54 protein-coding genes and 1 riboswitch (2 of these 55 cut by a window edge) are annotated in these 55,336 nt (G+C 67.8%); of the genes, 27 read left to right on the top strand and 27 right to left on the bottom strand.

Annotation, left to right across the window (positions count from 1 at the left end; translation table 11 throughout):
• Positions 1 to 367 carry the end of a 3-deoxy-D-manno-octulosonic acid transferase gene (locus ACXN5S_RS14985; protein WP_458606271.1) on the top strand. 875 nt of this gene lie to the left of the window's left edge, so 367 of the gene's 1,242 nt are visible here — the last part of the coding sequence; the start codon falls outside the window, past its left edge; the stop codon is at positions 365 to 367.
• Between the two features lie 414 nt (positions 368 to 781).
• Here ACXN5S_RS14985 and ACXN5S_RS14990 read toward each other — a convergent pair whose 3' ends face one another.
• The 7 genes from ACXN5S_RS14990 to ftsY form a co-directional block, all read right to left on the bottom strand.
• Positions 782 to 1,939: a M20 aminoacylase family protein gene (locus ACXN5S_RS14990; RefSeq protein WP_458606272.1), complete on the bottom strand. Its 1,158-nt coding sequence runs from the start codon at positions 1,937 to 1,939 to the stop codon at positions 782 to 784.
• 78 nt (positions 1,940 to 2,017) lie between these two features.
• Positions 2,018 to 3,484 (bottom strand): TrkH family potassium uptake protein, encoded by a 1,467-nt coding sequence (locus ACXN5S_RS14995; RefSeq protein ID WP_458606273.1) that lies wholly within the window; start codon positions 3,482 to 3,484, stop codon positions 2,018 to 2,020.
• Positions 3,485 to 3,789: 305 nt separating this feature from the next.
• Positions 3,790 to 4,899, bottom strand: a complete 1,110-nt coding sequence (gene folE2, locus ACXN5S_RS15000) for a GTP cyclohydrolase FolE2 (protein WP_458606274.1) — start codon at positions 4,897 to 4,899, stop codon at positions 3,790 to 3,792.
• A 98-nt stretch (positions 4,900 to 4,997) separates the two neighbouring features.
• Positions 4,998 to 6,194 carry an O-succinylhomoserine sulfhydrylase gene (gene metZ, locus ACXN5S_RS15005; RefSeq protein ID WP_458606275.1) on the bottom strand — a complete coding sequence of 399 codons (1,197 nt, stop codon included), beginning with the start codon at positions 6,192 to 6,194 and terminating at the stop codon, positions 4,998 to 5,000.
• A gap of 87 nt (positions 6,195 to 6,281) precedes the next feature.
• Positions 6,282 to 6,359, bottom strand: a riboswitch (SAM riboswitch).
• Positions 6,360 to 6,652: 293 nt separating this feature from the next.
• Entirely contained in the window at positions 6,653 to 7,285 is a 633-nt protein-coding gene (locus ACXN5S_RS15010) for an inner membrane-spanning protein YciB (RefSeq protein ID WP_458606276.1), read from the bottom strand.
• Positions 7,286 to 7,294: 9 nt separating this feature from the next.
• Entirely contained in the window at positions 7,295 to 8,197 is a 903-nt protein-coding gene (locus tag ACXN5S_RS15015; protein WP_458606277.1) for an EamA family transporter, read from the bottom strand.
• A gap of 304 nt (positions 8,198 to 8,501) precedes the next feature.
• Positions 8,502 to 9,890: a signal recognition particle-docking protein FtsY gene (gene ftsY / locus ACXN5S_RS15020; protein ID WP_458606278.1), complete on the bottom strand. Its 1,389-nt coding sequence runs from the start codon at positions 9,888 to 9,890 to the stop codon at positions 8,502 to 8,504.
• 237 nt (positions 9,891 to 10,127) lie between these two features.
• Between ftsY and ACXN5S_RS15025 the strand changes: the two genes are divergently transcribed.
• Both ACXN5S_RS15025 and ACXN5S_RS15030 read left to right on the top strand, forming a co-directional pair.
• Positions 10,128 to 10,529, top strand: coding sequence for a DUF2177 family protein (locus tag ACXN5S_RS15025; RefSeq protein WP_458606279.1), 402 nt, complete (start codon positions 10,128 to 10,130; stop codon positions 10,527 to 10,529).
• A gap of 97 nt (positions 10,530 to 10,626) precedes the next feature.
• Entirely contained in the window at positions 10,627 to 11,007 is a 381-nt protein-coding gene (locus tag ACXN5S_RS15030; RefSeq protein WP_458606280.1) for a hypothetical protein, read from the top strand.
• A gap of 7 nt (positions 11,008 to 11,014) precedes the next feature.
• Here the strand turns inward: ACXN5S_RS15030 and xseA are convergent, their stop codons facing one another.
• A complete protein-coding gene (gene xseA / locus ACXN5S_RS15035; protein ID WP_458606281.1) occupies positions 11,015 to 12,598 on the bottom strand; it encodes an exodeoxyribonuclease VII large subunit in 1,584 nt (527 codons plus the stop codon).
• A 122-nt stretch (positions 12,599 to 12,720) separates the two neighbouring features.
• The gene (locus ACXN5S_RS15040; protein ID WP_458606282.1) at positions 12,721 to 13,281 is read right to left on the bottom strand and encodes a type 1 glutamine amidotransferase domain-containing protein; all 561 of its coding nucleotides are present in this window, start codon (positions 13,279 to 13,281) and stop codon (positions 12,721 to 12,723) included.
• A gap of 152 nt (positions 13,282 to 13,433) precedes the next feature.
• Here ACXN5S_RS15040 and purD point away from each other — a divergent pair, with 152 nt between their 5' ends.
• Complete coding sequence (gene purD, locus ACXN5S_RS15045) at positions 13,434 to 14,699, top strand: phosphoribosylamine--glycine ligase (protein WP_458606283.1); 1,266 nt, start codon at positions 13,434 to 13,436, stop codon at positions 14,697 to 14,699.
• 64 nt (positions 14,700 to 14,763) lie between these two features.
• Here the strand turns inward: purD and ACXN5S_RS15050 are convergent, their stop codons facing one another.
• The 5 genes from ACXN5S_RS15050 to ACXN5S_RS15070 form a co-directional block, all read right to left on the bottom strand.
• Positions 14,764 to 15,276 carry a CarD family transcriptional regulator gene (locus ACXN5S_RS15050; protein WP_458606284.1) on the bottom strand — a complete coding sequence of 171 codons (513 nt, stop codon included), beginning with the start codon at positions 15,274 to 15,276 and terminating at the stop codon, positions 14,764 to 14,766.
• A 235-nt stretch (positions 15,277 to 15,511) separates the two neighbouring features.
• On the bottom strand, positions 15,512 to 15,847 hold the full coding sequence (gene fdxA, locus ACXN5S_RS15055) for a ferredoxin FdxA (RefSeq protein ID WP_458606285.1): 336 nt from the start codon (positions 15,845 to 15,847) through the stop codon (positions 15,512 to 15,514).
• A 60-nt stretch (positions 15,848 to 15,907) separates the two neighbouring features.
• On the bottom strand, positions 15,908 to 16,258 hold the full coding sequence (locus ACXN5S_RS15060; RefSeq protein WP_458606286.1) for an RNA-binding S4 domain-containing protein: 351 nt from the start codon (positions 16,256 to 16,258) through the stop codon (positions 15,908 to 15,910).
• A 15-nt stretch (positions 16,259 to 16,273) separates the two neighbouring features.
• Positions 16,274 to 19,153: a helicase-related protein gene (locus ACXN5S_RS15065; RefSeq protein WP_458606545.1), complete on the bottom strand. Its 2,880-nt coding sequence runs from the start codon at positions 19,151 to 19,153 to the stop codon at positions 16,274 to 16,276.
• Between the two features lie 41 nt (positions 19,154 to 19,194).
• On the bottom strand, positions 19,195 to 19,662 hold the full coding sequence (locus ACXN5S_RS15070; RefSeq protein WP_458606287.1) for a tetratricopeptide repeat protein: 468 nt from the start codon (positions 19,660 to 19,662) through the stop codon (positions 19,195 to 19,197).
• Between the two features lie 185 nt (positions 19,663 to 19,847).
• Here ACXN5S_RS15070 and ACXN5S_RS15075 point away from each other — a divergent pair, with 185 nt between their 5' ends.
• The 4 genes from ACXN5S_RS15075 (at position 19,848) to ACXN5S_RS15090 (ending at position 23,566) form a co-directional block, all read left to right on the top strand.
• Positions 19,848 to 20,138 (top strand): SCP2 sterol-binding domain-containing protein, encoded by a 291-nt coding sequence (locus ACXN5S_RS15075; RefSeq protein ID WP_458606288.1) that lies wholly within the window; start codon positions 19,848 to 19,850, stop codon positions 20,136 to 20,138.
• On the top strand, positions 20,131 to 21,078 hold the full coding sequence (locus ACXN5S_RS15080; protein ID WP_458606289.1) for an alpha/beta fold hydrolase: 948 nt from the start codon (positions 20,131 to 20,133) through the stop codon (positions 21,076 to 21,078). The genes ACXN5S_RS15075 and ACXN5S_RS15080 overlap by 8 nt, the downstream gene beginning before the upstream one ends.
• Before the next feature lie 147 nt (positions 21,079 to 21,225).
• Positions 21,226 to 23,052 (top strand): M3 family oligoendopeptidase, encoded by a 1,827-nt coding sequence (locus tag ACXN5S_RS15085; protein ID WP_458606546.1) that lies wholly within the window; start codon positions 21,226 to 21,228, stop codon positions 23,050 to 23,052.
• 37 nt (positions 23,053 to 23,089) lie between these two features.
• On the top strand, positions 23,090 to 23,566 hold the full coding sequence (locus ACXN5S_RS15090; RefSeq protein ID WP_458606290.1) for a GNAT family N-acetyltransferase: 477 nt from the start codon (positions 23,090 to 23,092) through the stop codon (positions 23,564 to 23,566).
• A gap of 198 nt (positions 23,567 to 23,764) precedes the next feature.
• Here ACXN5S_RS15090 and ACXN5S_RS15095 read toward each other — a convergent pair whose 3' ends face one another.
• Positions 23,765 to 24,853, bottom strand: coding sequence for a S1C family serine protease (locus tag ACXN5S_RS15095; protein ID WP_458606291.1), 1,089 nt, complete (start codon positions 24,851 to 24,853; stop codon positions 23,765 to 23,767).
• A gap of 106 nt (positions 24,854 to 24,959) precedes the next feature.
• On the opposite strand from ACXN5S_RS15095, the gene ACXN5S_RS15100 reads away from it, so the two are divergent.
• Positions 24,960 to 25,751: a lytic murein transglycosylase gene (locus ACXN5S_RS15100; protein ID WP_458606292.1), complete on the top strand. Its 792-nt coding sequence runs from the start codon at positions 24,960 to 24,962 to the stop codon at positions 25,749 to 25,751.
• A 19-nt stretch (positions 25,752 to 25,770) separates the two neighbouring features.
• On the opposite strand, the gene ACXN5S_RS15105 is transcribed toward ACXN5S_RS15100, so the two are convergent.
• The gene (locus tag ACXN5S_RS15105) at positions 25,771 to 26,373 is read right to left on the bottom strand and encodes a TetR/AcrR family transcriptional regulator (RefSeq protein ID WP_458606293.1); all 603 of its coding nucleotides are present in this window, start codon (positions 26,371 to 26,373) and stop codon (positions 25,771 to 25,773) included.
• Positions 26,374 to 26,474: 101 nt separating this feature from the next.
• Here ACXN5S_RS15105 and ACXN5S_RS15110 point away from each other — a divergent pair, with 101 nt between their 5' ends.
• Both ACXN5S_RS15110 and ACXN5S_RS15115 read left to right on the top strand, forming a co-directional pair.
• The gene (locus ACXN5S_RS15110; RefSeq protein ID WP_458606294.1) at positions 26,475 to 27,728 is read left to right on the top strand and encodes an efflux RND transporter periplasmic adaptor subunit; all 1,254 of its coding nucleotides are present in this window, start codon (positions 26,475 to 26,477) and stop codon (positions 27,726 to 27,728) included.
• Between the two features lie 6 nt (positions 27,729 to 27,734).
• Positions 27,735 to 30,950: an efflux RND transporter permease subunit gene (locus ACXN5S_RS15115; protein ID WP_458606295.1), complete on the top strand. Its 3,216-nt coding sequence runs from the start codon at positions 27,735 to 27,737 to the stop codon at positions 30,948 to 30,950.
• 113 nt (positions 30,951 to 31,063) lie between these two features.
• Here ACXN5S_RS15115 and ACXN5S_RS15120 read toward each other — a convergent pair whose 3' ends face one another.
• From ACXN5S_RS15120 to ACXN5S_RS15130, 3 genes are all read right to left on the bottom strand, one after another.
• Positions 31,064 to 32,203 carry an iron-containing alcohol dehydrogenase gene (locus ACXN5S_RS15120; RefSeq protein ID WP_458606296.1) on the bottom strand — a complete coding sequence of 380 codons (1,140 nt, stop codon included), beginning with the start codon at positions 32,201 to 32,203 and terminating at the stop codon, positions 31,064 to 31,066.
• On the bottom strand, positions 32,200 to 33,564 hold the full coding sequence (locus tag ACXN5S_RS15125) for a glutamine synthetase family protein (RefSeq protein ID WP_458606297.1): 1,365 nt from the start codon (positions 33,562 to 33,564) through the stop codon (positions 32,200 to 32,202). Before ACXN5S_RS15125 ends, ACXN5S_RS15120 begins: the two co-directional genes overlap by 4 nt.
• 65 nt (positions 33,565 to 33,629) lie before the next feature.
• Positions 33,630 to 33,779: a hypothetical protein gene (locus ACXN5S_RS15130; protein WP_458606298.1), complete on the bottom strand. Its 150-nt coding sequence runs from the start codon at positions 33,777 to 33,779 to the stop codon at positions 33,630 to 33,632.
• Between the two features lie 255 nt (positions 33,780 to 34,034).
• Here ACXN5S_RS15130 and hisD point away from each other — a divergent pair, with 255 nt between their 5' ends.
• From hisD to ACXN5S_RS15170, 8 genes are all read left to right on the top strand, one after another.
• Complete coding sequence (gene hisD / locus ACXN5S_RS15135) at positions 34,035 to 35,339, top strand: histidinol dehydrogenase (RefSeq protein ID WP_458606299.1); 1,305 nt, start codon at positions 34,035 to 34,037, stop codon at positions 35,337 to 35,339.
• A 69-nt stretch (positions 35,340 to 35,408) separates the two neighbouring features.
• Positions 35,409 to 36,020: a TetR/AcrR family transcriptional regulator gene (locus tag ACXN5S_RS15140; RefSeq protein ID WP_458606300.1), complete on the top strand. Its 612-nt coding sequence runs from the start codon at positions 35,409 to 35,411 to the stop codon at positions 36,018 to 36,020.
• Positions 36,021 to 36,033: 13 nt separating this feature from the next.
• Positions 36,034 to 37,014 carry a zinc-binding dehydrogenase gene (locus tag ACXN5S_RS15145; protein WP_458606301.1) on the top strand — a complete coding sequence of 327 codons (981 nt, stop codon included), beginning with the start codon at positions 36,034 to 36,036 and terminating at the stop codon, positions 37,012 to 37,014.
• 101 nt (positions 37,015 to 37,115) lie between these two features.
• Positions 37,116 to 37,592 (top strand): UPF0262 family protein, encoded by a 477-nt coding sequence (locus ACXN5S_RS15150; protein WP_458606302.1) that lies wholly within the window; start codon positions 37,116 to 37,118, stop codon positions 37,590 to 37,592.
• A 4-nt stretch (positions 37,593 to 37,596) separates the two neighbouring features.
• Entirely contained in the window at positions 37,597 to 38,082 is a 486-nt protein-coding gene (locus ACXN5S_RS15155; RefSeq protein ID WP_458606303.1) for an arsenate-mycothiol transferase ArsC, read from the top strand.
• 97 nt (positions 38,083 to 38,179) lie between these two features.
• Positions 38,180 to 38,584 (top strand): ketosteroid isomerase-related protein, encoded by a 405-nt coding sequence (locus ACXN5S_RS15160; RefSeq protein WP_458606304.1) that lies wholly within the window; start codon positions 38,180 to 38,182, stop codon positions 38,582 to 38,584.
• On the top strand, positions 38,581 to 39,162 hold the full coding sequence (locus ACXN5S_RS15165; RefSeq protein WP_458606305.1) for a GNAT family N-acetyltransferase: 582 nt from the start codon (positions 38,581 to 38,583) through the stop codon (positions 39,160 to 39,162). Before ACXN5S_RS15160 ends, ACXN5S_RS15165 begins: the two co-directional genes overlap by 4 nt.
• A gap of 40 nt (positions 39,163 to 39,202) precedes the next feature.
• The gene (locus ACXN5S_RS15170) at positions 39,203 to 40,078 is read left to right on the top strand and encodes a nitrilase-related carbon-nitrogen hydrolase (protein ID WP_458606306.1); all 876 of its coding nucleotides are present in this window, start codon (positions 39,203 to 39,205) and stop codon (positions 40,076 to 40,078) included.
• 52 nt (positions 40,079 to 40,130) lie between these two features.
• On the opposite strand, the gene ACXN5S_RS15175 is transcribed toward ACXN5S_RS15170, so the two are convergent.
• The gene (locus tag ACXN5S_RS15175; RefSeq protein WP_458606307.1) at positions 40,131 to 41,807 is read right to left on the bottom strand and encodes a PRC-barrel domain-containing protein; all 1,677 of its coding nucleotides are present in this window, start codon (positions 41,805 to 41,807) and stop codon (positions 40,131 to 40,133) included.
• 216 nt (positions 41,808 to 42,023) lie between these two features.
• Between ACXN5S_RS15175 and infA the strand changes: the two genes are divergently transcribed.
• The 4 genes from infA to ACXN5S_RS15195 are packed head-to-tail and all read left to right on the top strand — an operon-like array spanning position 42,024 to position 44,049.
• Complete coding sequence (gene infA / locus ACXN5S_RS15180) at positions 42,024 to 42,242, top strand: translation initiation factor IF-1 (protein WP_163894084.1); 219 nt, start codon at positions 42,024 to 42,026, stop codon at positions 42,240 to 42,242.
• A 13-nt stretch (positions 42,243 to 42,255) separates the two neighbouring features.
• The gene (locus tag ACXN5S_RS15185; RefSeq protein WP_458606308.1) at positions 42,256 to 42,855 is read left to right on the top strand and encodes a Maf family protein; all 600 of its coding nucleotides are present in this window, start codon (positions 42,256 to 42,258) and stop codon (positions 42,853 to 42,855) included.
• Positions 42,852 to 43,886, top strand: a complete 1,035-nt coding sequence (locus ACXN5S_RS15190) for a ribonuclease E/G (RefSeq protein ID WP_458606309.1) — start codon at positions 42,852 to 42,854, stop codon at positions 43,884 to 43,886. Before ACXN5S_RS15185 ends, ACXN5S_RS15190 begins: the two co-directional genes overlap by 4 nt.
• 1 nt (position 43,887) lies before the next feature.
• Positions 43,888 to 44,049, top strand: coding sequence for a DNA gyrase inhibitor YacG (locus ACXN5S_RS15195; RefSeq protein WP_458606310.1), 162 nt, complete (start codon positions 43,888 to 43,890; stop codon positions 44,047 to 44,049).
• 170 nt (positions 44,050 to 44,219) lie between these two features.
• Here ACXN5S_RS15195 and ACXN5S_RS15200 read toward each other — a convergent pair whose 3' ends face one another.
• The 3 genes from ACXN5S_RS15200 to ACXN5S_RS15210 form a co-directional block, all read right to left on the bottom strand.
• Positions 44,220 to 44,813, bottom strand: coding sequence for a YdeI/OmpD-associated family protein (locus ACXN5S_RS15200; protein ID WP_458606311.1), 594 nt, complete (start codon positions 44,811 to 44,813; stop codon positions 44,220 to 44,222).
• A 113-nt stretch (positions 44,814 to 44,926) separates the two neighbouring features.
• A complete protein-coding gene (locus ACXN5S_RS15205; RefSeq protein WP_458606312.1) occupies positions 44,927 to 47,428 on the bottom strand; it encodes a GcvT family protein in 2,502 nt (833 codons plus the stop codon).
• A 132-nt stretch (positions 47,429 to 47,560) separates the two neighbouring features.
• Positions 47,561 to 48,076, bottom strand: coding sequence for a hypothetical protein (locus ACXN5S_RS15210; RefSeq protein ID WP_458606313.1), 516 nt, complete (start codon positions 48,074 to 48,076; stop codon positions 47,561 to 47,563).
• A 678-nt stretch (positions 48,077 to 48,754) separates the two neighbouring features.
• Here ACXN5S_RS15210 and panC point away from each other — a divergent pair.
• Positions 48,755 to 49,603: a pantoate--beta-alanine ligase gene (gene panC, locus ACXN5S_RS15215; RefSeq protein WP_458606314.1), complete on the top strand. Its 849-nt coding sequence runs from the start codon at positions 48,755 to 48,757 to the stop codon at positions 49,601 to 49,603.
• Entirely contained in the window at positions 49,600 to 50,421 is an 822-nt protein-coding gene (gene panB, locus ACXN5S_RS15220; protein WP_458606315.1) for a 3-methyl-2-oxobutanoate hydroxymethyltransferase, read from the top strand. Before panC ends, panB begins: the two co-directional genes overlap by 4 nt.
• A 341-nt stretch (positions 50,422 to 50,762) precedes the next feature.
• Here panB and ACXN5S_RS15225 read toward each other — a convergent pair whose 3' ends face one another.
• From ACXN5S_RS15225 to efp, 3 genes are all read right to left on the bottom strand, one after another.
• Positions 50,763 to 50,966: a CsbD family protein gene (locus ACXN5S_RS15225; protein WP_458606316.1), complete on the bottom strand. Its 204-nt coding sequence runs from the start codon at positions 50,964 to 50,966 to the stop codon at positions 50,763 to 50,765.
• Positions 50,967 to 51,055: 89 nt separating this feature from the next.
• Entirely contained in the window at positions 51,056 to 51,724 is a 669-nt protein-coding gene (locus ACXN5S_RS15230) for a DUF2161 domain-containing phosphodiesterase (RefSeq protein ID WP_458606317.1), read from the bottom strand.
• 16 nt (positions 51,725 to 51,740) lie between these two features.
• A complete protein-coding gene (gene efp, locus ACXN5S_RS15235; RefSeq protein ID WP_458606318.1) occupies positions 51,741 to 52,307 on the bottom strand; it encodes an elongation factor P in 567 nt (188 codons plus the stop codon).
• Positions 52,308 to 52,422: 115 nt separating this feature from the next.
• Here efp and epmA point away from each other — a divergent pair, with 115 nt between their 5' ends.
• Complete coding sequence (epmA, locus tag ACXN5S_RS15240) at positions 52,423 to 53,457, top strand: EF-P lysine aminoacylase EpmA (protein WP_458606319.1); 1,035 nt, start codon at positions 52,423 to 52,425, stop codon at positions 53,455 to 53,457.
• A gap of 208 nt (positions 53,458 to 53,665) precedes the next feature.
• On the opposite strand, the gene ACXN5S_RS15245 is transcribed toward epmA, so the two are convergent.
• Complete coding sequence (locus ACXN5S_RS15245; RefSeq protein ID WP_458606320.1) at positions 53,666 to 54,655, bottom strand: 2-hydroxyacid dehydrogenase; 990 nt, start codon at positions 54,653 to 54,655, stop codon at positions 53,666 to 53,668.
• 106 nt (positions 54,656 to 54,761) lie between these two features.
• On the opposite strand from ACXN5S_RS15245, the gene ACXN5S_RS15250 reads away from it, so the two are divergent.
• Positions 54,762 to 55,336, top strand: partial view of an SH3 domain-containing protein gene (locus ACXN5S_RS15250; RefSeq protein ID WP_458606321.1) — the 5' portion only. It continues 94 nt past the right edge of the window; 575 of the gene's 669 nt are visible here — the first part of the coding sequence; the start codon lies at positions 54,762 to 54,764; its stop codon lies beyond the right edge, outside the window.

Below are 55,336 nucleotides of genomic sequence, written 5' to 3' on the forward strand. Positions count from 1 at the left end.
GAGGCCGGAGGGGCCGGTCTATCTGGCGGATAGTTTCGGAGAGACGGGGCTGTGGATGCGGGCGGCGGGCGCGGTGTTCTTAGGCGGCTCGCTGGTGCCGGTCGGAGGGCACAATCCCTGGGAGCCGGCGCGGCTGGGCAAGCCGTTGCTGCACGGGAAACATGTGGAGAGTGCGGCGGCGGCCTATGCGGCCCTGGGTGAGGCCGGGGCGGCGGTGGAGGTAGCGGCAGAGACGCTCGCAGATGCCGTGGCGCGGGCGCTGCGCGGTGAAGGACCGGATGGCGATGCCGGGTCGGCTGTGGCGGATACGGCTGCGGAGCGGTTCACCGAGGGGCTGGGGCGTCTGGCGGAGTACCTGACTGGGTAAGGGCGAAGTGGGTCCGGGATATGCAACCCCGACGTCGCGCGCTCAGACTCTTCGATGTCATCGCGGCGGCGAAACGCTACGCCCTCTTGCCCCGGTCTGCACGCCGGCCCGCGGGGTGGCGCCACTCGTTCTCCGCTAACGCGCTTTATGCCACGCCCCTCCCAGCCCCGAGCTGGGCGGTACGGTCACCAGAGCACCAGCCCGCCGGGACGGGCCGGCGCTCGCGCGGCGGCCTGACGGCCTTGATTCCGCGCATGGGCGAGTAGCGGATGGGTGCCGTGGGAACCCACCCACGGCGAGTGCATCTCAGAACATCCCGCTCACGTACGCCCCGAAGCCGGGCCCGGCGCCCCCAATGCAGGCCCGGCGCGCCGGGGTGGGTGGGCGGGAGGCGGGCCGGGCCTGCCGCCCCCCTCAGCTCAGCGGCAGGCGTTGCTCGACGATCTCCGCCCAGAAGGAACAGCCCGCCGGGATGGCCTCGTCGTTGAAATCGTAGCCGGGGTTGTGCACCGCCGCCGTGTCGCCGTTGCCGACGAGGATATAGGCGCCCGGGCGCTCCTCCAGCATGTAGGCGAAATCCTCTCCGCCCATCACCAGATCAGCCTCAGCGCAATCGCCGGCGACCTTGCGGGCGGCCTCTCGGGCGAACTCCGTCTCGGTCTCGGCGTTCACCATCACCGGGTAGCCCTTGATCCACTTGACCTTCGCCTCACCGCCGAAGCCCTCGCAGATCGAGGCGGCCAGCGCCTTGATCCGCTCCTCGCCCAACACCCGCATCTCGGGCGCCAGCGTGCGCACCGTGCCCTTCAGCGTCACCTTCGGGGGGATTACGTTGAAGGCCTGGCTCGAGGTCACGAACGACGTCACCGAGACCACGATCTGCTTCACCGGGTCGGCGTTGCGGCTGACGATGGTCTGCATTGCCAGCACCAGCTGCGAGGCCATCACCACCGGGTCGATGCCCTCATGCGGCTTGGCGGCATGGCCGCCGCGGCCCTTCACCTCGATCTCGAACTGATCGGTCGAGGCGAAGAAGCCGCCGGGCCGGATGGCAAAGCTACCCACCGGGGCGCCCGGCCAGTTGTGCATGCCGTAGACTTCCTTGATGTCGAAGCGCTCCATCATGCCGTCCTCGCACATCTCCCGGCCGCCGCCACCGCCCTCCTCGGCGGGCTGGAAGATCACGGCGACGGTGCCGGCGAAGTTGCGCGTCTCGGCGAGGTACTTCGCGGCGCCTAGCAGCATCGCCGTGTGGCCGTCATGGCCGCAGGCATGCATGGCGCCGGGGGTCTTGCTGGCATGGGGGACGCCCGTCTCTTCCGTGATCGGCAGCGCATCCATGTCGGCGCGCAGGCCGATGGTGCGGCCCGGCTCGCGGCCCTTGATCAGCGCCACCACACCGGTCCGGCCGAGGCCGGTGACCACCTCGTCACAGCCGAATGCCTTCAGCTTCTCTTCCACGATGGCCGAGGTCCGGTGCGTCTCGAACAGGATCTCGGGGTTCTCGTGAAGGTCACGGCGCCATTCGGTGATCTCGGGGAGCAATTCGGCAAATCGGTTGCGGATGGGCATGAGTGGGACTCGCGTGAGGAAGGGATGCGCCACCCTCGCGCCGCCCCGCGCGAACCGCAACCCCTGCGCCCGGCCTGCCTAGTCGCGCCACATCCGCACGGTGAAGACCGCCATCACGACGAGCATCTCCAGCCGCCCGAACCACATCGACAGGCTCAGGATCCATTTCGCCAGCGGGTTGAGCCCGCCGAAATTCCCCGCCGGCCCGATCTCGGAGCCGAGGCCGGGGCCGATATTGGCCAGCGCCGTCGCCGCGCCCGAGACCGAGGTGATGAAATCGAGCCCCGTCAGCGACAGGCAGACAGAGACGATGCCGACCGAGATGATGAAGGCCACGAAGAAGGCCATGACGGAGTTCAGCACGTCCTCGCTGACCGGGCGCCCATCGTAGCGCGGGGTGAAGACCCCATGCGGGTTGTAGATTTTGCGGATCTGCGCTCCGATCGAGACCATGAGGATCTGGTAGCGGAAGATCTTCACCGAGCAGGCCGTCGATCCGGCACAGCCGCCGATGAGGCCGATGAAGAAGAAGATCGTCACGCAGAAGCTGCCCCAGGTCATGTAATTGGCCGAGGCATAGCCCGTGCCAGACATGATCGACACGACGTTGAACAGCGCTTCGCGGAAGGCGATCTCCTCGACCCCGTGGACCAGCCGGAACAGCGCCAGCGTCACGAAGAGCACGCAAACGGCGATGACGAGCAGGAAAGCGCGGACCTGGCTGTCGCGGATCAGCGGCACGCCCTGCCCGCCGAGGAGCTGCACGTAGCGCACGAAGGGCAGCGCCGCGAGCACCATGAACAGCACCGAGACGTAGTGCGCCCCGGCCCCATAGGCGCCGAAGGAGGCGTCGGAATTGGCGAAACCCCCGGTGGAGAGCGTCGTCATCGCATGCACGATGGCATCGAAAGGGATCATCCCCGTCGCCATGTAGGCCAGCGCGCAGGCGAGCGTGAGGCCGATATAGATGACCGAGATCGACTGGGCGATCTCGGCGGCACGGGGCAGGATCTTGCCCATCGTGTCGAAAGCTTCGGAGCGGAACACCTGCATCCCCCCGACCTTCAGTTCGGGCAGGAAGACCATGGCGAAGACGATCACCCCGATCCCGCCGATCCATTGCAGGATGCCGCGCCAGAGGAGAAACCCCTCGGGCAGATCCTGGATCGGCCCGTGCACCGTGCCGCCGCCGAGGATACTGGCGCCAGTGGTGGTGAGGCCCGACATCGATTCGAAGAAGGCATCGGTGATCGTCATGTTCGGCAGGCCGACGATGAAGGGGATAGAGCCGAAGGCCGGCAGCGCCAGCCAGACACCGGCCGACATCAGGAACGTCTGCCGCAGCGTCAGCCCCTCCTTCACCCCGTTGGACGAGGCCAGCGCCATCATGCCGCCGGTGAGCACGGTGATCACGCCGCTTTCCAGAAAGACCGGCCAGTTGCCGTTGCCCGCCGCCACATCGGCCACGAAGGGGCCGAACATGGTAAGCCCCAGAACCGCGACCAGCAGGCCTATGACATATCCGACAGGGCGCAGGTCGAGCATGGAGCGCAGCGTTGGCCGGGCCTGCGCGGCTTGTCAACGCGCGGCGCGCCGGCGCGGGGATTGCCGTGGGGGAGGATGGCAGGCGAGTGACGGAGGGTCGGGGGACTGCATCCCCCGAACCCCCTGCTCTTCGCGGGGGCCTGTGGGCCCTCACACCCCCGGTCGGGTGGGGGCCAGCCCCGTCGCCATTGGTGCTTGAACCAATGGCGCACTCAATGGCGACCCCCGAGGTATTTTTGGCCAGATAAATGGGGAAGAGGCGCGTGTGCCCGGCGGGGCGGCGAGCGACCGGCGGGACCTCTGATTCAGCCCGGGTGGTGCAGCGTGCCGAAGAGGCGGGGGTCCAGGCTTTCGGCGGCGAAGGTGGGGCCTTCGGTGAAGATCGAGACGGCGTCGTGGCTGTGCAGACTCTCCTGATGGCTGGCCACGACACGGAAGTCGCCGATGCGGGGCTCGGCCTTCAGCTCTGCCGCGAAGAGGCGCACCGCGTCTTCCACGAAGATCGGGTTGGCGGCGTTGAGCTCGGCGAATGCCTGCTCGTCCTCGCGCTTGACCATTACCTGCGTCTCGGTCGGCACGGCGCGGCGGGCCATGGCGATGAGCTCTTCGAACCAGAGCCGGTCACCCGAATCGCGCGCCTCCACCGAGATGCGCGCCACCGAGCGCTGCGAATGCGGCGTGGCCAGCTGGCCGCGCGAGGCGCGGGCATGCTCCGACAGCTCCAGCGAGCAGGGGCAGGTGGAGGAATAGACGTAGTCGAGATGGGTGATGCGCTTGCGCTGCCCGCCCTGCTCCACCAGCTCGAGCGCGATGTCGTAATATTGAAAGCCCGTCAGGCCCGAGCGCAGGGATTTCACCCGTTCGGGGTAGGAAAATCGCATCTGGATGCGGGCGTCGAAGGTGTCGTGGTCGGCCTTGTATATGTTCAGCGCCTGCTGGATCACGTCGAAGGAGAAGGTCTCCTCGGCATGGGCGTAGAAGCTGCGCATGATGCGGGACATGTTGATGCCCTTGCGATTGGCATCGAGGCTGACCGTGCCGGTGACCGAGGTCTCCAGCGTGATCTCGCCGCCGTCCTTCTTGCGAAAGCGCACCGGCAGGCGGAAGTTCGAGATGCCGACATGCTGGATGGGGGCGCGGGCGCCGCGGATCAGGCTCTCCGGCCCGTTCTGCAGATCGGGCAGCGTGGCGAGATAGTCGGTGTCGGCCTCGAATTCCTCGGGGTAGGCGCGGGCCAGAGCCGGGTAATTGCCGAGCGTCGGGTCGGCGATCAGGCGCGAAATGGCCGGGTCGAGATCGGCAACCTCTTCGGGCAGGGCCGCATGGGCCCAGCGGCGCAGCACGTCCAGCGCCGCTTCGGCGTCATCCCGGCCCGGCTGGCTGGGCGTGGCGGCAATCTTTGTGTCCGCGTTCATCGGCGCCTCCCCCCGGGTAGCTGGTCCCTTGCCTTATGTAGGGCGTCCGGGGGGTGTTTTACAAACCCCCCGGTGGGCCGTTGGCTGGGCGGCCGGTCTTACGCCCCCGCAGCCCCGCCCGCAGCGGCCTGCAGCGCGCCTTCGATATCGGCGATGAGATCGGCCGGGTCTTCGAGGCCGACGGACAGGCGGCAAAGGCCCGGCGTGATGCCGAGCGTGGCGCGCTGCTCTTCGCTGAGGCGCTGGTGCGTGGTCGTGGCCGGGTGCGTCACGATGCTCTTGGCGTCGCCGAGGTTGTTCGAGATGAGGATGATCTCCAGCGCATCGAGGAAGCGAAAGGCCGCCTCCTTGGAGCCAAGGTCGATCGCCAGCACCGTGCCGCCGGCGCCCATCTGCGCCATGGCGAGCTCATGCTGGGGGTGGCTCGGCAGGCCGGGGTAGATCACGCGCTGGCCCGAGCTCTCAACCGCCTCGGCGATCTGCTGGGCGCTGGCGGCCTGCGCGCGCACGCGCAGCTCCATCGTCTCCAGCCCCTTAAGGAGCAGCCAGGCCGAGAAGGGCGAGAGCGCGCAGCCGGTGTGCTTGAAATAGGGCTCGGCGACCTTGCGGACGAAGTCCTTGGTGCCGAGGATCACCCCGCCCAGCACCCTGCCCTGCCCGTCGATATGCTTGGTGGCCGAGTAGACGACGACATCCACCCCCTGCTCGATGGCGCGGGAAAAGACGGGCGTCGCGAAGACATTGTCGGCGATCACGGTGGCGCCGGCGGCATGCGCGATCTTGCAGACCTCGGTCACGTCGATGAGGTCGAGCGCGGGGTTCGAGACGCTCTCGAAGAACACCGCCTTGGTGCCGGGGGTCACCGCCTCACGCCACTCATCGAGGCTGGTGCCATCGACGAAGACGACCTCGACGCCGAAGCGCGGCAGAATCTCTTCGAGGATGTAGAGGCACGAGCCGAAGAGCGCTCGGCTGGAGATCACCTTGTCGCCCGCCTTCAGCATCGACATCAGCGCGCCGTTGACGGCGGCCATGCCCGAGGCGGTGGCGAAGGCATCCTCGGCCCCTTCGAGCGCGGCGATGCGGTCTTCGAACATGCGCACCGTGGGGTTGCCGTAGCGGGCGTAGATGAACTCGTCTTCGCCGGATTTGATGAAGCGCTGCTCGGCCTGGGCGGCATCGTCATAGACGAAGCCCTGGGTGAGAAAGATCGCCTCGCTCACCTCGCCATACTGGCTGCGGCGGGTGCCGCCGTGAACGGCTTTCGTCCGGCGGGCATGGTCGCGTGTCGACATCTGGTCGTCTCCTTCGGGGGCTGGTGCCCCGTTCTTTCCCGGGCCGCAGCCCAAAGAAAAACCCCGACACCGGTCAAGGCATCGGGGCTTGCGACCCGTCAGACCTCTTTAGCGGCATGTTTTACGTGGCCCGCAATCCGGTAACAAATCGCCACGAGGGGAGTGGTAGACCTGCCGGAGTGGCGGGTCAAGCGGGGTGGCCTTCTTGCCCCCGGGGATCAAAGCCAACTTCGCACGCCGCCCCGTGGGGTGGCGCCGCCACGGCCCCGCCATAGCGCTTTATGGAGGCCACGCCCCTCCCAGCGGCGGGCTCTGCGCCAATGGCAGCCAAAGCGCCAGCCCGTGGGGACGGGCCGGCGCTCGCGTAGCGGCCTGAAAGCCCTGATGCCGCGCTTGGGATTGAGCGGTGATCGCGGGAATGCCGCACGGTGGCGGAGCGATGGCGGGTTTAACCAGCCCTACCCCTCGCTCGGCTTCTTCTCCTCGATGCCGTATTTCTCCAGCAGGCTGCCCTGCGTGAGGAAAAACACGAACAGCGCCGCCGTCAGCCCGAAGGTCTTGAAGGTCACCCAGAATTCCGTCGAGAATAGCCGCCAGACCAGCTCGTTGACGATGGCGAGGCCCAGGAAGAACCACATGATGCGCTTGGTCAGCAGCATCCAGCCTTCCCGCGTCATCGGCATGGCCTCGCCCATCAGTCCCTGCAGATAGCTCTTGCCCTGCATCAGCCCGATGGCCAGCGCGCCCCCGAAGATCAGGTAGATGATCGTCGGTTTCATCTTGAAGAAGCGCTCATCATTGAACCAGACCGAGAGCGAGCCGAAGACGACCACCAGCACGGCGGTGACCACCTGCATCTTGCTGAGCTTGCCTGTCAGCCACCACAGCACCCCGGTGCAGACCAGCAGCAGCGGAATGAACAGGGCAGTGACGACAATGAAGCCCTGATACTCCGTGCCCCCGATCTCGAAGACACGGTCCTTCAGCCGGGCATAGGCCAGGAAGAACAGCAGGATTGGGCCGAAATCGAGACCGATCTTCAGCCATGAGGGGACGGGCCGCTTGGGCCCCTGTGGGTCTTGGGTGCTCATGCGGTTAATCTAACCTCCGAATTCCACGATAACAGCCCCTGCAGCGATCAGCGCCATCAAGAACAGGCGACGGGGGCCGACTCCCTCGCCCAGGATGAACCAGCCGATCAGCCCGGCAAAGACCGTCGATGTCTCGCGCAGCACCGCCGCCTCGCCGACCTTGTCGAGATAGGTCGCCAGCATCACACCGCCGAAGCTGATCCAGGCGACGAAGGCGCCGATGATCCCGCGCAGCGCCAGCGGCCCAAGCCGCGGCGGTGCTGCCATCCGCCGGTAGCGGAGCGTGGCGAGGATGGGAAAGTCGAGCGCCGTGATGAAGAAGAACCAGGCGAGGAAGGTCATCGGCGAGGCGCCCGAGCGGATGCCCCAGGCGTCGTAGGTGGTGTAGATCGCCACCATCAGCCCGCCGAACAGTGCGAAGGCCAGGCCCATCTGCATGGCGCGGCGGCCGATCTGCACCTCGGCGAGGTTGCGCATCGCCAGCAGCAGAATGCCGCCTGAGAGCAGCGCCACGCCCGCCCATTGCAGCAGGGTAAAATGCTCGCCGAAGATCAACCAGGCCGCCGCCACCGTCACTACGGGGCCAGAGCCGCGCACGACCGGGTAGACGAAGGAATAGGCTGCCCGCTCATAGGCCATGGCCATCGCCAGCTTGTAGATGAAGTGGATCACCAACGCCCCGGCGAGGATGGCCCACATGGCGCCGTCGGGCGCCGGCACCAGGAAGAGCGCAACCGGCGCCGAGATCACCGCCAGCGACGCATCGATCGAGCCGCGGGAGAGCCAGGGGTCATGCGCGCCCTTCTGCAGCGCGCCGAAGATCGCGTGGGCGAGGGCCGAGGTCAGCGCCAGCAGGGTCGCGATCCGCGCCCCTTCCGCCGTGCCAGCCAATGACGCGAAATACTCACCCATCGCCCTCCTCTGGCCCGCCGCCCCGGCAAGCGCAAGAGTTGGGCTTTGGCCCGGCCTGGAGCTGCGCAGTTCCGCGACATGACAGCGAGCGAGCTGGCTCGCGCCAGAACCCTCGGCACGCCGCTCGGGATGCTGGTCAGGCCGGTCGGCATCGAGCGCGCCCAAAGCGCCCTATCGACACCTCAGTGCGCCGCCGCCCCCAGCGCGCCCCGCCTCCCATTCATCTGGCCAAAAATACCTCGGGGGGAGGCCCCACAGGGCCGGGGGGCAGCGCCCCCCTCTTCCCCTCCGCCGGCGCGACCGGTCAGGCTGGCTCCAGCTCCGTCCCCACCAGCGCGGCGGCGAATTCCTCAGGGTCAAACGGCGCCAGATCGTCGATCTGCTCGCCAACGCCGATGGCGTGGATCGGCAGGCCGAACTTGTCGGCCAGTGCCACCAGCACGCCGCCCCGCGCCGTGCCGTCGAGCTTGGTCATCACGAGGCCCGAGACATCTGCGATCTTCTGGAAGATCTCCACCTGGGTCAGGGCGTTCTGGCCCGTGGTCGCATCCAGCACGAGCAGGGTGTTATGCGGCGCATCCGGGTCCTTCTTGCGGATGACGCGCACGATCTTGGCGAGTTCTTCCATCAGGTCCTGCCGGTTCTGCAGGCGGCCGGCGGTGTCGATGAGCAGCAGGTCGGCGCCGAACGTGCGGGCCTTCTCCATCGCCTCGAAGGCAAGGCTGGCCGGGTCAGAGCCTTCGGGCGCCGTCATCACCGGCACGCCGGCGCGCTCACCCCAGACCTGCAGCTGCTCGACGGCAGCGGCGCGGAAGGTGTCGCCCGCGGCAATCACCACGCTCTTGCCGGCGTCGCGGAATTGGCTGGCGAGCTTGCCGATGGTCGTCGTCTTGCCCGAGCCGTTGACGCCCACCACCAGCACCACCTGCGGCTTGCTGGGATAGAGCGGCAGGGGCCGGGCCACCGGCTCCATGATGCGACCGATCTCGGTGGCGAGGGCGCCCTTGATCTCGGCAGAGGTCATGCGCCGGCCCATGCGGCCCTCGGCGATATTGGCGGTGACGCGCTGCGAAGTGACGACGCCCATGTCCGAGGCGATCAGCAGCTCTTCCAGCTGTTCCAGCATGTCATCGTCGAGCAGGCGGCGCGGCACATCGGCCGCCGGCCCGCCGCGGCGGAAGACGCGCGACATGATCCCGCCGCGCGGGGCGGCCGGGGTCGTCTCGACCGGCTCGGGCACCGGCATCTCCATGGGCCGCGCCTCGGCGAGGATCGGCGAGGTGGCCTCGGTCTCCTCGGGGTCATCGTCGACCGGACCGGCGCCGCCGGGCGTGACGGGCCCCGTGGGCACATCGAGCCCGCCGGGGGGCTCGGGCAGCTCGGGCGTTTCCGGCACCTCGCCCGGCGGCGGCATGTCCGGCGGCTCGGGCATCGGCGGCTGCGGCTCTTCGGGCGGATCGGGCAGCGGGTTCGGGTCGGGCACGGGCCCGGGCTCTTCGACCGGCTCGGGTTCTGGCTCATCCGGCACCTCGGGGGGGCGCGGCGGCTCGGGCACCTCGGGGACGGGCGGCGCGGCGTCGACCGGCAGTGTCTCGTCCGTCTCCTCGGCCTCGCTGACGATGGCATCGATGCCCGCGTCGAGCTTCGAGGATGAGGTGAAGAGCCTGTCTTTCAGCTTGGTGAAGAATGACATGGGGGGCCTCCTTTCCTTTGCAGGTAGTGCTTTGGCAGGGGGATGGAAAGCCTTCGGGGGGCGCTCGCCCGCCGGCCTGCCCGCGACCAGCCCCGCTCAGGGGCGCTGCCCTGGCGCGCGGGGTGGGCGGGTGGGAGCGTGCCAGGGCAGCGGCCCGTCGCCCACGCTACGAATTTCCGCCCCCGTGACTGATCCAAGTGGCACCGCCCCGCGTCTCGCTAACAAAGGAGATGCACCATGACCGTCCTCATCCTCTATCTCGCCACGGCCGCGATCTTCCTTCTGGCCGATGCGGCGATGCTCTCCACCGTGATGCGCCCGCTGTTCGAGCGGCATCTTGGCGACGGCCTGCGAGAGAACATCCGCTTCGCGCCCGCGGCGCTGTTCTATCTCGCCTATGTCGGTATCCTACTCTACTTCGTCTCGTGGCCGGCCCTGCGCGACGATCACTCGCTCGGCCAGGTGGCACTGAATGCCGCGCTGCTCGGCTTTTTCGCCTATGGCACCTACGAGTTCACCAGCTTCGCCGTGATGGATCGCTGGCATGTCACCATGCTGGCCACCGATCTGTCCTGGGGCACCTTCCTCACCGCCGCCTCGGCGACCGCCGGTCTGGCGATCGCCAGGGCGCTGTCGTGACCCAGCGCCTCAAATCCCCGGCCCCATGACGGGGATTTGACGCGGCCGGGCGGGACCCTCCCTTCCGCCCGGCCGCAAATTTTGGCAATCTGCCGCCATGACACGCCTAGCCCTCCTCGCCCTTCTCCTCGCCTCGCCCGCCGCCGCGCAAGACGCCATGACGGCCGACGAATTCGAGGCCTTCGTCACCGGCAAGACGCTGGGCTACGCCTCGGGCGACGAGCCCTATGGCGTCGAGCGTTATACCGAGGGGCGGCGCGTCCTCTGGGCCTATGTTGGGGATGAGTGCATCGAGGGGGAATGGTACCCCAAGGGCGAAGACATCTGCTTCGTCTACCCCGATTTCGGCGATGAGCAGTGCTGGCGCTTCACGATGAACGCTGGCGAGCTCACCGCCCGCTTCACCGGCGAGGGCAGCAGCCAGACTGTCTATTCCGTCAGCGAAGCGCCGCTGATCTGCCCCGGCTACGGCGTCTGAGAGCCTGCTAGAACAGGCTGCCCTGCTCCGGCGGCGGTTTGCGCGGTTTGGCCTTTGGCTTCGGCGCCTCTGATGTGGCCTCCGCCGCCGGCGGGCCGCCCGTGCCATCATCGCCCGGCGCATAGCGCCCATCGGCGAATTCGATCTCCAGCCGGGCCGCTTTCGCCGCAGCCTCGGCCGAGGTGACCACCCGCTCGCCATCGCGCACCACGGCATAGCCCCGCTGCAGGGTGGCCTTGTAGCTCAGCGTCTCCAGCAGTCGCGCGGCGCCGTCGAGCCGGCTCTGCCGCCGCTCGCGGAGCCGTAGCTCCGCCCCGTCCAGCCGCTCGGCAGCGCGGGCAAGCCGGGTGCGGCCATCGGCGACCCGCCGCTCCAGCGGTGCGGGAGCCAGCACCAGCCGCTCCAGCCGGTGGCGCTTCAGCCGCACCACGTCGCGCAGGCCGGTGTCGAGCCGGCCGGAGAACCGCTCCAACCGGGCGCTGGCCCCCTCGCGCACGCTGCGCAGCAGGCCGGGCGAGAGCGGCACGCGGGCCAGGCGCAGGCGGCCCCTGTCAACCACGCGGCCCAGCGCCACCGGCAGCCGGTCACCCGCAATGTCGAGCCGCTGGCGCGGGGTGGATAGCAGAGCTTCGGGGCGCGGCAGGGCACGCGACAGATCGGCGAGCCGCTGGCGACGGCGGTTCACGGCCGCGTCGGCGCAGGCGGTGGCGCGGCGGCCCAGATCGCCCACGGCGCGCATCAGATCTGCCCGCACCGGCACCGCCATCTCGGCGGCGGCGGTGGGGGTTGGCGCGCGCCGGTCGGCGGCGTGGTCGATCAGCGTGATGTCGGTCTCGTGGCCAACGGCCGAGATCAGCGGGATGCGGCTGGCGGCGGCGGCGCGCACCACGATCTCTTCGTTGAAGCCCCAGAGGTCCTCCACCGAGCCACCGCCGCGGGCGACGATCAGCACATCGGGCCGGGGGATCGGCCCGCCGGGCTGCAGCGCGTTGAACCCCTCTATGGCGCGGGCCACCTCGGGCGCGCTGGCGGCGCCCTGCACGGCGACGGGCCAGACGAGCACGTGGCGGGGGAAGCGATCTCGCAGGCGGTGCAGGATGTCGCGAATGACGGCGCCCGAGGGAGAGGTGACCACGCCGATCACCTGCGGCAGGTAGGGCAGCGGGCGCTTGCGCTCGGCGGCAAAGAGCCCCTCGCCTTCCAGCGCCTTGCGGCGCTTCTCCAGCATCGCCATCAGCGCGCCGGCGCCGGCGGGGGCGACATCCTCGACATTGAGCTGGTAGCGCGACTGGGGGCCGAAAGTGGTGAGCTTGCCGGTGGCGATGACCTCCATCCCCTCTTCCGGCATGTGGCTGAGCCGGGCGACCTGGCCCTTCCAGCTGACGGCGGAGAGAACGGAGCGGTCGTCCTTCAGATCGAAATAGACATGGCCAGACCGGGCCTTGGTGACACGGCCAACCTCGCCGCGCACGCGCACGCGACCGAATTCACCCTCGATCACGCGCTTCACCGCGCCGGTGATCTCACCGACGCTGTAATCATGCGCATTCCCGCCCGTCTCGCCGGGGCCGTCGTCTTCGAAAAGCTCCATGGCCCTTTCTCGCCCGCCGCCGGGGCGGCTGCAAACGAAAACGGGCGGCCCCGAGGGAGGGCCGCCCGTCTGAAATCGCACCAGCTAGCAGGACACTTTGAAGATGCGAAACCTATGCCGCCTTAGGCGGCGCGCTGCTCGTGCTTGCCCTCGGCAATCTCTTCCACGAGCTTGGCGCAGAAGGCGTCGAGGTCACCGGGGTTGCGGCTGGTGACGAGCGCTTCGTCGCAGACGACTTCGCTGTCTTCCCAAAGGCCGCCGGCATTGATCACGTCGGTCTTGATCGACTTGAAAGAGGTCAGATGACGCCCCTTCACGATGCCGGTCTCGACCAGCAGCCAGGGCGCGTGGCAGATGGCGCCAATCGGCTTCTTGGCCTCCCAGAACGCCTTGATGAAGGCGAGCGCGTCGTCGTCGACACGAAGCAGGTCAGGGTTGATCTGGCCGCCCGGAAGCACCAGCGCGTTGTAGTCGCTGGAGGTGACGTCAGAGAGCTTGCGGTCGACCTTCACGGCGCGGCCCCAATCCGACTTGTCCCAGCCCTTGATCTCGCCCTCTTCCGGCGAGACGACATGGACCTCGGCGCCCGCGGCTTTCAGCTGCTTCAGCGGCTCTTCCAGCTCAGATTGCTCGAAACCGTTGGTTGCGAGGATAGCGATCGTTTTCCCGTTGAGCGTCGGCATGACGTGCCTCCTTTCGTGGGTTCGTTGCGTTGTTGCTGGGACAACGGCCTCCCCCCATCCGAAGTTTCCCTCATTCCGCTGCGTCGCGGCATCTCTTGCCTCACGTTCCCGTGCCTTCTAGAGGGGCCGTGCCGGCCTGAAGGAGTAGCGCCATGAACATTCTCATCCTTGGCTCCGGCGGGCGCGAGCACGCTCTCGCCTGGGCGGTGAAGCAGAACCCCAAATGCGACCGGCTCATCGTGGCGCCGGGCAATGCTGGGATCGCGGCCATCGCCGAATGTTCGGCGCTCGACATCCTCGACGGCGATTCCGTCGCCGGCTTTGCCGCCGAGAATGCCATCGATCTGGTCATCATCGGCCCCGAAGCGCCGCTGGCCGCCGGAGTGGCCGATGCCTGCCGCAATGCGGGACTTACCGTTTTCGGGCCTTCGGCGGCGGCAGCGGAGCTTGAGGCTTCGAAATCTTTCACAAAGTCGATCTGCGACGCCGCCGGCGCCCCCACAGCGGCCTGGGCGCGCTTCACCGAGCTGGCGCCCGCCCGCGCCTATGTCGAGAAGACCGGCACCCCCATCGTGATCAAGGCCGACGGGCTTGCCGCCGGAAAGGGCGTGACCGTGGCGATGGACGAAGCCACGGCTTTGGCCGCGCTGGAGGAGTGCTTCGCCGGCATGCATGGCGAGGCCGAGGTGGTGATCGAGGAGTTCATGGCCGGCGAAGAGGCCAGCTTCTTCCTGCTCGTCGATGGCGAGGAGGTGCTCTCCATCGGCACGGCGCAGGACCACAAGCGTGCCTACGACGGTGACGAGGGGCCTAATACGGGCGGCATGGGCGCCTATTCCCCCGCCCCCATCCTGCCGCCCGAGCTGCAGGAGCAGGTGCTTGCGGAGATCATCCGCCCGACGATGGCCGAGATGGTGCGGCGCGGCACGCCCTACCAGGGCGTCCTCTACGCCGGGCTGATGATCGAGAACGGCCGGGCACGACTGGTCGAGTACAACTGCCGCTTTGGCGACCCCGAATGCCAGGTGCTGATGATGCGGCTCGGCGCGCAGGCACTCGACCTGATCGAGGCTGCCGCCAAGGGCCGCTTAAGCGAGGTGGCCCCGAGCTGGGCCGACGATCACGCGCTCACCGTGGTGATGGCGGCGAAAGGATATCCCGGCAGCTATGAAAAGGGCAGCGAGATTCGCGGCCTCTCCGCACTGCCGGAAACCTCGCGCGCCTATGTCTTCCACGCCGGCACCAAGGCCGAGGGCCACAGCATTCGCGCCAACGGCGGGCGGGTGCTGAACGTCACCGCCCGGGGCGCCAGCCTGCAGGAGGCGCGTAACGCCGCCTATGCGCTGGTCGAGCAGATCGACTGGCCCGAGGGCTTCTACCGCAGCGACATCGGCTGGCGCGCGCTCGACCGCGCCTGACGCCCAGACATAGAAAGGGCCGCACCCACCACGGCGCGGCCCAATTTTTAACCGTTCAGCAGCCTCAGGCCGCGGCGCGGCTCACGAGCACTTCGTCGATGTCGCGGGCGGCTTGCGCCTCGTCATTGCCGAGCGCGGCAGCGATCTCACGGGTGAGCCGCTCCAGCGCCGCCTCATAGAGCTGACGCTCGGAATAGCTCTGCTCGCGCTGGTCGTCGGCGCGGTGCAGGTCGCGCACGACCTCGGCGATGGCGATCAGATCGCCCGAGTTGATCTTCTGTTCGTATTCCTGCGCCCGGCGCGACCACATGGCCTTCTTCACCTTGGCCTTGCCCTTCAGCGTTTTCATCGCGTGGGCGACGATATCGGGCGAGGACAGCGCGCGCAGGCCGGCCTCGGTGGCCTTCTGCGTGGGGACGCGCAGCGTCATCTTGTCCTTCTCGAAGGAGATCACGAACAGCTCCAGCTTGAAGCCCGCGACCTCCTGCTCTTCGATGGAAACGATCTTGCCGACCCCGTGCGCCGGGTAGACGACGAAATCGTTGGGACGGAACTCGTTCTTCTTGGTCTTGCTCATGATGTCCTTTCCGGCCGACCTATCGGCTGAGCCTTCCCCGGGGACGACGAAACCCGGCGGAAACCGGAGGTTCCGTCGGGTTGAGGGCCATGGGGCGGATCAGCTATTCAGCAGCAGCATTTGGTGGATCATACCACAAAAACAGCCCCTTCGGAAGCGTCCTCGCGGAAGCGCCTGAAACGGCAGCAAAATTCTTGTGTGTCAGTGGCTTGGGAGAGTGTGCCGGCGGCGCGAATCAGCCGCCTTCGCCGGGGGCTTCGGAGAAGAGATCCATCTTGCCGGGCTTGCCGTCCATCTCTTCGGCGCCGGGCAGCGGGTCTTTCTTCGTCACGATGACGGGCCACATCTCGGAATACTTGCGGTTGAACTCCACCCACTTTTCCATGTCCGGCTCGGTATCGGGGCGGATGGCATCGGCGGGGCATTCCGGCTCGCAGACACCGCAGTCGATGCATTCGTCGGGGTGAATGACGAGCATGTTCTCGCCCTCGTAGAAGCAATCCACCGGGCAGACTTCGACGCAATCGGTGTATTTGCAGGCGATGCAGGAATCATTGACGATGTAGGTCATAGCGGGCTCGCCTCGAGGCTGCGTGTCGGAGTTCGGCCTCACTTAGAACGCTGGCCAGGATCATTCAAGCGGGCGATCCGCCGCGTCGTCGCCGCCGTCGTCCGGGGTCTCATCCCATTCGCCATCCTCGGGCTTCAGGTCGTCGTAGAGCTGCGCCGCCTCAGTCGCCGGGCCCCGCCGCTCACCGCAGGCCAGCACGCGGACCACCCGGATGCGCCCGGCCTGCGGGAAGGTCAGAACGTCGCCCTCGCCCACGGCGCGGGCCGGCTTGTCGGTGCGCTGACCGTTGACGCGGATACGCCCCTTGCCCGCCAGATCGGCGGCCATCCCGCGCGTCTTGAAAAAGCGGGCCTGGTACAGCCACTTGTCGAGGCGGATCGTCTCGCGCGCGGGCTGGCCCTTGCCGCTCAAGAGCGCCTCACGCCATCACTTCGGCTTGAAGCCCGAAAGGGCGGCGGCGAAGGGATTGTCGGGGTCGATCTTCTGTTCGCGCTTGGGCGGCTGGGCGCTGGCGGTCTTCGGCCCGCGATCCTCGCGGCCCTTCTTCGGGCGCTTGCCACCCTGCTTCCGGCCCTCGCCCTTGCCCTGCGGCCGACCGCTGCCTTCGCGACGGGGCTTGCCGCCGCCGGCAGGCCGGCGGGCCCAGGTAAAGGTATAGAAGGTCTCGAGCTCGGCCTCTTCCGGCGCAGCATCCGAAGCAGCCTCGGGTTCAGAGGCAGCCTCGGGCTCGGGCGTTTCGGCTTGCGCGGAAACATCGGGCTCCGGCGTCACTTCCGCCGCCGGCTCTCCGGGAGCGGCTTCTGCGGCGACGTCGGGCCTAGCCTCAACCTCAGAGGCGCCTTCGGCCTCCGGCTGAGCAGCCGCAGCCTCCGCCGCGTCGGGCTTGGCCTCCGTCTCGGCAGCACCGTCTGCTTTCGGGGCGTCGGCGGCCCGCTGCTTCGGCCGCTCGCCCTTTTCGGCCTTGTAACCGAGGCCCTCCATCAGGCCGGCGAATTGCTCCAGCGTCAGGCCGGTGATCGACAGCATGTCGGCATTGGCCTCGAAGCCGCCGCGGCTGTCCTTGTCGCGCAGCATGTCGGCCAGGCGCTCGGCCATGTCGATGCGAATGGCCCGCTCGCCGGCGCGGCGGTAGCCCTGCATGGCATCCTGGCCCTCGGGGCCCTCTTGCGCGGGAATGGTCACCAGGCCCGGAGGCGGCGACGAGGGGAAATCGTCGAGCCCCTGCCACAGCGACCAGAGCACCAGCCGCAGCCGCGTGGGCGCCGGCTTCAGCAAGAGCGGCATGAACACCGTGTACTGCCCGAAGCGCACACCATGCTTGCGCAGGGCGCCGCGCGCTTCCTGATCGAGCGATTTGACGTCTTCCGCCACCTTGGCGCGGGGCAGCACCCCGAAGCCTTCGACCAGCTGATAGGCGAAGCCGCGGGCGAGGCCCGAGAGCGCTTCGTCCTTCTGCAGGTTCACCAGCGGCTCGAAGGCGGCGGCGATCTTGCGGTCGATGAAATGTTGCAGGCGGCGTTGCACCTTGGCGGCCACATCGGGGCCCGCCTCGTCATCAACGAAGGCGACCACCTCGGGGCGCAGGGCATCGGGGCCCTTGGCGAGCTTGCCCACGGCATTCTCGCCCCACATCAGCCCGCCCTGATCGGTGAAGTCGATCTCGCCGTCGGGGGCGTTGTAGAAGCGGTCGGCGCGCAGATGGAACAGCGGCGTCAGCGCCTCGCGCGCGGCGCGGGCGATGGTTTTCTGTTCATCGGCATTCGCCGCCTTGTCGACGCGGAACCGAAATCCCTCCAGCCGGCCGACGAACTCGCCTTCCACGCTGACTTCGCCGCTTTCGGTCACCTCGGCCACGAGACTTTCCTTCTCTTTCAGCCGGCGGGCCAGAACACTGGTGCGCCGGTCGACAAATGCTTGCGTCAGCGCGCTGTGCAGCGCGTCCGACAGTCGGTCTTCTACCGCGCGGGTCTCGCCCCGCCAATGGCTTTCATCTTCAAGCCAGCCGGCCCGCTGGGCGACATATGTCCATGTCCGGATATAGGCCAGACGCTTTGACAATGTGTCGATGTCGCCATCGGTCCGGTCGATCCTTTGAACCTGCTCGGCCAGCCATGATGTCGAGACGCGGCCATATTCGTGCAGATCGGAATAGATACGCATGAGCAGCTGCGCATGTTCCCCCCGGCTGATGCCGCGGAAATCGGGCACGCGGCACACGTCCCACAGCAGGCGCACCGAGGGGCCGTCGCTGGCGCGCGCCTGGATCTCGGCATCGGCGGAAAGCGCCTTCAGCGCCGCCAGATCGTCGGATTCGCGCACGCGGGAGAGCCAGGGGTTCTCCGTGCGCTCCTCCAGCCGCTGGATGAGGCGCTTCGGCGAGCCGAATTCCAGCCGCGCATTTCGCCACATCAGGCGGCGGACGGGCGCGAAGCGGTGCTCTTCGATGGCCCCCACAACCTCGGGGTCGAGCGCATGCGCTTCGCCTGTGGTGCCGAAGGTGCCGGCGCGCTGATAGCGCCCGGCGCGGCCCGCGATCTGCGCCAGCTCGTCGGCGGCAAGGGGGCGCATGCGGTGCCCGTCGAACTTGGAGAGGCCGGAAAAGGCGACATGGTCGATATCGAGGTTGAGCCCCATACCGATAGCATCGGTAGCGACGAGGTAGTCGACCTCGCCGTTCTGGTACATCTCGACCTGCGCGTTGCGCGTCCGGGGGCTAAGCGCGCCCATCACCACGGCTGCGCCGCCACGCACGCGGCGCAGCAGCTCGGCGATGGCGTAGACGTTATCCACCGAAAAGCCGACGATCGCCGCCCGCTCGGGCATGCGGCTGAGCTTCTTGGCGCCGGTATAGCTGAGCGTGGAGAAGCGCTCGCGGCTGAGGATCTCCACCCCCGGCACCAGCGCGGCGACGGCGGAGCGCATGGTGGCCGAGCCGAGGAACAGCGTCTCGTGCTGGCCGCGCGCATGCAGCAGCCGGTCGGTAAAGACATGGCCGCGCTCGGGATCGGCGCAGAGCTGGATCTCGTCGACGGCGAGAAAATCGGCGCCCATGCCCTCGGGCATCGCCTCGACGGTGCAGACCCAGTACTGAACGCGGGGCGGCACGATCCGCTCCTCGCCCGTCACCAGCGCGACGACGGAGGGACCGCGCAATGCCACGATACGGTCATAGACCTCGCGCGCCAGCAGGCGCAGCGGCAGCCCGATGATGCCGGTCTTGTGGCCGAGCATCCGCTCGATGGCGTAATGGGTCTTGCCGGTGTTGGTCGGCCCCAGCACGGCCGCGACCCGGCCCTGCCTCATCATCGGCGTGGTCATGGTTGGAGTTCCGCCTCTTGCGGCCAGGCTTACAGGCTCTGGCCGCCCATCATCTGCTCGATCCGGTTGACCGAACCTTTCGTGATCTCATCGCCCGGATAATACTCCAGCACAACGCGATAGACCTCCAGCGCTTCTTCTTCGCGCCCGAGTTCTTCGAGGATGATCGCAAATCCGCGCATGGCGATGAACTGGTCGGGGTTGAGCGCCAGCGCCCGCTGCAGGTCGGCCAGAGCCGGGCCGATCATGCCGAGGTAGTAATAGGCCTCGGCGCGGGCGTGATAGGCCTCGGCGAAGTCCCCGTCCCAGTCGATGGCGGCGGTAAAGTGATCGACGGCCAGCTCGGCCTCGCCCATCTCCAGCGCGTCGCGCCCGCGCTGCAGCAGCAAGTCGATGGTGGCCGAGCCGGATTTCGACCATTCGCCCACCAGCTCGTCGAGGATGCCGATGGATTGCCCCTCGGGCGCCTCGCGCAGCGCGCCCAGCAGATCGTCCACCCGGTCGGCGAAAGCCGGCAGGGGTAAGGAAAACCCGACTGCAAGGCCGAGAGACGCAAGGATACGTTTGATCGCAGTGGCTGAGACTTCCATATCATGAGTGTAAGCACGGCCCCGCCCGAGACAAGCCCGCCACCGGGCCGCCGAGGGCAGAGGGCCATCACAATGATGGAAGGGAAGAGAGAATGAGCGACGTGGTAGACAAGGCCGTCAGCGAGCTGAACTCCAAGATGTCGGGCGAAAGCCTTGGCGGCACCGCCAAGTTCGTCATCGAAGACGAAGGCACCGTGTTCATCGACGATGACGGCGCCCGTGCTGCCGATGGCGATGCCGATGTCACCCTCACCGCCTCGGCCGAAACCTTCGAGGCCATCCTGAACGGCGACGAGAACCCGACAGCGGCCTTCATGTCTGGCAAGCTCGCCGTCGATGGCGACATGGGGATGGCGATGAAGCTGTCCGGCCTCCTTGCTTGACCTCAGCCTGAGCCAGGCGCCGTTCTACGCGGATGTCGCCGATGCCCCCGAAGGCGTGCAATGCCATTGGCTGACGACAGCCGATGGCGTGAAGATCCGCGTGGCCGCATGGCGGGCCGAGGGCGAGCGCGGCACCGTGCTCGTGATGCCGGGGCGCACCGAATATATCGAGAAGTTCGGGGGCCTCGCCGGCGATCTGCTGAAGATGGGCCTGTCGGTCATCGTGGTCGACTGGCGCGGCCAGGGCATCGCCGAGCGGCTGCACCAGAACCGCGCGCTCGGGCATGTGCGGCGGATCGAGGATTACCAGCTCGATGTCGAGGCCATGATCGGCCATGCCGACGGGCTGGGCCTGCCCCGCCCGCATTACCTGCTCGGCCATTCCATGGGCGGCGCCATCGGCTTTCGCGCGCTGGAGCGGAAGTACCCGATCGAAGCCGCGGCCTTCACGGCGCCGATGTGGGGCATCCAGATGCATGCCGCCATGCGCCCCGTCGCCTGGGGCCTGTCATCGCTCGCCCGGCCGCTCGGCCTGTCGGCGATCCTGGCGCCGACGCAGCAGGCGGAATCCTACGTGTTGCGCGTGGCGCCCGAAGAGAACACGCTCACCACCGATCTGCAGAGCTACGCAAAGCTCATTGCGCAGATCAAGGCGCATCCCGATCTCGCGCTCGGCGGCCCCTCGCTGCACTGGCTGAACGAGTCGCTGCGCGAAATGCGTCGCATCAAGCAGGCCCCAGCGCCGGATGTGCGCTGCCTGACCTTCCTCGGCGGGCTGGAGGCCATCGTGCACCCCGGCGACATCGCCGCCCGGGTAAAAAGCTGGCCCGGTGCCGAGCTGGTCACCTACGAGGGCGCCAAGCACGAGCTGCTGATCGAGCGGCCCGAGGTGCGGCAAGACATCCTCGCCCGGCTCGACAGGCACTTCGTCCCCGCCTGACCTGCACAGCGCGATGGCGGCGCGAGAAGCGCCCATCGCCCCTGCCCTTTCACCTCACCGCAGCCCGGCTTATCTAGGGCCAAACGCGCCGCCCTGCCCCCGCGCGGGCAGGAAGCGATGGATGAAAGGATCGCCCCCATGATCGAGATGCGCCCGCCCTTCGACAAGCTTCCCGTCTTCGACGCCGCCGAGAAAGGCTCCAACGCCTTCGGCCCCCTGCCCGAATGGGATTTAACCGACCTCTATCCCTCGCTCGACGCGCCCGAGCTGCAGGCGGATATGGATTTCGTCAAATCCGAATGCGCCGCCTTCGCCGAGGACTACCAGGGCAAGCTCGCCGAGCTCGACGCCGCCGGCATGCTGAAGGCCGTGCAGCGCTATGAAGAGATCGACATCAAAGCCGGGCGCGTCATGTCTTACGCCGGGCTCGCCTATTACCAGCGCACTACCGATGCGAAGCGCGCCAAGTTCCTCTCCGACTGTCAGGACAGGATCACCAGCGACACGACGCCGCTGGTCTTCTGGTCGCTGGAGGTGAACAGGCTGGACGACGCGCAGATCGACGCGCTCTTCGCCGCCAACGACGAGCTGGCCCGCTACAAGCCGGTCTTCGAGCGGATGCGCGCCATGAAGCCCTATCAGCTCTCCGACGAGCTGGAGCGGTTCCTGCACGATCAATCCGCCGTGGGCGCCGCCGCGTGGAACAAGCTCTTCGACGAGACCATCGCGGGCATGACCTTTGAGGTGCAGGGCGAGCGGCTCGGCATCGAGGCCACGCTCGACATCCTCTCCGAGCAGGACCGACCCCGGCGCGAGGCCGCCGTGAAGGCGCTCGCCAAGGGGTTCCAAAAAGACCTCAAGATCTTCGCCCGCGTGCACAATACGCTCGCGAAGGAGCTGGAGATCGAAGACCGCTGGCGCGGCATGCCCACCCCGCAGACCGGCCGGCACCTTGCCAACCATGTCGAGCCCGAGGTGGTCGAGGCGCTGCGCAACGCGGTGGTCGCTGCCTATCCGCGCCTGTCGCACCGCTACTACAAGCTCAAGGCCAAGTGGATGGGCCTTGAGACGATGGAGGTCTGGGACCGGAACGCTCCCCTGCCCATCGAAGAGATGCGCACCATCCCCTGGGACGAGGCCTGCAATATCGTGCGCGAGGCCTATGCCGGTTTCTCGCCCGAGATGGCAGAGCTGGCAGAGCCCTTTTTCACCAAAGGCTGGATCGACGCGGGCGTGAAAGAGGGCAAGGCCCCCGGCGCCTTCGCGCACCCGACGGTCAGCACCGTGCACCCCTACGTGATGCTCAACTACCTCGGCAAACCGCGTGACGTGATGACGCTGGCCCACGAGCTTGGCCACGGCGTCCACCAGCGCCTCGCGGCGGGCCAGGGCGAATTGCTGAGCGCCACGCCGCTCACGCTGGCCGAGACGGCGAGCGTCTTCGGCGAGATGCTGACCTTCCGCAAGCTGCTGGCCGAGGCGCCGAATGCGACGGCGAAGAAGGTGCTGCTGGCAGGCAAGGTCGAGGACATGATCAACACGGTCGTCCGCCAGATCGCCTTCTACGATTTCGAGTGCAAACTGCATGACGCCCGGCGCCAGGGCGAGATGACGCCCGATGACATCAACGCGCTGTGGATGTCGGTGCAGGCGGAATCGCTGGGGCCGGTGTTCAACTTCGCCGAAGGCTATGAGACCTTCTGGGCCTATATCCCGCATTTCGTGCATTCGCCCTTCTACGTCTACGCCTATGCCTTCGGCGATGGCCTCGTGAATGCGCTCTATGCCGTCTACGAAGAGAGCGGCCCGGCGTTTCAGGCGAAGTATTTCGACATGCTGAAGGCGGGCGGCAGCAAGCACCACAGCGAGCTGCTGGCGCCCTTCGGCCTCGACGCGAGCGACCCCGCCTTCTGGGACAAGGGCCTCTCCATGATCGAAGGCTTCATCGACGAGCTGGAGGCCATGGAGGGGTGACGCCGCCCCTTGGGCGCACGGGCGAAGCGGGGCACCAATGGCCCCGCTGATCGCCCTCGCCCCGCTGCCCCGCGCCGCGGCGGCGGAGGTGATGCATCTGCAGCTGCCCGCCGCTCAGGCCGCCTTCGTCGCGCGGATCGAGCTGATGCTCGGTGAGGCGCGGCAGAGCGTCGAGTTTCACAAGGTGATGGCGGGGGAAGAGGCTGTCGGCTTCTTCAAGATCGACCGGGCCTATGGCGAAGACAGTGGCTTCGCCGGCCCCGAGGATACCGGCCTGCGCGGATTTCTGATCGGCGGGCAATACCAGGGTCAGGGCTTCGGCCGGGCGACGCTGGAGGCTTTGCCGGATTACCTGCGCGCCCAATACCCCGGCCTGAGGCTCGTGCGACTGACGGTGAACGAGAAGAATCCGGTCGCGCGGGCGATCTATCTCAAGACGGGGTGGCGCCAGACCGGGCTGATCTGGCAGGGCGGCCGAAGCGGCCCGCAGGATGTGCTGGCGCTGGAGTTGTGAGGGCGGGTCGGGGCAAATACAGCCCCGCGCCCCCCGCGCAGTAGGGTGGGTTTTCAACCGCCGCCCGCGAGCGAGGCCCCTTGGCGTGGCGGCGGGCGAAAGCCCGCCCTACGGCCTCCCGAACAATGGCCCTCGTATCGGGTGGAGGATGGTGGGTTAAAACCACCCCTACGAACCGACGACGACCGTGAAGCCCGCTCACACCCCCGGCAGCAGATCCAGCGTCACCTCTCGCTCGCGCTGGCCGCGGCGGAGGGTCAGCTCGACGCTGTCGCCCACCGCCTTGCGGTCGATGGCGAGCATCAGGTCTTCCAGCCGGGTCACCGGCATCCCGTCGACCGCCACCACCACGTCGCCCGGCGCGATGCGGCCATCGGGACTCATCTGCGCGGGCTCGATGCCCTCAGATTCCGCCGCCGTGCCCGGCTCGACATAGAGCACCATCGCGCCCTCCAGCCCTTGCCGGTTCACGGCGGAATTGATGCGCGCATCGAAGGTCAGCCCCAGCGACGGCGGCGCGTAGTGGCCGGTCTCGATCAGCTGCGGCACGACGCGCTGCACCACATGCGCCGGGATCGCCAGGCCGATGCCCGAGGAGCTGCCGGAGGGCGAGAGGATCGCCGTGTTCATGCCGATCATCTGGCCGCGCATGTCGATCAGCGGGCCGCCGGAATTGCCGGGGTTGATGGCGGCATCCGTCTGGATGAGGCCGGTGATCGTGACGCCGGTCGATTCCTGAAGGTCGCGGTCGAGGGCAGAGACGATGCCGGTGGTCAGTGTCCAGTCCAGCCCGAAGGGGTTGCCGATGGCCATCACGCCCTGCCCCACCCGGAGCTTGGCGCTCTCGCCCACAGGCAGCGCGTCGGGCAGGTCGGAACTGTCGATCTGCAGCACGGCGAGGTCATGGCTCGGGTCAGTGCCTACCAGCTGCGCATCGAGGCTGCGGCCGTCGGCCAGGCTGACGGAGACTGTGCTGGCGCCGGCGATCACATGGGCATTGGTCACCACATGGCCGGCATCGTCCCACAAAAAGCCGGAGCCCGAGGCGAGAGGGCGGTCGACGCTGGCGCGGGTGAAGGGGTTGAGCCGCCGCTCGGAGGTGGCGATGGCGACAACGCTGTCGCGCGCGCCCTCGAAGAGCTCAATCAGGTCGGCCTCTTCCTCGCTGAGGACGATGGGCGCCGGCGGCACCGGATCGGGCGTCTGCGCCTCTGACCAGCCGTATCCGATGAAGATGCCCAGGACGACCGCGAGCAGCAGCCCCGGCCCCACCAGTGCGCCACCCAAGGATCTGTGTCGCCGTGCCATGTCTCAGCCTGTTGGTTGGATCGCCCGTGGCGTGTTAACCGTCAGCTAGCCCCTGTTTGGCCCGTTCTCAAGGAGACTCGCCCTCGTGTTTACTCGTCTCGGCGCTTTCGCCCTCGCCCTTTTCGCCAGCCCGCTGGCCGCCGCCACCTGCGGCAACGATTCTTCCGGCTTCAATGCGTGGAAATCCGCCTATGCCCAGGAGGCTGCCGCGCAAGGCGTCGGCCAAGCCGGGCTGAACGCTCTGGCGGGCGCCAGCTACGCCAGCGCCACCATCAGCGCCGACCGGAACCAGACCGGCGTGCGCTACTCGCTCGACGATTTCATGCGCATCCGCTGGTCTGACGCCTATACGCGTCAGGCGCGCGGCTACCTTTCGGAATATCCCGAGTTCTGGGCCTCGATCGAGCGCGCCTACGGTGTGCCGTCCGAGGTGATCCTCGCGATCTGGGGGATGGAGACGGGCTTTGGCGCCAACTGGGGCAATGCCAATGTGCTCAACGCCATTTTGACGCTGGCCTATGATTGCCGCCGGCCCGACTTCTTCGGCCCGCACGCCATTGCGGCGCTGAAGCTTGTCGACCGGGGCACCATCTCCGCCGGTTCCATCGGGGCCATGCATGGCGAGTTGGGGCATACCCAGTTCCTGCCCGGCAATATCCTGGCCTACGGGGTGGATGGCGACGGCAACGGCGTGCTCGACATGACCAACATGACCGACGCGCTCGCCTCCACCGCCAACTACCTGCGCCAGAAAGGCTGGCAGCCCGGTCAGCCCTATCAGGAGGGCACGGCCAACTTCCGTGTGATCGAGGAATGGAATGCGGCGACCGTCTATCAGCGCGCCATCGCCCTGATCGCCAGCCGCATCGCGAGCTGAGCCTTCCCGGCGGCCGGGGTTACTCGGCCGCCGCCGACATGTCGTAGCGGCCGCCTTCGTAAATCGGGGCCAGCTCGACGATATTCGCGCAGATCAGCGTGAAGGGCGAGGCGCCGTCCTCTTCGATCCATCGGTCGAAGCCGCTGCGGATGGCCGCTGTCGTCAGCGCCGCCAGCAAAGGCGCCCGCTCGCCGCCGACCGTACCGCCGCGCTGGCGGAAGAGCTCGGCAAGCTGCTTCTCAAGCTCCCGCAGGAAATCGTAGTTCATCGCCGTCAGGCGCGGGCTCTGCTCGGCGATCTGCCGACAGCTGATGAGCATCTCGCGCTCGCGGGGGATCACGGGCGCCATCGAGTAGATCAGCGTCAGCAGATCCTCGGCGACAGAGCCGGTGCCGCGGCAGAAGTTTTCACGCTCCTCCTTCGGCATCTCGATGCTCGGCGGCAGGAACACCGCTTCCTTGAAGGGGAAGTAGTTGAAGAACGTGCGCGGGCTGATGCCCGCCGCGGCCGCGATGGCCTCGGTCGTCACGTTCTCGAAGCCAACCTCTTCTGCCAAAGAAATAGCAGCCCGCTGGATCGCGTCGATTGATCTACGCCTGTTTTTCTCTCGTAAACTTGACAAGGGATAGTCCTGAACCTAGGTCGCCTTTGCGTGCACTTAATGCAGATATTGCACATTGTGCAATTAGCAAGCAACGTCACCAGAAAGAGCATTCGGATATCATGCGAGCCTTGAAATCTTACGGCCTTGCGCTGCTAATCGTACTCGTCGCCGCAGTGTGGCTGTCCACCGGCGTCTTTGTTCACGGCGGCCGCGGCCCGCATGAGAGCGAGATGACGGTAGCTCAGCTGATCGAAGGCGATGAGGGCGGCCCGGTGACCGAAGCGGTCGAGCGGACAGGCATCGCCCGCGAGCTCGAAGACGAAGAGGGGCCGAACGACCCCGCCCTCTCCATCGCCGAGCGCAACGAGCTGCGCGATGGCGACAGCGGCGAGGCCCGCTCTGTGCGCACCCAGCTGTTCGAACTGCAGCAGATGCCGCTGGAAGTGACTCTGCGCGGCACCACGAAATCCCCGGCCACTCGTGATGCGGTTGCGCAAACCTCCGATACCGTCGCCGCCGTGCATGTGGTCGCCGGTCAGCGGGTTGAGGCGGGCGATGCGATCTGCACGCTGAACGCCGGCACGCGGCAGGCCGCTGTCGAGCAGGCCGCGGCCCAGGTGGCGCAGGCCGAGGCGGCGCTGGATGCGGCGCAAACCGATTACGACACCAATGTGCGCCTTCGCGAAAGCGGCATCGCCAGCCCCAATTCGGGCGAGAGCGTCGCCACACAGCTTCGCCTGGCCGAAGCCAACCTTGAAAGCGCCCGCGTGGGGCTGACTCAGCGGCAGGACGACCTGGCTCATACCCAGCTCACTGCCACGGCCGGCGGCGTCGTGCAGCGGCCCGTGGCCAATGTGGGCGACCTCATCACCGTCGGCGGCTCTTGCGCGCAGATCGTTCAGCTCGACCCGATGCTCTTTCAGGGCAGCGTGCCGCAGGCCTATATCGACCTCGCTCGCGAGGGCGCGACCTCTGACATCCGCACCATCAACGGGCAGACGGCCGAGGGCACTGTCACCTATGTCGCTGTCTCCGCCGATCCGGCCACGCGCAGCTTCGAGGTGGAAATCGAGTTCCCCAACCCGGATGGCCGCATTCGCGACGGCGTGACGGCGGAAGCCGAGATCACGCTCGGCGATGTGCCGGCCCACCTGCTGCCGCAATCGGCGCTTACCCTGGGCGAGAACGGCGAGACCGGTGTGCAGGTCGTGCAGGACAACGTCGCGCATTTCATGCCCGTCGAGATCCTGAACGACACGACCGACGGCATCTGGGTCACCGGGCTGCCGGCACAAGCGCAGATCATTACCATCGGCCAGGAATATGTGACCGATGGCCAGGTTGTTGACGCCACTTTGATGAGCGAAGGGTAATTTCGCATGGTCGATTTCATCGAGAAGCTCCTGCGGATGCCGCGGGCCGTTCTGACGATCATGCTCGTACTGATCGTCGGCGGCGTTTCGGCCTACATGTCGCTGCCGAAAGAGAGCTTTCCGGCCATCGACATCCCTTATTTCTATGTCTCATCGGGGCAGACCGGTATCTCTCCGGGTGACGCCGAACGCCTGATCGCCAAGCCCATCGAAGACCGTCTGAAGGATGTCGACGGGCTCGAAGTGGTCACCTCGACCTCCACCCAGGGCCATGTCAGCGTCTTCCTCGAGTTCAACGTCAACACCGACAAGGACGAGGCCTATTCGGACATCACCGACGCGCTGGACGGCATCTCTGCCGAACTGCCCGCCGACGCCGATGACCCGGCCGTCTTCGAGATCGCGCTGACGGATACGCCCGTGCTCTCCGTCGCCCTCTATGGCGATGTCACGGAGCGGACGCTGATCAACCGCGCCGAAGAGCTGCAGGAGATCCTCGAGAACGTAAACGGCGTGCGCGAGGCCGAGCTGCGCGGTGTGCGCGACGAGGTGCTCGAAGTCACCGTCGACCAGCTCACGCTGGAGGCCTACAATCTCACCGCCGGCGCCCTGCTGAACGCGCTTCAGCAGAACAACACCATGGTGCCGGGCGGCACGCTCGACACCGGGCAGGGCTCGTTCAACGTTCAGGTTAACGGTCTGATCGAGAATGCCAGCGACGTCTATAACATGCCGGTGAAGACGGAGAATGGCACCGTCGTCACCTTCGGCGACATCGCCAGCGTCACGCGCACCTTCAAGGATGCCACCGAGTATTCCTACGTGAACGGCTCGCCCGCCATCACCATCGAGGTGAAGAAAGAGCTGGGCAGCAACATCATCGAAGTGGCCGACGCCGTGCGCGCGGCGAGTGCCGAGGCAACGGCGGCCTGGCCCGATGGCGTGCAGACATCGTTCCTGCTCGACCAGTCGGTCTCCACCCTCAATCTCTACCGCTCGCTCGAAGCGGCCGTGCTGACCGCCGTCGCGCTCGTGCTGATCATGTGTGTCGCCACGCTGGGCCTGCGGCCCGCCGTGCTGATCGGCATGTCGATCCCGCTCAGCTTCATGATGGCCTTCCTGGTGCTGCAGATCATGGGGATCACCATCAACATGATGGTGATGTTCGGCCTGGTGATCGCCGTGGGGGTGCTCGTCGACGACCCGATCGTGGTCGTCGAATATGCCGAGCGAAAACTGGCAGAGGGCGTCTCTCGCAAGGAGGCGTTCATCCTGGCGGCCCGCAAGATGTTCGTGCCCGTGGTCTCGGCCACGGCCACCACGCTCTCGGCCTTCGTGCCGCTGCTCTTCTGGCCCGGAGTGATCGGCAAGTTCATGAGCTATCTGCCCATCGTGGTGATCGTCACGATGTGCGCCTCGCTCGTCTCGGCCCTGCTCTTCATGCCGATCATCGGCGCCTTCATCGCCAAGAACGAGACCAGCGAGGAAGAGCAGGAAGCGGCCGACATCGTCATGTACCCCGAGAAGTTCCACCCCTCGAAGGTGCGGGGCATGATCGGGGTCTATGTGCGCGGCATGAACAAGCTGCTGCGCCACCCTGTGCTTACGCTCACCGCCGGTTTCGCCATCATCGGCGCGGTCTTCGTGCTTTACGTGCAAAACCCGACGGGCGTTGAAGCCTTCCCGGCGATGGAGCCCGAATACGGCACCGTCTCTGTCGTCACCCGCGGCAATTACTCGCCCGTCGAAGTGCGCGACATGCTGCTGGAAGTGCAGGACGAGGTGCTGCAGGTGCCCGGCATTCAGGATGTCGTGCTGGCCTTCGGCGGCGGCAACGGCTCGCCGCCCGATACCATCGGCAACCTGCAGCTCCAGCTCCAGCCCTGGTCGCAGCGCCGCACGGCCGACGAGATCTTCGCCGATATCCGCGCGCGAACCGCCGACATTTCGGGCCTCGAAGTGCAGATCGCCGAGCAGGAAAGCGGCCCGCCGGCCGGCAAGGCCATCAACCTGCGGCTGGAAGGCACGAACTACGCGCAGGTCGAAGAGGCCGTGGGCAAGATGCGCGAGCATCTGGAAGGCATGGAAGGCACCATCGACATCGAGGATGGCCGCCCCTCCCCCGGTATCCAGTGGGATCTGGAATTCGACCGGTCGGAAGCCTCGAAATTCGGCCTCGGCCTGCGCGACATCGGCCCCTACATCCAGCTCGTCACCTCGGGCGTGACCATCGGCTCTTACCGACCGGAGGATGCGACCGACGAGATCGACATCGTCGTGCGTCTGCCTGAAGAGGACCGGACGCTGCAGACGCTCGACGAGTTGCGCATCGTCACACCGCAGGGCCTGGTGCCCGTCTCGAACTTCGTCCAACGCCAGGCCGAGCCCAGCGTGGGCGAGATCCAGCGGCGCAACGGCGTTTACGCCATCAACGTCGCTGCCAACCTGCTGCCGGGCTACGACACGGCCGCCGCGGTGGCCGAGGTGCAGGCCTGGGATGCCGAGCAGGCTTGGCCGGGAGACGTGTCGGTCTTCTACGGCGGCGCGCAGGAGCAGACGGACGAGACGAACGCCTTCATCGCGAAGGCCTTCGGCGCCGCCATGGCGCTGATCTTCCTGGTGCTGCTGCTTGAGTACAACTCGTTCTACCAGGTGATCGTGACGCTCTCGACGGTGCTCATGTCCATCGCCGGTGTGCTGCTGGGCATGCTGGTCACGGGCATGAGCTTCTCGGCCATCATGTCGGGCCTCGGCATCGTGGCGCTGACGGGCATCGTGGTGAAGAACGGCATCGTGCTGATCGATACCTACAACCACTACCATCGCGATGACGGGGTGGATGCAGTGACGGCCATGCTGCTGACGGTGGCGCAACGGATCCGCCCGGTGCTGCTGACGGCGACGGTGACGGCGCTGGGGGTGATTCCGATGGCGCTGAATATCGAGTTCGATTTCATCCGCCGCGAGATCCAGGTCGGCGGACTCGCCGGGCAGTTCTTCATTCACCTGTCGGCGGCGCTGGTCTCGGGCCTCTTCGTCTCGACCCTGCTGACGCTGGTGATGGTGCCGGTGATGGTGACGGCGCCCAACGTGATTGGCGACAGCCTGAAGCGCGGCTGGCGGCGCATCCGTGGCAAGGGCAACGAGCCTGAGACGGCGGAGGAGCGCAAGGAGCCGCTCCGCCTCGCGCCAGACCACAAGCCGCCCCTCGCGGCGGAATGACCCGAGACGCCCCGGCCCAGCGCCGGGGCGTTCTCGTTCGGGCTGAGCGTTGGTCGCTCCCCAGCGCCGGGCTCGCGGGGTGGGCGGGCGGGAGCTCGCCCGGCGCGGCGCCGCTAGAGCGCCGCCTTGAACAGCGCGCGGAGATTGCCGGCATCCAGCGGCACCGGGTTGCCGCCGCAGGAGGGGTCGGCCAGCGCCATCTCCGTCAGCCGGGGCAGATCCGCGGTGCGCACGCCCATCGTAGCCAGCCCGGGCGGAAAGCCGAAGCTGGCGTTCAGCTCCTCCACCCGTGTCAGCAGGCCGTCGAAGCCGCCGGTCACGCCAAGGTAGCCGGTCGCCGCTGCAAGCTTCTCTTCCACCGCCGGGCGGTTGAAGCGCAGCACCGCCGGCATGACCACAGCATTGGTCGTACCATGATGCGTGCCGTAGAGCGCCCCCACCGGATGCGACAGCGCATGGATCGCGCCGAGGCCCTTCTGGAAGGCCGCCGCTCCCATCGCCGCCGCCGCCATCATCTGGCCCCGCGCCTCGATATCGGAGCCGTCCGCATAGGCGCGCGGCAGATAGGTCAGCGCCAGGCGCATGCCCTCCAGCGCGATGCCATGGCTCATCGGGTGGAAATGCGGCGAGCAGAACGCCTCCAGGCAATGGGCGAAGGCATCCATGCCGGTGCCGGCCGTGAGCGCGGGTGGCAGGCCCAGCGTCAGCTCGGGGTCGGCGATAACGACTGCGGGCAGAAGCGCGGGATGGAAGATGATCTTCTTCTCATGGCTGGCCGAATTGGTCAGCACCCCAGCCCGCCCGACCTCCGAGCCGGTGCCCGCTGTCGTCGGCACGGCCACGATCGGCGCGATGCCGGCGGTCTCGGCGCGGCGCCACCAATCGCCGATATCCTCGAAATCCCAGACCGGGCGGCTCTGCGCCACCATGAAGGCGATGAGCTTGCCTAGGTCGAGCCCCGAGCCACCGCCGAAGGCCACCACGCCGTCATGCCCGCCGCTGCGGAAGGCGGTGACGCCGGCCTCTAGGTTCTGCTCGTTAGGGTTGAGGTCGACCTCGGCGAAGAGCGCCGCCTCCAGCCCCTCAGCCCGCAGCACCTTCAGCGCTCGCGTGGTGATCTCCGCGCCCGCCAGCCCTCTGTCAGTCACCAGCAACGGCCGGGTAATGCCGGCCTCGCGCGCCGCCTCGCCCAGCTCGGCGATGCGGCCGGCCCCGAAGCGGATAGCCGTGGGGTAGGACCAATTCGCCCTCATGCCCGCTCGAACCCGCGCCGCAGCTCCCAATCGGTGACCACGCGGTCCGTCTCGGCGATCTCCCAGCGGGCGGCGTGCAGGTAATGCGCCACCACCTCCGGCCCGAAGGCGGCGCGCAGCATCTTCGAGCGCTCCATCAGATCGGCCGCCTCGCGCAGGTTGCGCGGCACTTCGGGCACGCCGCTGGCGGCGTAGACATCGCCGCGCTGCTCCGGCCCCAGCTCCAGCTCTTCTTCGATCCCCGTCAGCCCCGCCGCCAGCAGGGCAGCCAGGGCGAGATAGGGGTTCAGGTCAGAGCCGCCGATCCGGCATTCCACCCGCACGCCCGGCGTGCCGGCGCCGACAACGCGGAAGGCGGCCGTGCGGTTGTCGACACTCCAGACGATCTTCGTCGGCGCGAACAACCCTTCTGTGAAGCGTTTGTAGCTGTTCACGTAGGGCGCCAGGAACGGCGTGAGCTCGCGGGCATATTTCAGCTGCCCGGCCAGGTAAGATCGCATGAGGCGCGACATGCCATGCGGCGCCCCCGGCTCGAAAAACGCCGGCCCCTCTGCCCCGCCGAGCGACTGATGGACATGCGAGGACGAGCCGGCCCGGTCTGTCTGGTACTTCGCCATGAAGGTCGCCGAGCGGCCATGCTGGGCGGCGATCTCCTTCACCGCCTGCTTGGTCAGCGCATGGCCATCGGCCACGTCGAGCGCCGCGCCGTAGTGGGTGTTCAGCTCGTGCTGGCCAACCTCGGCCTCGCCCTTCGAGCATTCGACCGGCACACCGGCGCCGTAAAGTCCGCCGCGGATGGCGCGCAGCACCGGCTCGTCGCGCGCAGTGCCCTGCAGCGAATAGTCGATATTGTGCCGCGCCGTGGTTTGCAGCTCGCGATAGCCGGCATCGGCATGCGCCTCGTAGCCGCCATCGAAGAGGAAGAACTCCAGCTCGGTCGCGACATTCGGCGCGAAGCCCATCGCCCGCGCCCGTGCCACCTGGGCTGCCAGCATCGCCCTTGGGCTGTGCGGCACCGGCTTGCCGTCGCTCTCGCCGAGAAAATCGCAGAACACCAGCGCCGTGCCCGGCTGCCAAGGGATCTCGCGCAAGGTCGCAAGGTCGGGCTTGTGGGCGTAATCGCCGTAGCCGCGCTCCCAATTGGTGGCGGCATATCCCTGCACCGTCTCCATCTCCAGATCGGTGGCGAGCAGGTAGTTGCAGCCGTGAGTCTCACCCGTCGCCATGGTCAGGAAATGCGCGGCGTGAAAGCGCTTGCCCATCAGCCGGCCCTGCATGTCGGCCACGGCGGTGAGCACCGTGTCGATCTCGCCTGCCTCGACGCGGGCCTTCAGCCCCTCAAGATCCAGCCGGCCCTGCATATGTGCTCCCTCGTCACTCTCGCGGCGCCACCATGGCGGAGCCGCGGGCCAAGGGGAAGCCGCTGTCAGCTGTGGTCGGGCGGATCGTTCGGCTGATCTTCGTCGGTCAGGTGCTGCGTCGTCTTGGCGCGCTTCGTGGCGCGGTAGCCGACATAGGCGCTGATCGAGAACAGGACGATGAAGACGATGATCGCGATCAGGATGTAGGTTTGCATGTCACTTTCCGGCTCGAGCCGATCGGTTGTCCGGCCGCTTGTCAAAGCTGTTAAGACGCGCCGTCTTGCAGAACCAGAGGGGCATTGGAAAGGTCTTGTCGACCATGATCTCGGCAGAGTTTGCGGCATTTGATCGAATTGCGCCGCCCCCGCCCGCCAGCGCCGCTTTTTCGGCCGCCGAGCCCTAGGCGGGGCACCGCAGCTTGCCCTTCGCCGCGCCCGCCGCTATCCGCCGGGGCCGACGGAGGTGCGCCCATGCCGATGAGATTGAACAGCCGTGACGAGGGGTTCGAGGCCGCCTTTGCGAGCCTGCTGACCATGAAGCGCGAGGATGCGCCCGACGTCGCCGAGGCCGTCGCCGGCATCATCGCCGATGTCCGCACGCGCGGCGATGCAGCGCTGATCGAGCTGACCGCCCGCTTCGACCGGCTGGAGCTGACGGCCGAAACCCTGCGGATCACGCCCGAAGAGATCGACGCCGCCACCGCCACCGTGCCCCCCGAGCAGGCCGAGGCGCTGGCCCTCGCCGCCGAGCGCATCGCCGCCTATCACGAGCGGCAATTGCCCGAGGATGTCACGTTCACCGATGATGTCGGGGCGACGCTGGGCTGGCGCTTCACGCCCGTCTCTGCCGCCGGGCTTTATGTGCCGGGCGGGCTGGCCTCCTACCCCTCATCGGTGCTGATGAACGCCCTGCCCGCCAAGGTCGCCGGTGTGCAGCGGCTTGCCATCGCGGTGCCCTGCCCCGACGGGATGCTCAACCCGCTGGTGTTGCTGGCGGCGCGGCTGGCCGGGGTGGACGAGATCTACCGTATCGGCGGCGCCCAGGCCATCGCCGCGCTGGCCTACGGAACCAAGACCATCGCGCCGGTCGACAAGATTACCGGGCCGGGCAACGCCTATGTCGCCGCCGCCAAGCGGCAGGTCTTCGGCAAGGTCGGCATCGACATGATCGCCGGGCCCTCCGAGATCCTCGTCATCGCCGATGAGCATGCCGACCCGGAGTTCATCGCCCTCGATCTGCTCAGCCAGGCCGAGCATGACGAAAGCGCTCAGGCCCTGCTGCTGACGCCCTCGCCCGAGCTGGCGGCGGTGGTCGAGGCCGAGGTCGAGCGCGCGCTGGAAAGCCTGCCCCGCGCCGCCATCGCCGGCGCAAGCTGGCGCGACTTCGGCGCCGTGATCGTGACGCGCGATCTGGCTGAGGCCGCCGCCCTGTCGAACCTCGTTGCCCCCGAGCACCTGGAGATCTGCACCGACGCGCCAGAGGCGCTGGCCGAGCAGATCACCCATGCTGGCGCCATCTTCCTTGGCCAATGGACGCCCGAGGCCATCGGCGATTACGTCGGCGGCCCCAACCACGTGCTGCCCACGGCGCGTTCGGCCCGCTTTTCCTCGGGCCTGTCGGTGCTGGATTTCCTCAAGCGCACCACCATGGCCAAGATGACTCCCGCCGCCCTCGCCGCCATCGGCCCGGCGGCGGAAGTTCTTGCAAAAGCCGAGGGGCTGACCGCCCATGGCGCCAGCGTGACGGCCCGCCTGCGCAAGCTGAACGAGGGGTGACGCGACGCGAGGCCTCACGGCTTCGCGAGCGTACTAGACGACCGGTCTATTACTCCCCATCTGAGGAGCATGACCGACACCGCTCAGCCTGATCTCAGCAAATCCGACGCCACGCGCGCCCGCATCCTCGCCGCCGGAAACCGGCTCGTGCTGCGGCACGGGTTCGGCGGCGTCGGCCTGTCGCGTATCCTCGCTGAAAGTGACGTGCCCAAGGGCTCGTTCTATTATTACTTCGCCTCCAAAGAGGCCTTCGGCGAGGCGCTGCTGCAAGATTACGTTGCCGGCTATCTCGCTCGCGTCGACGCGCTCATCGCCGGCCCCGCCCCCGCGGGCGACAAGCTGGCGCTCTATTTCAACGCCTGGCTCGCGCAGGCCGGCGGTGAGGGGCTGGCCAGCCAGTGCCTGGTCGTCAAGCTCGGCGCCGAGGTGGCCGACCTGTCAGAGGCCATGCGCCAGATCCTGAACGACGGCGTCGCCGCCCTCGTCTCCCGCCTCGCCACACTTCTGCGGCAGGGCGCGGAGGACGGCTCCATCCGCCCGGCAGAACATCCCGACGCCACCGCCGAGGCGCTCTACGCGCTGTGGCTGGGCGCCGCGATCCTCGCCAAGCTTTCGAAAACCCAAACACCCCTTGAGCGGGCGCTGGCGCAAACCACCAGTCAGCTCGCTCTGCCCTCCTGAAAGGACCACTCCCATGTTTGCTGCCATCCACGATACGTTCGGCGACCCCGCCGAAGTGCTCGACGCCCGTGAGACTGAAACGCCGAAGCCCGGGCCGGGCCAGGCGCTGCTCAAGGTGATGCTCTCCCCCATCCACAACCACGATCTGTGGACGGTGCGTGGCAATTACGGCTACAAGCCCGAGCTGCCCGGCGCCATCGGCGGCACCGAAGCGCTCGGCGTGGTCGAGGCCGTTGGCGAGGGCGTGGACGAAGCGCTGATCGGCAAGCGGGTCAACACCGCCGGCGCCCACGGCACCTGGGCGGAATACGTGCTCGCCCCCGCCGCCAGCCTGCTGCCGCTGCCCGACGCGATCTCTGACGAGGCGGGCGCGCAGATCCTCTCGATGCCGTTCAGCGCGCTGGCGCTGCTGGAGACGCTGCATGCCAGGGAAGGCGACTGGATCGTGCAGACTGCCGCCAACGGCGCTGTCGGCAAGATCATGGTGACGTTGGCGAAGGCGCGCGGCATCAACCTGCTCAACCTCGTGCGCCGCGACGAGGCCGCCGAGGAGATGAAGGCGCTTGGCGCCGAGCATGTCCTCTCCACCGCCGATGCGGGCTGGAAAGAGGAAGCCACGAAGCTGATCGGTGAGAAGGGCGCGACCTCTGCCATCGATTCCGTCGGCGGCGAAATCTCGGCCGACTTAATCGATCTGCTGGGCGTCGATGGCGAGCTGGTCATCTTCGGCACCGCCACCGGCGCTCCGATGCCGCTGTCCTCCAGCCCGCTCATCATGAAGCACATCTCGATCCGCGGCTTCTGGGGCTCGCGCGTCATCGGCGCCATGGCGCCGGAGGAGCGCAGCCGCCTCATCACCGAGCTGGTGACGATGGCCGTGAAGGGCGAGCTCAAGTTGGATTCCGGCGGCACCTACCCGCTGTCCGACATCAAGGACGCCGTGAAGGCCGCGCTTACCCCCGGCCGCGCCGGCAAGGTCATGCTGAAGCCCTGAGGCCTTCTCACCCCCGGCGCGGCAAGCGCCGGGGGCCAGCCCAGCTTGTCACATCCCGCCCCGGCGGCTAGGCATCGAAGACGCATCACCGCCGGGGCCCCATGAGCCGCATCAGCCATATCGAGATCGACGATTCCAACCTGCCGCCTCCGACGCCGGAGATCGAGCAGGAGCGGAAGGTCGCGATCTTCGATCTGCTAGAAGAGAATTCCTTCACCCCGGTGCGCCAGGGCGGCAAGATCCCCGAGGGCCCCTACAAGCTTGGCCTGTGCATCCGCGAGCGCCGGCTGGTGCTGGATCTGACGACGCAGGAAGGCGCCGAAGTGGGCTCGATCCAGCTGTCGCTCGGCCCCTTCCGGCAGGTGGTCAAAGACTACTTCCAGATCTGCGAGAGCTATTTCGACGCGGTGAAAACCATGCCGGCCAGCCAGATCGAGACGATCGACATGGCCCGCCGCGGCATCCACAACGAGGGGGCCCGCCTGCTGGTCGAACGGCTGGAGGGCAAGGCAGAGCTCGACATGGATACCGCCCGCCGGCTCTTCACCCTCATCTGCGTGCTGCATTTCGGGGGCTGACGCGATGGAGGATGGCAAGAGCGACGACGTCCTCTCCACCCTGCCCCAATCGGTGCTGTTCTGCTGCGATCACAACGCCGTTCGTTCGCCGATGGCCGAAGGCATCATGAAGAAGTTCTACGGCACCGCCTGCTACATCCAGTCGGCCGGCGTGAAGAGCGACATGGAGATCGACGGCTTCGCCATTGCCGTCTGCGCCGAGATCGGCGTTCAGCTGGAACGCCACCGCAGCCGCAATTTCGACGAGATGGTCGAATGGGGCGACGACCTGACGAGCTTCGACCTGATCGTCGCCCTCTCGCCCGCCAGCCAGCGCCGGGCGCTCGACCTCACCCGGGTTGCTCACCTGCAGATCGAATACTGGCCCATCCTCGACCCCACGGGCCTCGGCGAGGGCCGCGAGGCGCAGCTGGAATCCTACCGAAAGACGCGAGACATGATCTCGGCCCGCCTGACAGCCCGCTGGGGGCCGCCGCGGGAGCTGAGCTGAGCAACCTTCCGCCAAAGTCAGCCTTGTCTCCCGCCCCGCCGCCGCGCCATGCTCCAAAGGCCGGGGCAAAAGGCACCGGGCTGGCGGAAGAGAGCATATGAGAGACGAGACCGAGGCCCTGATCGCGGCCTATTACGAGGCCTTCAACGCGGGCGACACCGAGGCGATGCTGGAGTGCCTCTCCGACGACGTGGCGCACCATGTCAACGAGGGGCAGGTGCGCCCCGGCAAGGCGCTCTTCGCGGAGTTCTGCGCCCATATGAGCCGCTGCTACGATGAGAAGCTGACCGAGATGGTCATCTTCGCCAGCGCCGATGGCGAGCGGGCGGCGGCGGAGTTCATGGTTAACGGTACCTATCTGGAAACCGACGCGGGCCTGCCCGAGGCGAATGGCCAGGGCTACCGGCTGCCGGGCGGGGCGTTCTTCAACGTCTCCGGCGGCAAGATCACGCGGGTGACCACGTATTACAACCTCGCCGACTGGGTCGCGCAGGTCTCGTGAGCCTGCGCTTCAAAACCCTCACCGGCGAAGCGGTATCGGCGCGGCTGGACGATCTGGCCCGGCTGCGCATCGAGGTGTTCCGCGACTGGCCCTATCTCTACGATGGCGACCTCGCCTACGAGCGGCGCTATATGGCAAGCTATCAGGATAATCCGCAGGCCGTGCTGGTGGGTGCCTTCGCCGGCGACCGTCTCGTCGGCGCCGCGACCGGCACGCCGATGGAGGATCACGCCAGCGATTTCGCTGCCGCCTTCGAAGGGCGCGACCTATCCGAGATCTTCTATTGCGCCGAAAGCGTGCTGCTGCCCGATTGGCGCGGCCAGGGCGCTGGCCATGCCTTCTTCGATGCGCGCGAGGCCCATGCGCGGGCGCTCGGGCGGCGCTATTCCGCCTTCTGCGCGGTGGTGCGACCCGCCGACCATCCGGCGCGGCCCGAAGGCTACCGCCCGCTCGATGGCTTCTGGCGGGCGCGGGGCTATGAGCCGGTGGAGGGCGCGGTGGCGACCTTTCACTGGCGCGATACCGGCGCGGCGGAGGAAAGCCCGCACCGCCTGCAGGTATGGATGAGAGAGCTGTGAGCGCCCGGCCGGGCGTGAAGCGAGGAACAGGAGCGCACCGATGAAGATCGCCGTTTCGGGCTACGCGCCCACCTGGCTGCCCGACTGGGAAGCGCTGGAAGCCGCGCTGGCCGCCGATCTGAGCGAGGCCGCCAAGGCCGGGGCAGAACTGCTCATCTATCCCGAATACGGCGGCGTCGCCTCTGGCCTGATCGGCTCGCCCGGGGTGCTCAGCGCCGCCGGCTGGGCCGAGCGTCTGGCCGACAGGGCCGAGGCCTGGGCGGCGCTCAACGCACATCTGGCGCGGGCGCATGGGGTTCATATCCTCGCCGGCTCCACCTGCTGGCGGCAGGCTGCCGGCATCGTCAACCGCACATGGCTCTGCACGCCCGATGGCCAGACGGCGAAGCAGGACAAGGCGATCCTCACGCCCTACGAGCGCGACGAGATGGGCCTGATCCCGGGGCAGACGCTGGATCTCTTCGATACGGCGCTGGGGCGGATCGGGGTGCTGATCTGCTATGACAGCGAATTCCCCCTGCTCGCCCGCGGGCTGGTCGAGGCGGGGGCGGAGATGCTGCTGGTGCCCTCCTACACCGACCTTCAGGCCGGGGCGACTCGCGTGCGGCAGAGCTGCCGGGCGCGGGCTATCGAGCAGCAATGCCTCGTGATCGACGCGCCGCTGCTAGGCACCTGCGAGGGCTGCGAGATCTACGATGTGGGCGTGGGTACCCCGGCCCTCTTCTGCCCGCCGGATACCGGAATGCCGCCGAACGGAATTCTCGCCGAGGGCCAGGCCGACGTGCCGGGCTGGCTGATCGCCGAGGCAGACCCGGTCGCCATCGCCCTGCCCCGCTCCACCGGCCATGTCAGCAACCACGGCCAGTGGGCTGAGCAGCAGCGTATCGGGCCGCCGCAGGTCGTGTCACTCATATGAAACGGGCCGCCAAATGGCGGCCCGTCCCGATACTGCATTTAGAAGCAGAGAGTTAGTCGACGCTTTCCATCGCTTCGAGTTCGTCTTCGGTGTAGTCGGCATAGACGCGCACGTCATCGCCAGCATCCGAAGAGAGGATCGTCACGGTGTCGAACGGAACGGCGACGTTGGTTTCCCCGAGGCCGAGGAAACCGCCCACTTCGACGATGACCGATTCAATCGAACCGTCGGAGCCGAGCACGAGGTCGCCGATATCGCCGATGGCTTCGTCGTTGATGCCATAGAGCGTACGACCGATCAGCGTGTCAGCCTGGATTTCGCCGATACCAGCACGGGTGTAGCCGTCCATCGCGACGTCCGGACCCATGGATTCTTCCATCATGTCGTCGTCGGCAGTGGCCGTCAGGTCGCCATTGGCGCCCATTTCGGCGTCGGCTTCAGCCATTTCGCCTTCGATTTCGTTGCCAGCTTCGTCGAGTTCCTGGCCAACTTCATCGGTGGCTTCGTCGGCAGCAGCGGCCACATCAGCGCCCGCTTCTTCGATCTCGTCGCCCGCCTCATCGGCAGCGGCTTCGATATCGTTGCCGACTTCCTCGGCGTTCTGCTCGATCTGCTCGCTGGTGTCTTCGTCAGCGGGCTCCATCTCCTCCATGTCGGCGTCTTCGCCCATGGCCTCCGTGTCGGTCTCTTCGCCCATGGCCGTGACGGCCGTGTCGTCATCGCCCGACTCGGCATCCATCGCATTGCCGTCGGCATCCGCGAAGGTCACCGTAGCCTCACCCGATTGCACGAAGTCGATCTGCGGCTCGCCATTGCTGGTAAACTGCACGTTCGGCTGGGCGCTCTCGTAGCTCACCGTCGGCTGGGTGCGCTGGATGTCGACATTGGCGCCCTCTTCGCTGGCCATGAAGGTCACGGTCGGCTGGCTGGCACTCATGTTGACCTGAGCGTCGCTCATCTCGCGCGGCTCGGACTCGGCACCCATCTCGTAGGTGTCGCCGGTGTTGCGGTCGGCAACCTGCACGCCCGGGCTGTTTTCTTCGTCGTCGGCGCGCTGCAGCTCGAGGTCGACGCGCGGGCGGGCCTGCGTGACCGTGATGGTCGGCTCGGCCTGGCGCACTTCGACGCGGGGCTCGGTGGTGGCAACATCAACGCCCGGCTCAGGCATGGTGATGATAATTTCCGGGGCCGGCTGCTCGATGCGGATCGTGGGCTGCGGCATGTCGACCGTGATGTTCGGCGCGGCCTGGCGCACAACGATGCTGGCCTGGCCTTCGGTCACTGTAACGTTCGGGGCCGTCTCGGTCACGTCGACCTGTGCGTCGCCACCCTGAATATCGACGGTCGGCGGCGTCTGCTCGAGATAGACGGTGCCTTCGATCACGGCCTCGTCCTGCAGACGCACGGTGGTGCGCTCGCTATCGACGGCGACGGCATCTTCCGAGACGCTTTCGTCGGCCACGGCTTCAACATCGCCTTCGGCGGTGTCCATGGCGGCAGCGTCATCCTCGAACTGAACGAGGTAGAGCTGGCAGCTCTCGATGTCGCCGGCCTCGATAGCGGCCATCATCTGATTGGCGTCATCATCGCTCATGGTGCCATCATCAGCTTCGATCATGCTCATGAGATCGGCGCAAACTTCGGCATCGGCATCTTGAGCCATCACTGCGCCACCGGCGGGGATGGTAAGGGCTGTTGTAAGCAGCAGGCTGCGGGTAGTAATTTTCATGACGGAGGTTCTCCCTGTCCGTATTGAGTGCGTTCACACCCTCTCAACGGCGGGAGTGCGGTCGTGTTCCGCAGAAAGTGAGCGGAACGCGATCTAGGTGGCCGGTTTCGGGGCTCGCCCCGGGGCCGGCTACCGCATTCTGGCCTTGAATTCCTTGGTCTAGAGTATCATATCAGCCCGCATCCGCCTTGAGCGGTGACGAAGTATGGAGATCACATGGCCAAGGAAGACACGCTCGAATTTCCTGGTGTCGTGAAGGAACTCCTGCCGAATGCGACGTTCAGGGTCGAGCTTGAAAACGGCCATGAGATCATCGCACACACGGCAGGCAAGATGCGCAAGAACCGCATCCGTGTTCTGGCTGGCGACAAAGTCCAGGTTGAAATGACGCCCTACGATCTGACCAAGGGTCGGATCAACTACCGCTTCCGGTAAGCCGGACGCTTTGATGCCCGCAGCGAAGACGCTCGTGCTCGGCTCGGCCAGCCCGCGCCGGCTTGAGCTTCTTGCGCAGCTTGGGCTGGCGCCGCATGACGTGCGCCCCCCCGATATCGACGAGACCCCGCTGAAGGCCGAGCTACCGCGCGACTACGTGCGCCGCATGGCGCGCGAAAAGGCGGGCGCGGTGCCCTGCGGCGAGGGTGAGGTCGTGCTTTGCGCCGACACCACCGTCTCGCTCGGCCGCCGCATCATGGGCAAGCCCGAGGATGAGGCCGAGGCCCGGCGCTTTCTGGAGCTGCTTTCGGGGCGCCGTCACCGGGTGATCACAGCCGTCGCGGTGAAGACGTCAGAGCGGATGTGGGAGCGGGATGTCGTGACAATTGTTCAGACAAAGCGCCTCAGCGAGGCGGAAATCGCCGGCTATCTCGCCACCGGCGACTGGCGCGGCAAGGCCGGCGGCTACGGCATCCAGGGGCCGTTCGGCGCGCTGGTGCCCTTCATCTCGGGCTCCTTCTCCGCCGTGGTCGGCCTGCCGCTGCTTGAGACAGCGCAATTGCTGCAGGCCGCCGGTGTGCCCGTCTGGCAACCCGCCGGGGTGCCGGCATGAAGGGCCGCCGCATCATCCTCGATCACCTCGGTGAGCGCGCCGCCGCGGCGCTGATGGTCGACGGCCGCCTCGACGACCTGCTGATCGACGACGGCAGCCTGCGCCCCGGCGCCATCTTCCGCGGCATTTGCGACCGGCCGATGAAGGGCCAGGGCGGCATGTTCCTGAAGCTCCCCGAGGGTTTGCGCGCCTTTCTGCGCGGCGCCTCCGGTCTGAAACCCGGCCAGCCCGTGCTGGTGCAGGTGACGGGCGTGGCGGAAGACGGCAAGGCCGTGCCGGTGACCGACCGGCTGCTCTTCAAGTCGCGCCTCTGCATCGTCACTCCCGGCGCGCCGGGCATCAACGTCTCGCGCGCCATCAAGGACGACGAAGAGCGCGCCCGCCTGCGCATCACCGCCGAGGAGGCGAGCGCAGGTGAGCACGGCATCATCCTGCGCTCCGCCGCCGAGGGCGCTCCGGACGACGAGATCGCCGAGGACATCGCCGCGATGGAGGCCCTCGCCGCCGCCGTGCTGGGCGATGCCGAGGGCAGCGAGCCGGAGGGTCTGACGGAGGGCGACGGCCCCCACGAGCTGGCCTGGCGCGAATGGTCGGCCCCCGATGTGGTGACAGAGCCGGGCGGCTTTGCCCGTGAAGGCGTGCTTGACGCGCTGGAGGCGCTGGAGCGAGCCGAGGTGGACCTCGGCGAGGGCTTCATGAGCGTCGAGGCGACGCGCGCGCTGGTAGCGGTGGATGTGAACACCGGCGGCGACACCTCACCCGCCGCCTCGCTGAAGGCCAACCTCGCCGCAGCCCGCGCCCTGCCCCGCCAGCTGCGCCTGCGCGGCCTCGGCGGACAGATCGTGGTGGATTTCGCACCGATGCCGAAGGCCCAGCGCAAGCAGCTGGAGCAAAGCCTGCGCGGCTCGTTCCGCACCGATCCCATCGAGACCTCGCTGGTGGGCTGGACGCAGATGGGCCTCTTCGAATTGCAACGCAAACGCGAGCGCGCACCGCTGGCCCCGCTCTTGCCCGAGCTGCTGGGCGACTGAGATGGCCTGCCCGATCTGCACCAAGCCGACCGACCCGGCCCACCGCCCCTTCTGCTCGCCCCGCTGCAAGGACATCGACCTGCACCGCTGGCTGAAAGGCTCCTACCGCATGCCGACAGCCGAGGTGCCGGATGACGGCGAGGCGGTCGAAGACGACGCCTGACAGACCGCTGGACTTGGTGCCGCGACTGTAGGGCGGCTTCAGTCTGCCACCCGACCCCCAACCGGCACCGTCCTCTCCGCACCGTTCGAGCGCCAGCCCGTGGGGTGGCGCCTCCCCGGCGGCTGCGGCGCGCTTACGGGCGGGGCAAGGAGCGGGACACTCGACGGCCCTCACCGGTCATGCATCCCCTTCCCAGCCAGGATCGCCGCGCGCCATTTCTCGATCCGTCTCGCCCGCGTCTGCGCCTGCTTGGCCTGGCCGACATGCAGAACGTATCCGCGCTGGCGACCCGGGGTGAGACCCTCCCACGCCTCTTGCAGCTCGGGATCGTTTTCCAGCGCGTCCACCAGCTCATCGGGATAGTCCAGCTCGACTGGCCCGAGCTCGACCTCGCGCCCGTCCTTCACAAGCTCAATGGCCTCTTCGACATAGGCGGTCAGCGTCTCGGCCCCCGCCTCGATCTCCTCTATCGAGTGATACACCAGCTTGCGCATCGCCCGGGAGTTCTCGCCGGGCGCCACGAGCACCCCCTCGGGATCGCTCAGCAGCACGCCGCGGAAGAAGCCGACGGCGCAATGATCCTTGTAGCCCCAGACGACGCAGACATTGCCCTCGGCGTCGCCCTCGCCCCAGGTGTAGCAGGGCTTGTTCCACTTCCAGCCTTCGGTGACATCGGTGGCGCGCACGATCTCGCGCAGGCGCCTGCGCTCCTCCACCCAGGTCTCGCGGGTGGCATACCAGTCATCGGCCTTGGATCGGGTCACGGCAGGTCCTCGAACGGGGGAGTGCCGACAGTGGAGCCGCTCCCCCGCCCGGAATCAAGCCGCAGGCGCCGGGCGAGCGAGGCGCTGACCCCAAGAGCGGGAAAGCCCCCGCCCTACCCGTCCACCCTGATCCGGGCGTTGCTCGGGTCGTAGGGGGAATCCTCCGCCACCTCGGCGTCGTACAACTCGCCCATCATCCGCACCTGCAGCTTCGTGCCCACTTCGGCCAGCGCCGGCGGCACGTAGCCCATGCCGATCTGCTTGCCAAAGGCGACAGACCAGCCGCCGGAGGTCAGCCGCCCCACCATCTCGCCGCCCGAGAGGATCGCCTCGCGGCCCCAGGGGTCGGCATCCGCCGGGCCGTCGATCAGGAGCGTGATGCATCTGGCGCGAACGCCCAGCGCCTCCATCGCCTCTTTGCCGTGGAACGCCTTGCCGAGATCAACGAAGCGGTCGAGCCCCGCTTCTAGCGGCGTGGCATCGCGGCCGAGCTCTGTGCCGAAGGCGCGGTAGCTCTTCTCCTGCCGCAGCCAGTTCTGCGCGCGGCCGCCGACGAGCTTCAGGCCGAGCGGCTCGCCCGCCGCCATCAGCCGGTCGAACAGGTGGTTCTGCATCTCGATCGGATGGTGCAGCTCCCAGCCGAGCTCGCCGGTATAGGCCACGCGGATCGCCATGATTGGCACCATGCCGAGCTCGATGTTCCGCATCGAAAGCCACGGGAAGCGCTTGTTGCCCAGCACCGTCTCCGGCTCGGCATCCCGCACGAGCTTCGCCAGAATGTCGCGAGAGGCCGGCCCGGCCAGCGCGAAGACGCCCCATTGCGTCGTCACGTCCTGAATGCCCACCCAATCGCCGCCGGCGGCCATGAAATCCTCGGCAGACTTGATCAGATAGTCAGCGTCATAGGCCGCCCAGGCCCCGGCGGAGACGCAGTAGAAGTCGTTCTCCGCCAGCCGCACCAGCGTGTATTCGGTGCGCGTCGTGCCCGCCGCCGTCAGCGCATAGGTGAGGTTGATGCGCCCCACCTTCGGCAGCTTGTTGGTGGTGAAATGGTCGAGGAAGGCCGCCGCGCCCGGCCCCGTCACCCGGTGCTTGGCAAAGGCCGTCGCGTCGATCAGCCCCGCCGTCTCGCGGACGGCCTTCGCCTCCGCCTCGGCGAATTCCCACCACGCGCCGCGGCGGAAGCTGCGGCTGTCGTGATCGAAGCTCTCGGGCGCATCCACGGGGCCGAAGTAGTTCGGCCGTTCCCAGCCGTTGACCGCGCCGAACTGGGCGCCGCGCGCCTTCTGCCGGTCATAGGCGGGCGAGGTGCGCAGGGGGCGGGCGGCCGGGCGCTCCTCGTCGGGGTGGTGCAGGATGAAGACGTGGGAATAGGCCTCCTCGTTCTTCTTCTCGGCGTATTCGGTCGTCATCCACGGGCCGAAGCGCTTGGGGTCGAGCGACGCCATGTCGATCTCGGCCTCGCCCTCCACCATCATCTGCGCGAGGTAATGGCCGGTGCCGCCGGCCGCGGTGATGCCGAAGGAGAAGCCCTCGGCCAGCCACATGTTGCGCAGCCCCGGCGCGGGGCCGACGAGCGGGTTGCCGTCGGGCGTGTAGCAGATCGGGCCGTTGAAATCGTCCTTCAGCCCCACCTCTTCCGAGCTCGGAATGCGGTGGATCATGGACATGTATTCCTCCTCGATCCGCTCCAGATCGAGGGGGAAGAGATCGGCGCGGAAGCTGTCGGGCACGCCGAAGGAGAAGCGCGAGGGCGCGCCCTCTTCGTAGGGGCCGAGGATCCATCCGCCGCGCTCCTCGCGCACGTACCACTTGGCATCGGCATCGCGGAGGACCGGGTGCTGGGGGTTGGTCTTGCGGAACTCCACCAGCGCGGGGTCAGGCTCGGTGACGATGAACTGGTGTTCGACCGGGATGGCGGGGATCTTGATGCCCAGCATCCGCGCGGTGCGCTGCGCATGGTTGCCCGTGGCGGTCACGACATGCTCGGCGTGGATCACCTGTTGCTCGTCGGAAGCGACGAGGTTGCCGCCCTTCTCGACCATCTTGGAGACGGTCACCTCCCATTCGGAGCCCGTCCAGCGGTAGCCATCCACCTGCCACTTGCGCTCGATGATGACGCCGCGCTGGCGGGCGCCCTTGGCCATGGCCATCGTGACGTCGGCGGGGTTGATGTAGCCATCCTGCGGGTGGAAGAGCGCGCCCTTGAGGTCTTCGGTGCGCACCAGCGGCCAGCGCTCCTTGATCTCGCCGGGCGTCAGCCACTCGTGATGGACGCCCGCCGTCTCCGCCGTGGCCGAGTAGAGGCGATACTCGTCCATCCGGGCATCCGTCTGCGCCATGCGCAGGTTGCCGACGACGAAGAAGCCGGCGTCGAGGCCCGTCTCCTCCTCCAGCGTCTTGTAGAAGTCGACGGAGTACTTGTGGATGTGGGTCGTCGCGTAGCTCATGTTGAAGAGCGGCAGGAGCCCTGCGGCGTGCCAGGTGGAGCCGGAGGTCAGCTCGTCGCGTTCCAGCAGCATCACGTCGGCCCAGCCGGCGCGGGCGAGGTGATAGGCGATGGAGGTGCCGACGGCGCCGCCGCCGACCACAAGAGCTTTGACGTGCGTCTTCATGAGGATTCCCCGGGTTGCCGGCGCCTTTCTGGCGCGGATCGGGGGGCGAAGGGCAGGATGCGGCGACGCAACACGGGCGAAATGCGACGTGGGGGGCGCGGGGGGCGCGGGGGACGGGGCGCCGGCGGCGGCTCAGTCCAGCGCGCCGGCACGGCGGATGCGCACCTCGCCGCCGGCGGCGCCCGCGGGCGTCGTCGTGCTCTGCCCGGGCAGGGTGCCGGAAGAGACCTGGACGATGGTGGGCGGCTCCGCGCCCGCCTCGGGGTCCTGCGCTTCCAGCTCGGAGAGGTAGGCGTCGTAGCCGGGGACGGTGTCTGGCACGGCGCCGGGGTTGGTCAGCTCCTCGGGGAAGAGCCGGGGGACGGAGCCGTCGGCGACGAGACGGTTGTACTCGTCGAAGCCGCCGCCGTCGTTGATGAGGTTGCCGACGATTGCGGTGACGTATCGCGACATCTCCTGCCCGAAGGGCGTGGCGGCGACGTCCTCGAGGAAATCGAGGTCGATGCCGTGGAGATCGCCCGAGGAGAGGTCGATGCCGATATCGGTGCCGAAGACGGCGTTGAGCGGCGACTCGCCGCCCGTGACCAGCCCGCTGTTCACGGTGACGGCGGCGGTGAGCGCAAAGTAGCTGAGCGTTCTGAGCATCATACCGGTCCCTCCTCTCCCGTTCCCCTCCCCGGGGAGTGCCGGCGAAGGCAGGCACAAATGGGGCAGCTCCGGCTCAATCCTGGGGCAGGTGGGGTGGGCCGGGCTGAAGCTCGGCCTACGGAATTGGGACGGACGTGGCCGCTTTGCGCCGTGGCGCCCCGCCCGAGCTGCTCCCCCGCCCGGTGCGCGCCAAAGGCGCAGGGCGAGCGCCTGCCCGTCCCCACGGGCTGGCGCTCTGGTGGGGCTTGGTGCCCCGCTCTGAGCGAGGAGGGGTTTGGCCGGCATAAAGCGCACCGCGGCTCCGTCGGAGCGCCACCCCACGGGCCGGCGCTCGCCCAGCGCCTGAGAGGGAGGCTCCCGGTGGAGAGGGGTGAGGTGGGTTGGAAACCCACCCTACGGGCGGGGCGCCCGGTCCTGGCGTTGGTGCACACCCCAAGGGCAGGCGATCGCCCTGCGCCTGAGAGGGAGGCTCCCGGTGGAGAGGGGTGAGGTGGGTTGGAAACCCACCCTACGGGCGGGGCGCCCGGTCCTGGCGTTGGTGCACACCCCAAGGGCAGGCGATCGCCCTGCGCCTGCGCCGGAGTTTCTCCGGACCCGCCTCCCCTCCCCCGCACTGCGGTTGCCCCCCGTGCGCCGGGGCCCTATCTCTGGCGCCGCCGAGACCTGGGGGGAGGCCGCATGAAACTCTGCCGCACCATTGCCGACATCCGCGCCGAGGTCGCCGGGTGGCGGCAGGCCGGCCAGCGGGTGGGGCTGGTGACCACGATGGGCGCCCTCCATGCCGGCCACATGGCGCTGGTCGCCGAGGCGCGCGGCGCCTCCGACCGCGTCGTCGCCACCATCTTCGTGAACCCCACCCAGTTCGGCGACCCCAAGGATCTCGAAAACTACCCACGCACCGAGGCGGAGGATCTGGCGATGCTCGAGGCCGCCGGCGTCGATGCCGTCTTCCTGCCGGACGTGTCCGAGATCTACCCGCCCGGCGACGAGACAATCGTCGAGACGACCGCCCTCGCCCGGGTCTTCCATGGCGCCGTCCGGCCCGGCCACTTCCGCGGGGTCGCCACCGTCGTCACCAAGCTCTTCAACATCGTGCAGGCCGATGCGGCGTGGTTCGGCGAGAAGGACTACCAGCAGCTCGCCGTCATCCGCCGCATGGTCCGCGACCTGCACATGCCCGTCGACATCCGCTCCGTCGCCACGCTGCGCGAGGAGGACGGGCTCGCCATGTCCTCCCGCAACCGCCGCCTGACGCCCCAGGATCGCGCCGCCGCCCCCGTCCTCCACAGGGCGCTCGAGGGCGCGGCGGCGCTGGTGGCGCGCGGCGGCGCCACCGTCGAGGGCATCGGCGAGCTCGTCCGCCAGATCGTCGCGGAGGAGCCGCGGGCCCGCCTCACCGGGCTCGACATCGTGCACCCGGACAGTTTCGAGCCCGCCAGCGGCGCCGTCACCGGCCCGCTCGGGCTGATGATCTCCGCCGAGTTCGGCGGCATCCTTCTCATCGACCAGCGGGAGATCCACCCATGAGCGTCCAGCCCGAGCAGATCCGCCGCACCACGGCGCCCGAGATCGCCCGTCGCAAGGGGGGCGAGCCCATCGTCTCGCTGACCTCCTACCACGCGCATACCGCCGCCATCGTCGACCGCTACGCCGATTTCATCCTCGTCGGCGACAGCCTCGGCATGGTCATGCACGGCATGGAAAGCACCGTCGGCGTGCCGATGGACCTGATGATCATGCATGGCCGCGCCGTCGTGCGCGGCACCAGCCGGGCGCTGATCGTCGTCGACATGCCCTTCGGCTCCTACGAGGAGAGCCCGAACGTCGCCTTCCGCAACGCCGCCGAGATCATGAAGGAAACGCAGTGCGGCGCCGTGAAGCTCGAGGGCGGCGCGCGCATGGCGGAGACGATCCACTTCCTCACCCAGCGCGGCATCCCGGTGATGGCCCATGTCGGCCTCACGCCGCAGAGCACCCACACGCTCGGCGGCTTCAAGACGCAAGGTCGCGACGAGGACAGCTGGCCCGCCCACCTCGCGGATATCCGCGCCGTCGCCGAGGCCGGCGCCTTCGCGGTGGTGATCGAGGGGGTGGTGGAGCCGCTGGCGGCGCGGATGACCGAGGAGGTCGACATCCCCACCATCGGCATCGGCGCCTCCCCCGCCTGCGACGGGCAGATCCTCGTGCTGGAGGACATGCTGGGGCTGACACCCTGGGTGCCCAAGTTCGTGAAGAAATACGGGGCGCTGGGGGATGCCATCGAAGAGGCCGTGAAGGACTACGCCGCGGAGGTGCGCGATCGCAGCTTCCCGGGGCCGGAGCACGTGTACACGACCAAGAAGTAGAGCGGGATTTCCCGAGCGTCCCCGAGCGCTGCCCTCGCGCGCCGGCGCGTGGGGTGGCGCCACGACATCCCCGCTACACAGCTTTATGCCGCCGCACCCCTCCTAGCGGAAGACTGAGCGCCAACGTCACCAGAGCGCCAGCCCGCGGGGACGGGCCGGCCCGCGCGGCGGCCTGACGGCCCTGATTGCACGCTCGGGAAGGAGCGGTGACGTGGGAGATGAGGCACGTCGCTCCAGGACCCTCCTCACCGTCTGGAACCACCCAAGCAAAAGGCCGGGCTCCGAAGGGAACCCGGCCTCTCATCTCTATCTGATCAGGCTCCGAGCGCCCGCACCAGACCTCAGGCGTTCTGGCGCGCAGCCCAATCGTCGACTTCGCGCTGAGCCTCTTCCTTGGTCTTGCCGTAGCGCTCCTGGATGAGGCCCTCGAGCTGGGTGCGATCCCCCTCGATGCGGTCCATGTCGTCGTTCGTCAGCTCACCCCAGTTCGACTGGGCGTTGCCTTTGAACTGCTTCCACTGGCCTTTGACTTGATCCCAATTCATAGCGTGTCTCCTTTCATCACCCCGCTGAGGGGCGTTTGATAAGACAACGTCGAGGCCGGCAGCCTTGTTCCACCTCACGCGTTTCGTGATCAGGGCGCCTCCGGCGGCTCTTCGCCCAGCTCCGCCTGCCCCCGGGGCGTCAGCGCATAGACGCCGCGCGCCTGTCGCTCGAACCAGCCATAGTGATCGTCGGCCATCATCCGCGTCGCCCGCGCCACGCCCGTGGCCCTCGCCACGTCAGCGCCCCGCGACGGGCCGGCGCTGGCCAGATGCGCGGCGATACGCAGCGCCTCTTGCCGGTAGGCTGTGATGAGCACACCGCGCCGGGCCATGCCGCCCGTATTCGGGTCGCCCTCGCGGCGGGCGAACTCGCGCAGAAGGCGGGTCTTGCGGGGGGCGCTCTGGCGGGGCTGGTAGGGGCCGGGGTCGAGCGCGACCTCCACGTGGCCGCTGCCCGCATCCACCACGATCAGCCCCAGGCCGAGCCGGCGGCAGAGCGTGCGATGCGCCCGCATCGCCTGCACCCAGCGCCGCCCCTTGCCCCGCGCCACGCCAAGGTAGACGGCGTCGCTCACCGCCTGCCGGGCGATACCCTGATGCACGAGCGCGAGCGAGAACGACAGCTTGAGCTCGACGATCACCGGCGGGTCGCCCTCGCGGAGCGCCACGAGATCGGCCGCGCCGATCTCGCCCTTCACCTCGTAGCCCTGCGCCTCCAACAGCGCCTTGACGGGGGCGTAGAGATCCTGCTCCCGCATCGCCCCGCCCGGCGGCTTATTCCTTGAAGCGCTCGACGTAGCTCAGATCGTCGGTGTTGATCACGACCCGGGTGCCGGCGTCGATATGCGGCGGCACCATGATGCGCAGGCCATTGGTGCACTCGGCGGGCTTGTAGGACGACGAGGCCGTCTGCCCCTTCACCACCGGCTCCGTCATCTCGATCTCGACGACCACCTTCTGCGGCAGCTCGATGGAGATGGCGACCTCGTTGTGGATGGCGAGGATCACCTCGATGCCGTCGGTCAGGAAGACCTTGCCGTCGCCGATCACGTCTTCGGGCACGGTGACCTGCTCGAACGTGTCGGGCTGCATGAAGTGAAAGCCCTCGCCGTCTTCGTAGAGGAAGGAGAACTTCGTCTCTTCGACATGCGCGCGCTCAACGCCCTCGGTGGTCTTCCACCGCTCCGACACCTTGGTGCCGTCGGAGATGCGGCGCATGTCGACCTGCGTGACGGGCGTGCCCTTGCCGGGATGGAAGTTGTTGGCGGTGAGCACGACATAGAGCTTGCCGTCGATGTCGAGCACGTTGCCCTTGCGGATCTGAGAGGCGATGACTTTCAAGATTGTCTCCTGCGCCGCCGCGGGCCGTCCCTCGGGGCATTGAACTGAGCATTGAACTCTGTGGGCCGAGGGCCTAGCCGAAACCACCATAGATTTCCAGCACGGAAGCGCGAGAATGAGCGACACCCCCTGGTGGCACCCCTCCCGGCACGAAGCCCGCGCGCCGCTCTTGCGCGCCCGCGCCCGGCTTCTGGCCGAGATCCGCGCCTGGTTCGCGAAAGAGGACTTCCTGGAGGCGGACCCTTCGGCCCTGCAGGCCAGTCCCGGCAACGAGGTGCATCTGCATGGGCTGGGGGCGCTGCTCGCCCTGCCTGACGGCAGCTCTCGCCAGATGTACCTGCATACGAGCCCCGAATTCGCCATGAAGAAGCTGCTGGCAGCGGGGGAGGAGCGGCTCTTCTCGCTCGGCCATGTCTGGCGCGGCGGCGAGCGCGGGCCGCTGCATCACCCCGAGTTCACCCTGCTCGAATGGTATCGCGCCCGCGCCCCCTATGAGGCGCTGTTCGACGATTGCGCCGCCCTTCTGCGGCTTGGGGGAGAGGTCGGCGGCGGCCCCCTGCGCTGGCGCGGAGCGGAATGTGACCCGGCCCTGCCGCCCGAGCGGCTGACTGTGGCGGATGCCTTCCGCGCCCATGCCGGCGTGGATCTCGACGCGACGCTGGGGGAGGACGGCAACGGGGATATCGCCGCCCTCGCCGCCCGCCTGCCCGCGGGGATGCGGGCGGCGGAGGACGACACCTGGGCCGATCTCTTCGCCAAGATCCTCACCGCCCATGTCGAGCCGAAGCTGGGGCTCGGGCGCGCCACGATCCTCGATCATTACCCCGCCTGCGAGGCCGCCCTCGCCCGCCGCCGGCCCGGCGACCCCGCCCATGCCGAGCGGTTCGAGCTCTATGCCTGTGGGGTCGAGCTGGCCAACGGCTTCGGCGAGCTCACCGATTCCGCCGAGCAGCGCGCCCGCTTCACCGCCGACATGGAAGAGCGCCAGCGCCGTTATGGCAGCGCCTTCCCGCTCGACGAAGAGTTCCTCGCGGCGCTGGAGATCATGCCTCCTGCCTCCGGCATCGCGCTGGGGGTCGACCGGCTGGTCGTGCTTACGACGGGGGCGCCCCATATCGAGGCAGTTCTCTGGGCGCCGGTGCCGGGCTAGGGGGCCCTGCCCCCTCGGCCTGCGGCCTCACCCCCGGGATATTTCGGGAAAAGCGAGGAGGAGCCGGGCACCACTCTTGCCCTCGCTTTTCTTAAAATATCCTCGGGGGAGCCGCCGTTGGTGCGCCATTGGTTCAAGCACCAATGGCGGCGGGGGCAGACGGCCCCCTCATCGCACTTAAGGAATGCGCCGCAGGCGCTCCGCTGAGTCACGCCCGCGAGGGGATCACCAGGTCCGGCGGGCGGTGCCCGTCCTGGAAGGTGCGGATGTTGACGATGACCTTCTCGCCCATCTCCAGCCGCCCCTCATGCGTGGCCGAGCCCATATGCGGCAGCAGCACCACGTTGGGCAGCTCGCGCAGGCGAGGGTTGATCTCGCCGCCGCGCTCGTAGACGTCGAGCCCCGCCCCGGCCAGCTCGCCGGCGCGCAGGCCGCGGGTCAGGGCGTTCTCGTCCACCACCTCGCCGCGGGAGGTGTTCACGATCACTGCCGAGGGCTTCATCAGCTTCAGGCGCCGGGCGTTGATGAGGCGGAAGGTCGAGGGCGTGTGCGGGCAATTGACCGAGAGCACGTCGATATGCGCGACCATCTGGTCGAGGCTCTCCCAATAGCGCGCGCCCAGCTCCTCCTCGATCTCGGGGCGCAGGCGATTGCGGTTGTGGTAATGAATGCTCATGCCGAAGGCGCGCGCCCGCCGCGCCACCGCCTGGCCGATGCGGCCCATGCCTAGGATGCCGAGCGCCCGGCCCCCGATGCGCCCGCCGAGCAGCGTCATCGGCGACCAGCCGGACCATTCGCCGGCCTGCATCATCGCCAGGCCCTCGGGGATGCGCCGCGTCACCGCGAGGATCAGCGCGATGGTCATGTCGGCGGTATCCTCCGTCATCACGCCCGGCGTGTTGCTGACGAGGATGCCGCACTGGCGGGCGGCGCCGACATCGATATGGTCGACTCCGGCGCCGTAATTGGCGATGAGCTTGAGGCTGCCGCCGGCCTCGCCCAGCAGATCGGCGTCGATGCGCTCCGACAGCGTCGGTACCAGCACATCGGCGCCGCGCATCGCCTCGGCCAGGGCGTCACGGGTCATCGGGCCGTCATCGCCCTCGCGAAACCTCACGTCGAAGAGCTCGCGCATGCGCGCCTCGACAGCCTCGGGCAGCCGTCGCGTCGTGACCACACTCAGCGGTTTGTTCGCCATGGATGCGCCTTCCGCTTTTCTGCACCGTCATTGCTGGTCTAATTGCACCATTCGCCGGACGGGGCACAAGAACCTCGCCGGTCCAAGGCCTGAATCGAGAGTGACCATGGGGCAACGCGCAAAGAGCCGAGGGCAGACATCAGCGCTGCTGTGCGCCGCGCTCGCGCTGATGCTTGCCGCTGCGCCGGTCGGCGCCGAGCTGCGCCCGCTGGCCCGGCCCGACAGCATCGTCGCCGCCATCGAGAACGCCACGCCCGTCGCCGCCCCGCCGCCCGGCGAGGTCACGCCCGAGGACGAAGAGGACGAGGCCGCCACGCCAGAGCTGGCCAGCGCCGACCCCGGCAACCAGCTTGGCCCCGTCACGCATCTGCCCCTGCCCCGCTTCGTCTCGCTCAAGACCTCCGAGGGCAATGTGCGGCGCGGGCCCTCGCTCTCGCACCGGATCGACTGGGTATTCGTGCGCCGCGGCATGCCGCTTATGGTGACTGCCGAGTTCGGCCACTGGCGCCGGGTCGAGGATGTCGAGGGCCTTGGCGGCTGGGTGCATTACGCGCTGATCTCGGGTACCCGGAACGTGCTGGTGGAGCAGGACCACGCCCCCATCCATCGCCGCGCCGACGAGGATTCGCCCGTCGTGGCAGAGCTGGAAGAGGGCGTGATCGCCCGGCTCGACGAATGCAC

The sequence above is a fragment of the Pseudoroseicyclus sp. H15 genome (assembly GCF_054353345.1).

Bases quoted from the DNA above. Each gene is read 5' to 3' on its own strand.
- ACXN5S_RS14990 (WP_458606272.1), bottom strand. From the start codon at position 1,939: ATGCCCATCCGCAACCGATTTGCCGAATTGCTCCCCGAGATCACCGAA.
- ACXN5S_RS14995 (WP_458606273.1), bottom strand. From the start codon at position 3,484: ATGCTCGACCTGCGCCCTGTCGGATATGTCATAGGCCTGCTGGTCGCG.
- folE2 (WP_458606274.1), bottom strand. From the start codon at position 4,899: ATGAACGCGGACACAAAGATTGCCGCCACGCCCAGCCAGCCGGGCCGG.
- metZ (WP_458606275.1), bottom strand. From the start codon at position 6,194: ATGTCGACACGCGACCATGCCCGCCGGACGAAAGCCGTTCACGGCGGC.
- ACXN5S_RS15010 (WP_458606276.1), bottom strand. From the start codon at position 7,285: ATGAGCACCCAAGACCCACAGGGGCCCAAGCGGCCCGTCCCCTCATGG.
- ACXN5S_RS15015 (WP_458606277.1), bottom strand. From the start codon at position 8,197: ATGGGTGAGTATTTCGCGTCATTGGCTGGCACGGCGGAAGGGGCGCGG.
- ftsY (WP_458606278.1), bottom strand. From the start codon at position 9,890: ATGTCATTCTTCACCAAGCTGAAAGACAGGCTCTTCACCTCATCCTCG.
- ACXN5S_RS15025 (WP_458606279.1), top strand. From the start codon at position 10,128: ATGACCGTCCTCATCCTCTATCTCGCCACGGCCGCGATCTTCCTTCTG.
- ACXN5S_RS15030 (WP_458606280.1), top strand. From the start codon at position 10,627: ATGACACGCCTAGCCCTCCTCGCCCTTCTCCTCGCCTCGCCCGCCGCC.
- xseA (WP_458606281.1), bottom strand. From the start codon at position 12,598: ATGGAGCTTTTCGAAGACGACGGCCCCGGCGAGACGGGCGGGAATGCG.
- ACXN5S_RS15040 (WP_458606282.1), bottom strand. From the start codon at position 13,281: ATGCCGACGCTCAACGGGAAAACGATCGCTATCCTCGCAACCAACGGT.
- purD (WP_458606283.1), top strand. From the start codon at position 13,434: ATGAACATTCTCATCCTTGGCTCCGGCGGGCGCGAGCACGCTCTCGCC.
- ACXN5S_RS15050 (WP_458606284.1), bottom strand. From the start codon at position 15,276: ATGAGCAAGACCAAGAAGAACGAGTTCCGTCCCAACGATTTCGTCGTC.
- fdxA (WP_458606285.1), bottom strand. From the start codon at position 15,847: ATGACCTACATCGTCAATGATTCCTGCATCGCCTGCAAATACACCGAT.
- ACXN5S_RS15065 (WP_458606545.1), bottom strand. From the start codon at position 19,153: ATGATGAGGCAGGGCCGGGTCGCGGCCGTGCTGGGGCCGACCAACACC.
- ACXN5S_RS15075 (WP_458606288.1), top strand. From the start codon at position 19,848: ATGAGCGACGTGGTAGACAAGGCCGTCAGCGAGCTGAACTCCAAGATG.
- ACXN5S_RS15085 (WP_458606546.1), top strand. From the start codon at position 21,226: ATGCGCCCGCCCTTCGACAAGCTTCCCGTCTTCGACGCCGCCGAGAAA.
- ACXN5S_RS15090 (WP_458606290.1), top strand. From the start codon at position 23,090: ATGGCCCCGCTGATCGCCCTCGCCCCGCTGCCCCGCGCCGCGGCGGCG.
- ACXN5S_RS15110 (WP_458606294.1), top strand. From the start codon at position 26,475: ATGCGAGCCTTGAAATCTTACGGCCTTGCGCTGCTAATCGTACTCGTC.
- ACXN5S_RS15115 (WP_458606295.1), top strand. From the start codon at position 27,735: ATGGTCGATTTCATCGAGAAGCTCCTGCGGATGCCGCGGGCCGTTCTG.
- ACXN5S_RS15120 (WP_458606296.1), bottom strand. From the start codon at position 32,203: ATGAGGGCGAATTGGTCCTACCCCACGGCTATCCGCTTCGGGGCCGGC.
- ACXN5S_RS15125 (WP_458606297.1), bottom strand. From the start codon at position 33,564: ATGCAGGGCCGGCTGGATCTTGAGGGGCTGAAGGCCCGCGTCGAGGCA.
- ACXN5S_RS15130 (WP_458606298.1), bottom strand. From the start codon at position 33,779: ATGCAAACCTACATCCTGATCGCGATCATCGTCTTCATCGTCCTGTTC.
- hisD (WP_458606299.1), top strand. From the start codon at position 34,035: ATGCCGATGAGATTGAACAGCCGTGACGAGGGGTTCGAGGCCGCCTTT.
- ACXN5S_RS15140 (WP_458606300.1), top strand. From the start codon at position 35,409: ATGACCGACACCGCTCAGCCTGATCTCAGCAAATCCGACGCCACGCGC.
- ACXN5S_RS15145 (WP_458606301.1), top strand. From the start codon at position 36,034: ATGTTTGCTGCCATCCACGATACGTTCGGCGACCCCGCCGAAGTGCTC.
- ACXN5S_RS15150 (WP_458606302.1), top strand. From the start codon at position 37,116: ATGAGCCGCATCAGCCATATCGAGATCGACGATTCCAACCTGCCGCCT.
- ACXN5S_RS15155 (WP_458606303.1), top strand. From the start codon at position 37,597: ATGGAGGATGGCAAGAGCGACGACGTCCTCTCCACCCTGCCCCAATCG.
- ACXN5S_RS15160 (WP_458606304.1), top strand. From the start codon at position 38,180: ATGAGAGACGAGACCGAGGCCCTGATCGCGGCCTATTACGAGGCCTTC.
- ACXN5S_RS15170 (WP_458606306.1), top strand. From the start codon at position 39,203: ATGAAGATCGCCGTTTCGGGCTACGCGCCCACCTGGCTGCCCGACTGG.
- ACXN5S_RS15175 (WP_458606307.1), bottom strand. From the start codon at position 41,807: ATGAAAATTACTACCCGCAGCCTGCTGCTTACAACAGCCCTTACCATC.
- infA (WP_163894084.1), top strand. From the start codon at position 42,024: ATGGCCAAGGAAGACACGCTCGAATTTCCTGGTGTCGTGAAGGAACTC.
- ACXN5S_RS15185 (WP_458606308.1), top strand. From the start codon at position 42,256: ATGCCCGCAGCGAAGACGCTCGTGCTCGGCTCGGCCAGCCCGCGCCGG.
- ACXN5S_RS15190 (WP_458606309.1), top strand. From the start codon at position 42,852: ATGAAGGGCCGCCGCATCATCCTCGATCACCTCGGTGAGCGCGCCGCC.
- ACXN5S_RS15195 (WP_458606310.1), top strand. From the start codon at position 43,888: ATGGCCTGCCCGATCTGCACCAAGCCGACCGACCCGGCCCACCGCCCC.
- ACXN5S_RS15205 (WP_458606312.1), bottom strand. From the start codon at position 47,428: ATGAAGACGCACGTCAAAGCTCTTGTGGTCGGCGGCGGCGCCGTCGGC.
- ACXN5S_RS15210 (WP_458606313.1), bottom strand. From the start codon at position 48,076: ATGATGCTCAGAACGCTCAGCTACTTTGCGCTCACCGCCGCCGTCACC.
- panC (WP_458606314.1), top strand. From the start codon at position 48,755: ATGAAACTCTGCCGCACCATTGCCGACATCCGCGCCGAGGTCGCCGGG.
- panB (WP_458606315.1), top strand. From the start codon at position 49,600: ATGAGCGTCCAGCCCGAGCAGATCCGCCGCACCACGGCGCCCGAGATC.
- ACXN5S_RS15225 (WP_458606316.1), bottom strand. From the start codon at position 50,966: ATGAATTGGGATCAAGTCAAAGGCCAGTGGAAGCAGTTCAAAGGCAAC.
- ACXN5S_RS15230 (WP_458606317.1), bottom strand. From the start codon at position 51,724: ATGCGGGAGCAGGATCTCTACGCCCCCGTCAAGGCGCTGTTGGAGGCG.
- epmA (WP_458606319.1), top strand. From the start codon at position 52,423: ATGAGCGACACCCCCTGGTGGCACCCCTCCCGGCACGAAGCCCGCGCG.
- ACXN5S_RS15245 (WP_458606320.1), bottom strand. From the start codon at position 54,655: ATGGCGAACAAACCGCTGAGTGTGGTCACGACGCGACGGCTGCCCGAG.